We start from the raw sequence: 57,671 nt of genomic DNA on the forward strand, positions 1-57,671 counted from the left end.
CTGGGATTCGGAACTTACCTGCACGTTGTAGGCGGGTTTAAGTTGCCCATTCTGCATATGATCATCTTTCATGCGCATAAAGGTGGCATCGGGATCAGTCTTACTATAACTGCCACGTCCTGCCAAAACCTTTTCCTGCTCCTCGTACTTATCCAGATTCTGAGAAAAATTCTTTTGAATGTATCTTAATTTTGTCTTTGCTTTGGTAGATGCCTTCGGGTTTTTGCTGATGATCTCTTCTATTTTCTTGGCGGTCTTTTCTATCTTTTCTTTATCGATGGTTTTAAACTCCGGTGGTGTAGGATCGATGTCTTCTTCCTCAGCAATGCTTTGGGCATAGTTCCACATTTGCTCAAGTTGTTCTGCCATCTTTTCTTTTCTGGTCTTAATGGCATTGCCCCAAACGAAGGTGTATCTCCCGGACATAGACTCTATCTTGGTTCCATCGGTAAAAACTTCCTTCAGACTCACCAGTCCTTCCTCTGCTAATAAAAGTACGACCTGTTTAAAAATATCCTTGAAAATAGTCTTTAGTTTCTTGCTTCTTAAACGTGCAATGGTATTATGGTCTGCAATCTGTTGAGCCGACAACCACATGAAATTGATATTCTCACGCATTGCTTTTTCGATCTTCCTGCTGGAATAGGTATTATCCATATAAGCGTAAACCATCACTTTAAGCATCATCTTAGGATGAAAACTCGGTTTACCATCTTTGCTATACTCTGAAACAAGTAATCTCAGATCCAATTGTTCAATGATTCCATTCACAATGCGAACTGGATGATCCTGTGGAATCAACTCTTCGATTGAGGGCGGGAATAACCAGTTTTGCTGCTGGTTATAATCTTTAAATTTAATATTCATATCATTGGTTATCAGTAATTAAAGATACTAAAATCAACTATTAATGACAAATGTTAAACACAAAAAAGCCGTCTCAGTATTGAGACGGCTTCTATATCTATTTAATTACTGTGAGGTAAAAAATTAGTTGTCATATCCAGGGTTAGAAACAACTGGGCTGTTTGCCAAATCTGTTTCGCTTCTTGGAATTGGGAATGCATTCAGATTGATATCTGTTTTTGCACCGGCAGGTCTTGGAACTACATCACCCCATCTTCTTAAATCCCACTGACGAATACCTTCACCTAGAAGTTCTTTCATTCTTTCAGTTTTAAGCATTGCCATATTAACAGTTGTTGCTGCAGCAAGACCACGATTAGTTACAATCTGATTGTAGTAGTTAAGTGCTTTCACCGGGTCACCACCATTCAATTCTGCTTCAACACCGTTTAACAAAATCTCTTCATAACGAAGCATTTTGATATTGTCAGCACCTACACCTTGTGTGTATTTTCCAATACCACTAGCGTTAGAACCGGAAGACAGATATCTGTTGGCTCCAGTAATGAAAGTTCTTCTTACATCATTACTATCGTAAGCTGCTAATGTGCTTGCGTTCACTACAATATTACCGTATCCGTTTGGATTCAATCTTTGTCTGTAAGAATTGGTAGACAATGATGCATTAATCCCTACCGCCAATTCGAAAATTGAGTTAGGTGCTGCTCCATTTAAAGAGAATCTAAAAGTTTCCTGTAATAAACTCGCTGCCGGCACTGAATATTTACCGATTAAGTCATTGGTATAAGTTCTTACTTTAGCATAGTCTCCTTTGTAAAGGTAGAATCTTGAAGCCAAACCTTTAACAGAATTAATCGTCAGTTCTGTTTTAGTAGTTGTAGCAGCAGAACCATTTGCAGTCATTAGCGCCAATGCTTTTGTAAAGTCGGCATCGATTTGCGCTTCAGTTTCAGCAATTGTTGATCTAGCGATTAAAGCTTTTGGATCATACTTCAATGGTAAAACAATACCTAAATTTCCACCGGTATATTTCTGACCATATAATCTTTGTAAGTCAAAGAATCCCAATGCTCTCATTGCGTAAGCCTGTCCCTGCGCATAAGTTGCGTTTTTACGATCTAAATCACTTCCCTTGATTGTAGCAATATCAGTATTGATAACAATATTTGCTTTAGCGATCAATGCGTAAATCTGAGTGTAGGTATTTGTTGCATAAGCATCGTTAGACAACATGGTATAGTTCATTACGTTCTGGTAATAACCACCTGCTAAGTTACTGATCATCTCGTCTGATCTCACCTCACCATATGCTAAGAAATCTGCTCCATAGTAAGTGTTTGATCTCATTGATACATATCCACCTTTTATAAAAGCCTGTACTTCATTAAGAGTGGTAAGGGGGGCTTGTTCTACTTCCTGGAAAAACTCTCTCTTAACGAAGTCATCAGAACATGAAGTTGCTGTGACAGCCATTGTTAGTGAGAGTATTCCTATTTTAATTATATTATTCATTTTCATATTTTTTTTAAAAAGACATATTAACACCAAACAAGAATGATTTTAATACTGGTAAAGCTAGGTTTGTATATCCTGAGATATTAGTTTCCGGGTCAAATTTCAACCTGTCATCAAATCTATGAGTCCATGCGTTGTTAGCCATTACATATACTGCTACCGAGTTAAGACCACTACCAGTTAACATTTTATTATCAAACGTATAACCAAATCTCGCATTGCTTAATCTGATGAAATCTGCATCATATAAGAATCTTGTAGAAGCAGAGTTTGATAATTTATTACCATTAATAATCGGTTTAGGATTATTTGCAGTTGTATTCGCAGGAGTCCAATAATCTCCCATAATGTCGCCATATCCAGGATAGTTAAGAGAGTACTGACCATCACTGTAAGAGTAGTTTGCCCAATCGTCATAAATCTTACCACCTACACCAAATGTAAACTGTAGATCTAAATCAAATCCTTTGTAAGAGATATTGGTATTTGCGCCACCGAATAAATCACTGATGAATGAACCTTGAACCTCTTGCTTAGCAAGGTTATAGTTATTGGTAGTTTCACCGTCTTTCCCGTTGATGAACCAAAGCGGATCGCCGTTCGCAGCATCTACACCAGCCCATTTTCTCAGGTAGAATGTACGTACTCCTTCACCAACTCTAAGTGTTGTTGTACTTGTATTCACAGTACCACCATATAATTCGGTAATCTCATTCTTAAGAGTAGAAACGTTTGCTCCAAGTGACCAGTTAACCTGATTTCTATCACCTCTTAAGATATCAGCTTTCAAAGTAAATTCATATCCTTTGTTTACCAAAGTACCGATATTGTCTAGATAGTTTACTAAACCACCAGCTCTTAATAGAGGTAAGTTGTAAATAAGGTCTTTTGTTTCTTTGTTATAGTATTCAGCAGATAAAGTAATTCTGTTTCTCAAGAAACCTAAATCTAAACCAATATTTAATGGGTTTACGGTTTCCCAAGATAAGTTTGGATTAAATACTCTTTGGTAATTCGCTGCAGCCTGATCATCATAGTTTGCAGTATAAGTATAAGTTGCATAAGGATTCGCAGAAACCTGGTTTCCTAACTTACCGTAAGAAGCTCTAAGTTTCATTAATGAAATTGCATCAATTTCCTTAATGAAATTAATTCTTGCCAAGTCAACACCAACACCTGCAGACCAGAAGTCACCAGCTTTTCTACCTGGAAGGAACTGAGACAATACGTCTCTTCTGTATGAACCATCTAACAGAAACATCTTATCATAGTCATAGTGAGCAGTTACTGCATAACCATATCTGGAAGATAAATCTGCTGTACCAGCGTAACCATAAGGAACAACGAAGTTAGTCAAAGTTGTCAATTCAGGAGAACCCACTGTAATACCAGTTGCGCTCAAGAATTTCCTGTCAGACTTGTATGCTTCCTGGATTAATGACGCACCAACGTTATGCAAACCGAATTTCTTATTATATTCTAAGATATTCTGAACGTTGAAGTTGAAGTATCTGTTTACAGATGTTCTTTGGTAACCCCCATAAGCGTAACCATCACCATGTGTAGGATTCCAATAAGTATCTTCTTCTACACTGATGTATTCAGGAGCGAAGGTAAATCTGTAGGTAAGATTATTAAAGATCTTGTATTCTGCACTTAAGTTAGCAAATGCTCTTAATGTTCCAGCTTGATTATAATTGTTTTCCAAAATGTAACCAGGGTTAAACATATTATTACTTAATCTGCTGTTCGCAGGATTCCAGTAATAGGTGCCATCCGCATTTCTCACAGGATCTGTTGGTCTATTAAAATACTGGGCCAACATTGGGTTAGAAAAAGCACCACCTTCTGAAAGCGTACGAGTTTTCCCATGCGAAAACTGAAAATCCGTAGAGAATTTTAATTTTTCAGTTGCCTGGTAACCTAACTTAGTCGTATAAGACAATCTTTTAAAGAAAGAATTTCTCACGATACTGCTTTGATCAAACATATTTGCCGAAGCATAATACGTAAATTTATCACTACCACCAGACATGCTGAAATCTGCATTTTGCTGGTATCCGTCTTTTCTTACGACATCTGCCCAATTGGTATCTGCCTGAGATTTAAAGATTGGAATTACGGTCGCATTATTAAACTTTCCATCGGTATAATCCTGTACGGTGTAATTATTACCTAACAAATTATTTAATCCATCCTTCAAATATTCCTTGTACTCAGCAGCGGTAAACCCTTTATGGGAATCAACTGCCTGCTGATTGAAACCTGTATTGAAAGACATATTAAATCTTGCTTTCCCCCTTTTACCGGATTTGGTTGTAATTACGATCACCCCAGCACCAGCATCTGCACCATAAACCGCTGTAGAAACAGCATCTTTTAGAACCGTAATACTTTCAATATCATCTGGGTTCATATTCGCCAGAATATTTGCAGTGGTATTGTTTGTCGTTAAATCACCATTAGCAATACGTACTCCATCTACAATATAAATAGGAGTTGTAACCCCATTAATAGATGAAATACCACGTACTCTAACATTGGAAAAACCTCCTGGCTGACCAGAAGCCGATCCTGTTTGCACCCCGGCAACACGACCCTGCAACATCTTATCGATAGACGCAACCGGTACATCTTCAATAGACTTACCAGACATTGTACTGATAGAACCGGTCATTTCCTGAACCGTTTTCTTTTGACCGAAACCAACAACAATTACCTCGTCGATATCTTGAATCTTGGTTGAGTCTTTTTGTGCCATTACCAGTTGTCCTGTAAAGAACAAAACACCAGCGCTTAAAACTCTTAATTTCACATTCATATTAACACATTTTTAATATTTAAGCTACAAATATGTTAATTATATTTAACATGACCAAATTAAATATATGATTCATACTACATCAAGACTGCTCAGGAATTATTATAAATTCATCAGTATTATGTCCGAACGATAAAAACAACACCACTCTATGCTTTTTTAAGATATTTATGATAATTTTATCATAAATATTTGATAAATATTGTTTCCTCAGCATTTATTCAAAACTTCAAACTTATTTTCCACAGGAAAGCATTGAAGTTAAGGATTACTTACAAATTTGGATTGAAAGTTTTGATAACGATAAACATAAAAAAACCGCCATTGCTGGCGGTTTCTCTTATTGAAAAAATTTTATTGAAGATTTACTGTATCTTTCAGATTAGCTTTTATAAATCATTTTGCTTCACCAATCCTTTAGAAGCATCAATTTCACCTTGTGGTATCAACCATGTCCATCTTTTGTCTCCTGCAGGAACAGTAAGCAAGTTGTTTGTTACAGCGGAGACCTGATTGGTACCCGTTCTGTCTAAAGGTAAGTTCAATCTTTTGAGATCTAGGAATCTGAAACCTTCCCCCCAAAGCTCCAGTCTTCTGCTATTAAGGATCTCATCAACATAAGCTTGACCGGTTGTGGTAGCGCCAGCATAAGAAGGGTTTCTATTTTTCTCGAATTCGTTAAAAACGATCTTAGATTGTGCCTCTTTATTATCTCTAGCCAAAGCTTCTGCTTCAATCAAGTACATTTCTGCTGCTCTCATGAATGGAATATCTCCTAAACTTGTATTATTATCAATCGCGCCAGATGAGTTTGTTGATAAGAATTTCTGAGAAGTGTAAGGCACTTTCAAATAAGTTGAAGGCAAATTAAGAGCTGTATGAGCGCCCGTCGGGTCAATAACTTGAGTTCTCACATCTGTAGTTGCAAATTTAGCATACAACAAATTGTTTACTACTTTTGGAGCCTGTCGGATCTGAGATGAATTATAATTTCTAGACATATATCCCATGAAGTTTCCAAAATAATCAGAAGTAGTATCCAAAGGCTTATACCCCCATAACCATTCAACATTATCATAATTATTGAATCCTTTTTTATAGTCAGCATTAGTCATCAAAGCAAAACCAGCTCTCGCTTCTTTGGCATAAGTAGCCGCCTGTGAATATTTCCCTTGAGTTAAAGCTACTCTAGCCATCAAACCTTTTACAACGCTCGCATTAAAATGCGATTTATTTGTCCTTGCTTTACCAGAAAGCAATCCAAATGATGAAGTAAGATCATTATTGATAGAAGTATAAACTTCTTCTAATGACGCTCTAGGAATTGCTTCGAACTCTAGATCTAACCTTAACGGAACTCCCATTTGAGTATTATTACCACCCGCAACATATCTATTTGCATAAATTTGAGAAAGCATGTAGTAAGAGAATGCTCTAAATGCATAAGCTTCACCCATTAATTTATCTTTAACAGCCTGATCACCTGCAACTGCTGGAGTTTTAAGGATTACGATATTGGCCATTCTGATCTGCTCATAATAGAAATCGTAAGGGTAAAATAAGTTTCCAGAGTTTGCATTGGCATTATCCAACCATCTGATTGTACTCACATACCAGTTTGGACCGGCAGCAGGGAAAATTAAATCCTCACCCATGACGTCCATATAAATCATAATTCCGGTATTCCCGTTCTGACCCTGACTAGAGTTTTGTCTTAAATACATATTTCTATGCATTCCGTTAATAATAGTACTTATATTCTCTATAGAACCAGAAGCCAACTGCTCACTTACAGAATCTGTTGGACCTGTTTCCAAATAATCTCTGTCGCATGATGAAACCATGCTCAATACTACTGAAGCAGCAGCAAATAAGATTGTTTTTTTATTAATAAATTTCATTTTTCGATTTTTTAAAAAGTTGTACTTAATCCAAAAGTAATAATTCTGGCACTAGAGTATCTAGGGTTTACAGTTCCGTTAAATGATTGGTAAGGCTCTAATCCCTGTCTTTTACTTGACAACCAGAGATTTTCACCACTTACAAATAGTTTCAGACTGTTTATTCCTACATTTTTCACTACATCTTTATTGAAGTTATATCCCAATGAAGCATTCCTCAACATCACATAACTTGCATCCACCAACCATCGGGAAGATCCTGCATTAGCTTCAACTGCTGTAACTGAATTAAGTACCGGCACATCTGTTATTTGACCTGGAGTCGTCCATCTGTCTAACAAATCTACGTGTGCTGCTCCACCTTGTAGGTAAGATACCATTAGGCCTGCATAGTTCGTATCATAGATTTTACCACCAAACTGATAGTTAAATGCTGCTGACAACTCAAAATTCTTAACATTTAAAGTAGTAGAAATATTCCCGAAGAAATCTGGAATTGCAGAACCTTGGTACTCATATTTAGCTTTTGCTTGTTTTGTTGTTACAAGCGTGCCATTCACGGTTCTAACATCTGCCGCTTTTAAATCCGGATATAAAGTCTGATCTAAGACATACAATGCTGCTCCATCACTAGAATCTACTCCATACCAAGTTTTCAGCCAGAACGCATACAGGTCTTTCCCCACCATCAATTTCTTACTTCCGTTAATAATTGACTCCTGTGGAAGTTTAGTAATCTCATTTTTGTAAGAGGTACCATAAGCATTAACGGTCCATTTTACATTTTGGTTTTTGATTACATCTACACCGATTGTGAGCTCATATCCTTTATTGGTAACATTACCAACATTGGTCTGGATACTGTTTCCAGGAATACCAGGATTCAAAGGAGTTGGAACAGGGAAAAGAAGATCTCTTGTTTCTGAGTTATAGTATTCTACCGTCCCTCTTATGCGTCTGTTAAATAATTCAAACTCCAAAGCGATATCTGACTGGGCTTTAGTTTCCCAGGAAATAGATGGATCCGCTACATTTGACAAAATAACTCCCGGTTCCGTACCATTATTATACCCTAAATCGAATACAGATTGGTAAGGATACCATGAAGATAAAGCATCGTTTCCTACTTCACCGTAAGACCCTCTTAATTTTAAGAGATTAATCGCTTTAATATTGCTGATGAAATTTTCTTTAGACATCACCCAACCTGCACCGGCAGACCAGAATGAAGCCCATCTAACATCTGTTGCGAATCTAGAAGAAGCATCCCATCTGATAGATCCTTCTAATAAATATTTCTCAGAGAAGTTATATTTTAAGCTACCAAACCAGCTTTCTTTTGTTCTGGTGTCAATTTGAGAATTGATGCTTGTATTGTCTACAAATCCACCAAATTCATACGCTCCAGCGACACTTTGGTTTCTTTTATAACCATATAAATAATCACGTAAAAAAGCACTGTTTTCATGACCTGCAAGAGCAGTAAAAGCATGATTACCAAAAGACTTGTCATACGTTAAAACTTGATTAAAAGTATAATCACGGTTAAAATAAGCAGTTCTTGAAGCAGACCCAACACCGATAGCATCACCTATAAAAGTATTGGTAAAGATTTTATTAAGAGTTCCCCTATAGTTATATGCACCATTAGTTCTGAAGGTTAATTCAGGAAGTAATTTCATTTCTGCATATACATTTCCTTGGGCATTATAAGTATTAGTGGTGTTATTATTTAATAATGTTTCCCAAACGATGTTACGTCCTGATGCTGCATCCGGACCTCTCATTGCACCGGCATCATAAAGCACTTCCCCATCTGGACCGTACATTCTTTCCCCGGTTACCGGATCATGCTGGTAGGGGCTATAAATAGGCCCCATCCGTCTTGTCCAAGAATATGGATTAATAAAAGAAGAACTGCTGTCAACACCATCTACGGCAATATTACCACTACTTACGGAAGCATTTAAGCTTGTTCCTAATTTCAACCAAGATTTAACTTGAGAATCAGCGTTAAGACGCAATCCGATTCTTTCGAAGTCTGATTTAGTAATATATCCTTCCTCTTTTAAATAACTCAAAGAAGAAAAGTAAGTACTTTTATCATTACCACCTGTAAAGCTTAAGTTGTGATCCTGTCTTATTCCAACACCAATTAGAGGTTCAGCCCAGTCGAAATCATTGTATTTCAATTGTGCATTAGGATTTAAAACCCCGTCTACAACTAACGTACTATTTGGCACGTTAAAAACATTAGTTTTTAAGTTTCCTGTTATCAAGTTAGCAGAAGCCCAGGCGTTTGAGGCTGCAATACCTTCAGCTGGAGTTGACGTTCTTCTACCATTTCTCATTGCCTCCCAAGCTAACACATAATAATCAGCAGGACCCACTCTGTCGTATTCTTTAATAAATCTACTGCTAATACCAGTACTGGTATTCAAAGTTATTTTTGAAGAATTTTTCTTACCTCTTTTAGTGGTAATCATAATTACTCCATTCGCAGCAGATGAACCATATAGTGAAGTCGACGCCGCATCTTTCAATACGTTCAAACTTTCAATATCGTTAGGATTAATCGAATTCAAGTTTCCCGGAAAAGGAACACCATCTACAATAATTAAAGGCTCATTAGAAACTGAATAAGATCCCGTTCCTCTAATTCTAATAGAAATCCCATCACCCGGCTGCCCACTACCGGAAGCAACTTGAATACCAGCACCAGCTCCGTCTAAAGCTTGCAGCACATTTGAAATTGGACGCTCCTCAATCTCTTTAGCACCAACCTGTACGTTTGCTCCTGTCAAAGTAGACTTTTTCTGAACACCATATGCAACAACTACAACCTCTTCGATATTCTGAGTTTTGGTTGAGTCCTTTTGCGCCATAACTGCCTGTCCTGTAAAAAACAAAACCCCAGCAGTTAAAACTTTTAATTTCACATTCATATTAACACATTTTAATATTTAAGGTGCAAATATGTTAATTAGTTTTAACATGAGCAATAGAGAATTTCATTTTCTACTATAATAGTGTCCATTTATATGTATATTTTGAGTATTAAAAACACATTATGCATTTAATATTCAAAATATACACTCTTTAAGTAATTTTTAATCCATTCAAGCTCGCCTTTTTAATAATGTAATATTTAAAAAAAACATTATTTAGAATAATTATAAACATAAAAAAAACCGCCATTGCTGGCGGTTTCTTTTGAAAAAATACATTTGATACTTCTTATCAAAATCTGACTTTAATTAATAACCTGGATTTTGCTGAGCAGCCAAAACAGGATTAGCACTCGTTTCCAATGTTGGGATTGGCCATACATATTTATGATCAGCATAAGGAATAGCCGGGACATCAGTAGTTTTATAAACATATGGAGTTCCGATTTGGTAATCCGCATAGGTTGGATTCTGACCATTTCTGTATTTCGCCGGAATTCCAACTGCTGGCGTAAGAGCATCCTGCTGTAATCTGTGGATGGTGTTCCACCTCAATCCCTCTGCCAGGAATTCGATTCTTCTTTCCAGTAACACTGCATTTACAGCCGCCGCTGGTGTTGTGAAAGCAACATACTGCTCTGTTGCAGGATTTGTTAGAGATCGGTTTCTCACCGAATTCAGGTCTGCCAAATACGTAGCATCACCCAACCTTGCCTTAGCCTCAGCTCTGTTCAGCAGAACTTCTGCATATCTTAAAAGCGGTGAAGCATCCGTCAAAGTACTTGTATCCTTGTATTTATTCGACAGCAGAAATGACGGTTGCGAAGGCTGAGTAGGAGTACCAGCAGTCATTACAGTTTTTACCAGATTGGCACCTCTTCGTTTATCTGTTGCCAGCCATGATGGCTGATTCCAGATTACAGGGCTGATTGCGATTAAAGCTCTACCATTATATTGTGAAGCTAAAGCACCATTTACACTTGGATTGTTGGTTGCAGAATTTTCCAAAGAGAAAATACTTTCAGTATTACCGTAATTGTTAGCAAAAGGAGTATTCGGATCCGCAGTCAGTGTATAAAGACCATTTAATTTATTGGCTTCGTCAATGACTTTCGGATAATCCGCTTTGCTTAAATACACTCTTGTTTTTAATGCAATCGCTGCCTCTTTAGTTGCGTATACTATGGCGTTTTTAGCAGATCTTGCCGCCTTAGAAGTCATCAACGTTTCTGCCTTATCTAAATCCGCTAAAAGCTGCGTGTAATTCGCGGCTACAGTTCCTCTTGGAAGACTTGCATTCTCTTCAATAGTTGGCAAAGAGTTGCTTGCTTTCAACCTATAAGGAACCCCAAGGTGCGATGCATCTGCAGTATGTTTATAAGGCCGCGCAAAGAAGTTAAGCAATTCATAATGACTGAATGCCCTAAAAAACAAAGCCTGTCCGATATAATCATTCCCTTCTGCTTCCGGAATAACTCCACTCTGAATAGCCTTGGTAACGCCTTCGATCACAAGATTAGCCCTGTTAACTAGCCTGTAAGTATCTACCCAGTAGTACACGGTATTTAATGCCCCTGAAGGATCCCAAGTCCCTGTATAAGTTATCGCATAGAAAGAAGCTGTATTCACCATATCTTCGCCCCGCATGTCGTTTTGCTGAAAATAAGCGGCACCAAAAGGATAACCCCTACCTGCGGATGATGGATTTGCGTTATTATACTGCCCGATTGCCGCTGCCTGATACATCCCATTCACCGAGAGGATGATGTTTTCTTTGGAGCTGAAAGCCACCTCTTCACTAATCTGATTATGAGGTGTAAGTTCCATAATATTCTCCCTGTTACAGCCGGTGAGAGTGAACGCAGCAACTGCCAGTGACAAAAAATACTTTTTTGTTTTGATATTTTTGATATTCATATTAATAATTTTTAGAAAGTTGCATTAATTCCGAAGGAAATTGTTCTTTGTCTTGGTACTGCATTATAATCCATTCCCAGATTTTCCATCTCAGGATCAATCCCTTTATAATTGGTAAACATTATTGCATTCTGCACAACGCCATAAATCCTAAACTTAGTTAGATTGATACTGGACAGCATTGCAGGATCTAAGGAATAACCGAGGGTAATGTTATCAATTTTCACGAAGTCACCCTTCTCCACAAATCTAGAAGTAGCCTGGCCATTTAAATTAATGAAATTTCCTCTACCTCCATGTAATTTCGGAGTCCAACCATCTCCAGGATTGCTGGCACTTTGCCATCTTCCTAAGATTTCAGATCCGTTGTTATAAAAGTCCTGGTTGAGCAATTCTCTTCTTGTAACATTAAAAATATTATTTCCCCCGCTAAATCTTGCCATTACACTAAAATCAAATCTCTTATATTGTAATGTCGTATTCACAGAACCAAAATAGGTTGGAAGCGTATTCCCTAATATTTGTCTATCATCATTTGTCAATGAAGAAGCGGTTCCCAGGTTACCTGGATTGGTAGGATCAAATAAATAATAGCCCTGATTGGCAATATTCGCCTGCACCAAAGAACCATCAGCTTTATAGTACACCGGATTACCGTTTGCTGCATTCACTCCCCAATATTTATATCCGTAAAGGGATCTTAAAGATTCTCCTTCTCTGATAAGATAAGCGGTTTCGCCGTTTTGGGATTGAATAATATCCTTACCATCTACCAAACCTGTAACTTTATTATCCATTAAAGTCAAATTACCTCCAATACTCCATTTCAGATTTTCATTTTTTAAGATATCAGCGTTCGCGGAAAATTCGAAACCACGATTCTCCATACTTCCAATATTTTTATTGACCGAATTACCCGGAACCCCTAAAGAAGGCGATAATGGTACTGCAAGAATTAACCCGTCATTCTCATTAACAAAATAATCAGCACTAAAAGTAATTCTGTTTTTCAATAATCCAAAGTCTGCACCTAAGTTTTTCTTGGTATTTGTTTCCCATTTAAGCTGATCATTCCCTGCCTGCGAGTAGCCAATACCATTATAATCAGCATATTTAAAACTATTATACAATCCTAAATATGGATAATTTCCAATATCGGTATTTCCCACTTTTCCATAAGATGCCCTCAGTTTCAATTCAGAAAGCGTGTTAAGATCCTTCATAAAACCTTCATTTGAAACTGTCCATCCCAAGGAAACTCCTGGGAAATTACCCCATTTATTCGCCGTTGGTAAAGAAGACAAACCATCTCTTCTGATTGTTCCCTGAACAAAGTATTTATTCGCAAAATTATAGCTCAATCTTGCAGCATAAGAAATTAGACCGTTCTCCGTAGCACCTCCACCGGAATATTGAGTTGCATATGAACCAGAAATCACCCCTACATCACCAAAGAAATCAGAGGACAATCCCTGACCATCAGCAAAAAAACTGTTTGTTTTCTGCTTTTGGTATTCATTAACCAAAACCACATTTAAGTTATGTGATCCAAATGTTTTGTTAAAGTTCAGGATATTTTGAATATTCCACCGATCAAGGTTCAGGTAATTATTATCGATATACCCTCCTCTTGAAAAACCGTCACCGTGAACCCTATTCCAATAGAGAAACCCGGTAGTGACAGAACGGTCTTTACTTACTTGCAGTTTGTAATCTAACCAGTCAGTAATTTTCACATCTCCCGCTATACTCCCAATAAATCTGGAAAGATCAGAAGTGTATTTATTATTATTCACAACATAGGCGATGTTTGTAAGATCACTGGTAATTGGGATTAAGTTATCCCACTGACCAACTCTGCTTACGGTGCCTTGCGTATAAATATTATAACCAGTAGGTGTTCTGGTATCATATATCGGTGTATTAGGCAATTGACGCACTGCACTAAACATTGCTCCGGAAATTGAATTATATCCATTATTCAATCCTTTATAAGATGTTTCCGAGTAGGCAAAATTAGTACTGAGTTTAAACCAATCTGTAACCTTTTGATCGGCGTTCATTCTCAGTGAAATTCTCTCCATGGCATTTGGGGTAATCACCCCTTCCTGCTTTGTATATCCTAGAGATGCGTAATAGTTACCCTTTCCGAGCCCACCAGTCATCGACAAGAAATGATCGGTCTGCGTACCTGCTCTAAGCACCGCTTTTTGCCAATCAGTATTATAATCGCTTCCTTTAGCCCATACTGTTCCAGCTGCTTTTGCTTTTTCATTAGAAATTGTCAAGAAGTCGGGAGTCTCCAGTAGATCCAATTTCTTCACTACACTTGCTACACTGAACATGTTATTATAAGATACCGTAAATTTTCCGTTTTTCCCTTTTTTTGTAGTAATCAAGACAACCCCATTAGCGGCGCGAGAGCCGTAAATTGCAGTTGCTGCCCCATCTTTCAGCACGGTCATCGATTCAATATCAGCGGGATTAATATCCGCCAATGCATTGGTGTAAGTATTCCCGCCACCGGTATCGCCGGCAAAAATAGGAACTCCATCAACCACATATAATGGCGATGTACCAGACGTTATCGTATTCACCCCCCGAATACGCACTGTTGGCGCTCTGCCAATATCGCCTGAGCTACTTACCACCTGTACGCCCGATGCCCGACCCGCTAATTGCGCTTCGAACGTAGGAGTATTCAAATTGGCGATATCACTTCCTTTCACGGTTGTAATGGAGGAAGTTACATCTGCCTTCTTTTGGGTCCCATAGCCGACTACAACAACCTCCTCAATATTTTGAGTTTTAGTTGAGTCCTGCTGTGCCACTAACGCCTGTCCTGTAAAAAACAAAACACCTGCGGTCAAAATTCTTAATTTCACATTCATATTAACATATTTTAATATTTAATTGGCAAATATGTTAATAAAACTTAACATCAGCAATACCCTTTTGTGAACTTTATCACAATAACTTAAATTAATAACCTATAAAACATCATTTTACTAAATTAATAACAGATATCGCATTGTATATTAAATTTTAACTAATAAATATCAATTTTTATCAACACAAAAATATTACATCAAACGCTAATCTATATCCATTCTAAATAATTACCCATCAATAATGTTATTTTGTTGTAAAAAACAATAAAATATTTAGCTTTTCGTTTAAATTTAACACCCATAATAAGACATCAATGATAAATTGAAAATAATGAGTATCAGAAAATCTTATGATCATCCGAATTTTAAAAACATTAAATATACAGGAACAGGGATCCTCAAAAAAAATAATATAGTAAAACACAGTACTTTAAATTTTCACAGGATTCTTTTCGGGAGTTGAAAAGCTAACTTTTGACCATAGCCCTTTAACATCATTCTCATGAACTCCTCATGAACTATCCATGAAGTATCCATGAAGCATCTATGGAGCATCGATGAAGCAATATTGTAAGTGACCCGTCCTGAAATAACTATACAGATTAATAAATAAATCCTGATATCACTATTTCAGGACAAGACACTCGAACCCATTCTGAAATAGCCGATACAAATCATCTAGGCACTTTAGAAGTTTCTTCTTGACCTAAAAATATCTTCCTTAAAACAAAAAAACCTGCTAAGCTAGCAGGTTTTAAATATATTTAAAGAATTACTTTAATTTTTTCTTTACAGAAATCTCTTCGTAAACTTCCAGAATATCGCCAACTTCAATATCATTGTAGCCTTTAATATTCAGACCACATTCGTAGCCTTTGGTTACTTCTTTTACATCGTCTTTGAAACGTTTCAAACTTTCAAGTTCTCCATCGAATTTTACGATACCGTCGCGTAACAAACGAATTTTCGAGTTTCGGGTTACTTTTCCGGTAAGAACCATACATCCTGCAATAGATCCTACTTTCGAAATTTTGAACACTTCACGGATTTCTACGTTCCCGATTACCTGTTCTTTTATTTCTGGTGAAAGCATTCCTTCCATCGCTTCTTTTACCTCGTCAATTGCCTTATAGATAACTGAATAGGTTCTGATCTCGATTTCTTCTTTGTCAGCCAGTTCTTTTGCATTAACACCTGCTCTCACATTAAAGCCGATCATAATTGCATCTGAAGCCGCTGCTAATAAAACATCTGATTCAGTAATCTGACCTACTCCCTGGTGAATAATTTTCACGCTGATTTCCTCGGTAGATAAACTTTGAAGCTGATCTGAAAGTGCTTCTACAGAACCATCCACGTCCCCTTTCAGGATAATGTTCAATTCTTTGAAGTCTCCTAACGCAATACGTCTTCCTAATTCGTCTAACGTTACGTGTTTCTTGGTTCTAACGGATTGCTCACGCTGCAACTGTTCTCTTTTGGTTGCAATTGTTTTGGCCTCCCGTTCATCTGCAAATACCCGGAAACGATCTCCGGCAGTTGGTGCGCCATCTAACCCCAATACCGTAACCGGCATCGATGGTCCTGCTTCTTCCATCGGTTTCCCTCTTTCATCAAGCAATGCTTTTACTTTACCATGATTTTTACCTGCAAGTACATAGTCACCTACTTTCAACGTTCCAGCCTGTACCAGTATTGTGGAAATATATCCTCTACCTTTATCTAAAGAAGCCTCGATTACGACACCACTTGCATTTTTATTTGGGTTGGCTTTTAATTCTAATAATTCCGCCTGCAATAATACTTTCTCTAAAAGAGCGTCCATATTATTACCAAACTTGGCAGATACTTCCTGTGACTGTACATTACCACCCCACTCTTCTACCAGAACATTCATGGCAGAAAGCTGCTGGCGGATGTTGTCTGGGTTAGAGTTTGGCTTGTCCACTTTATTAATAGCAATAATCATTGGAACTCCCGCCGCCTGTGCGTGAGAAATTGCTTCTTTCGTTTGTGGCATCACATCATCATCAGCTGCGATTACGATAATTGCAATATCTGTAACCTGCGCCCCCCTGGCTCTCATCGCGGTAAACGCCTCGTGACCTGGCGTATCTAAGAATGTTATTCTCTGACCATTCTCCAACTTCACGTTATAAGCACCAATGTGCTGTGTAATTCCACCGGATTCACCAGCGATTACATTTGTTTTTCTGATATAATCGAGTAATGAAGTCTTACCGTGATCTACGTGTCCCATTACGGTAACGATCGGCGCTCGGGTAATCATATCCTCCGCAGTATCGGTATCTTCTTCCAGTGCAGATTCCTCTACATCGGCATCAGAGAATTCAATGTTGTATCCGAATTCGTCAGCAACAAGTAATAAAGTATCAGCTTCTAAACGCTGATTCATGGTTACCATAACTCCCAGTGAGAAACAGGCAGATATTACTTCTGTAGGACTCACGTTCATTAATGAAGCTAATTCACCTACGGTAATAAATTCTGTTATCTTAAGAGTTCTGTCTGCTGCATCGATCTCATCCTGACGCTCATCCTGTTCTCTTCGGTAAACTCTTTTCTCTTTTCTGTATTTGGCTCCTTTATTTTTCCCTGCCTTGCTGGTCAGTTTTTCTAAAGTTTCCTTAATTTGATTTTTAACTTGCTCGTCAGTCAGTTCGACAGGCATTACAGGGCCTCTTCTTACAGGACCTCTGTTGGCGCCTCCACCACCCTGATATCCAGGTCGGTTGCCACCACCACCTTGACCAGGCGGACGATTCCCACCCTGACCAGGAGGACGGTTGCCTTGACCTTGTCCAGGAGGGCGATTACCCTGAGTCCCCTGCTGAGTTGCCCCACCAGTAGGATTGGGTTTTTCAATACGCTTTCTTTTCTTCTTGGCAGCGGCTGAATTTGCGGAAGGTTTTGGTTTATTAAACTGTGATAAATCCACGGTTTGTTTCAGGATTTTCACCCCTTCCAATTTTTTATAAACCGTTTCAATTTTATCCGATTCAGGCGGTATTACCGCTTCAGGTTTCGGAGTTTCTACGGCCGGCGGCGCTGGAGTTTCTACCACTGCAGGCACAACGGGTGCTTCCTGTATTTTTTCTACAGGTGCTTTTTCCGTGATGGCCTCTGGTTTTTTGGATTGATCGTTCTTGGACGATCGTGGCTTATGGCCTTCAATTTTCGACAAATCAATTTTATCCAAAACCTTAAATTCCTGTTTTTCAGAAACAGGTGCTTTTTCAGCAACAGGTGCTTTTTCAACCACAGGTTTTGGCTCTTCCGCTGGTGGAGCTGGCTGCTCTTTCTTCACTTCGGATATCTTTTGATCTAAGTCTATTTTACCTAAAATCCGGGTTTCAGGTCTAAGACTTGCTTTGGCTCTTATTACCTCAGGTTGTGATGGCTCGATTTCCAGTTTTTCTTCCGGAACTTTAGCGATCACCACCTCATGAGAAGCTTTTCTCTGTTCCCCGTCTTTGCGGAACTCAGCTTCTAATGCAGAATATGCCGATTCTTCCAATTGAGCGTTCGGGTTACTTTCTACCTCGATTCCTTTGGCATGTAGAAATTCTACAAGTCTCGTCATCGAAATATTAAATTCCTTAACCGCTTTATTTAATCTAATTTTTGGCATGTATACTTTATACTTTTATTTTAATTTTTGGCAAAGTTAACCTATTTTAACTTTAGATACAGTATTTAGAATTTTTTAGTCTTCTAACTCTTCTTTCAGGATGCGTTTTACCTCCGCAATGGTTTCTTCTTCTAAATCTGTTAAATTAACCAACGCGTCGGTTTCTTTATCCAGAACACTTTTTGCGGTATTCAGGCCTACTTTCTGGAACTCGTCGATAATCCACTGTTCGATATCCCCTTCGCCGGATCCTGCGAATTCTCTTAATTCAACATCATCATCTTCACTTGTCTCCCGGTATACATCAATGTCGTAACCGCTTAACCAGGAAGCCAATCTGATGTTTTGACCTTGCTTACCAATGACTCTCGAAATTTCTTCTACCGGTGTGTAAACCAATGCATAGTTCGTTTCTTCATTGATCTCAATTTTATTAATGGTAATATTTCCCAAGGCTCTTTTCACCATGATTTCAGGGTTTTTCGACCACTGAATAACATCGATGTTTTCGTTTTTCAACTCGCGGACAACGCCGTGAATTCTGGAGCCTTTTACTCCAACGCAAGCTCCAACCGGGTCGATTCTGTCATCGTAAGCATCTACCGCAATCTTCGCTTTTTCACCAGGGATACGGACTACTTTTTTCAAAATAATGGTACCATCCTGGATCTCCGGTATTTCCATTTCCAGTAATTTCTCCAAAAATCTTGGTGCCGTTCTGGAAACGATAATCTGAGGTTTTGAACCTTTAAAATCAACACTTTCTACAATCGCACGAACGCTTTCTCCTTTTTTAAAGAAGTCCGAAGGGATTTGATTTTCTTTTGGCAAGATGAATTCATTTTCTTCATCATCCAACAAAATAACGTGTTTGTGACGAATATGGTGCACTTCACCAATTACGATTTCACCAATTTTATCTCTAAACTGATCGTATAAAACCGCATTATTATGTTCCTGAAGTTTGGTCGCCAAAATTTGTTTCAGCGTAAGAATACTTCTTCTTCCTAATTGTTCGATAGGAATTTCTACGGTAAAATCTTCACCGACGTCAAAAGTTGGATCTATTTTTTTTGCTTCTGAGATTTCTATTTCCAGATCATCATCTTCAGACATTTCGTCTGCTACAATCGTTTTATTTAAAAATATCTGAAAATCTCCTTTATCTGGATTTACAATGACATCAAAATGATCATCAGAATCGAATCTTTTTCTCAGTAAAGTTTTCAATGAGTCTTCGATAATCGCCATCAGATCTATCTTGCTGATGTTTTTGTCTTCTTTGAAATCGCCAAATGCTTCAATCAATGCTAAACCGTCCATTTATCTATGTTTTGTTTAAGGTTTGAAATATAAAGTTTTTACCCTTTAAATTTAATTCAATTTATCATAAAAGAGTGCCTAATTATAAATTATCACTCTTTTGTTTTTAGAACTTTATCGCAACAAGTGCTTTTTTAATATCGGAATAAGGAATCTCTTTTTCTTCAACCACATCTACTTTTCCTTTTCCTATTTCTTTTGGTTTTCGGTATTTCAGAACCAAGGTGATTTTATCTTCCTCCACTTTTGCTAACTCGCCTTCAATTTCCGAAGAATCATTCATTAGCAACTCCAGGGATCTGCCAATGTTTTTACGGTATTGCCTTGGCATATTAAGTGGTTCACTTAATCCCGCGCTCATTACTTCCATCGAAAAATCATGTTCATCACGATCCATATTGAATTCAATCGCGCGGCTTGCATCTAAACAGTCCTGAAGCGTCACTCCATGGTCACCATCTAAAATCACCCGAATATGATCGGTCACAGAAAATTTAATATCAATCAAAAAAAGATCTTCTCTTTCTGCTAAAAAATCGTTTAATAGTTGTTCTATTTGCGCTCTAAACTCCATATCTTTCTCAAATACTCTTACGAAAAAAGGCTTTCTTCCGAAGGCCTTTTCATTATAATTTCCGTAAATCTTTTGCAAATATACACATTTTAAATAAAATATCAAAATAATTACATTTTATTGAAAGCGCAATAAACACCAGAGAAACGATTAATTCTTATATTTGCAGCAATAAAAAAACTTGCATTGTGAATATTACGATCGTTGGAACAGGTTATGTAGGCCTGGTTACCGGAACTACTCTGGCAGAATTGGGAAACACGGTTTACTGTGTGGATATCGACGCCAAAAAAGTAGCGCGCATGAAACAGGGAAGCGTTCCTATTTATGAGCCGGGTCTCGAAGAAATGTTCCTTAGAAATATTCAGGCACAACGATTATTTTTCACCACCGACATCAAAGAAGCCCTTGACAAAAGCGAAGTCATTTATCTTGCTTTACCGACTCCACCGGGAGAAGACGGTTCTGCCGATCTTTCTTATGTGATTTCTGTAGCCAACCAAATTGGTGAAATGATGACGGACTACAAAGTGATCGTGAATAAATCTACCGTTCCGGTGGGGACTGCGGATAAAGTTCGCGAAACCATTGCTGCTAAAACAAAAATAGCATTCGATGTGGTTTCTAATCCGGAATTTCTACGGGAAGGATTTGCCGTAGAAGATTCTATGAATCCTGCGCGCGTGATCGTAGGAAGTGAATCTGAGAAAGCCCAGGAAGTGATGGCAAAGATTTATCAGCCGTTTACCAATACCGGAATTCCTATTATTTTCATGGATGAAAAATCTTCGGAATTAACCAAATATGCCGCGAATTCTTTTCTGGCCGTAAAGATTACTTTCATGAATGAAATCGCCAACTATTGCGAAAAGGTGGGCGCCGATGTCGACAAAGTCCGTTTAGGAATGGGTTCTGATGACCGGATCGGCCATCGTTTTCTTTTCCCGGGAATCGGTTACGGCGGAAGTTGTTTTCCGAAAGATGTGAAAGCACTCATCAAATCCGGAAAACAGGAAGGCTTTGATTTCCAGATTTTAGAAGCAACGGAAGAAGTGAATCAGAATCAAAAAATAATTCTGGTTTCTGAAATTGAAAAGTATTTTAAAGGAAATATAGAAGGAAAGAAAATTGCACTCTGGGGGCTGGCTTTTAAAGCGAATACCGACGATATCCGGGAAGCATCTTCTTTAGACAACATCAAAATTCTTCTGGAAAAAGGTGCCGAAATCACCGCTTACGATTCTATTGCCGAAGATAATGTACGCCAGGTTCTTGGAGATCAAATTTCTTATGCTAAAGATATGTACTCCGCTCTGGAAGGCGCAGACTGTCTTTTGATCGCTACAGAATGGAGTGAATTCAAAAACCCCAACTTCGAACTGATGGCGCAGAAGATGAGAAACAAAGCCATCTTCGACGGCCGGAATATGTTTGCCCTGGAACAGGTGGAAGATAAAGGGTTTTTCTACAAATCGATCGGTAGAAAAACTTTAAGATAAAGTTTTTTAAAAAATATAAAGCAATCCAATTTGAAATTAAATTTATTTTCAAAAATTATATTTGCAGTTCTGTTGGCTTTCACGGTTAACAGTTTTGTGTATTTTGGATTCGCGAATATCTACTCTTCCAAAATTTTTACTTATCAGAGTTTTCAGGAACAGTTTCATTCCGGAATTTATCAGTACAGGATTTTAAGCGGTTATTTTTTAATTTGGATTTATGATTTTTTATCCATTTTAAATATTGATTACAATATATTAAAGTTAAAATTTCTGAGCGCCAATTCTGAACCGCAAATGTATCTGTCCTTTTACCTTCTCAACACTTTCTTTATTATGTTATCGGCAATTATATTAACTTTAATTACCGAATCCAAAAACTTTATCGCGACCAACTCTGAAAAGATCCTCATCACTTCGGTGGCGATATTCAGCATTGCTTTATCTCAATTCGTGGTGGTTCCGTACGATATCCCGAGTTACTTTTTTATATTGCTATTCTTTTATTGCTTCATTGGTTATTTAGAAAAACAATCCGTTTCAAAATTAATCCTTTTAAGTGCGGTCATCATTATTTCTACTTTTAACAGAGAATCTTCAGCGTTATCCCTTTCATTGGCCGCCACCTTATTATATGCAAAATTTGGGATGAGAAAAGAAACCTTTTTGCCAGTTATCGTTTTGGGAACTGCATTCGTCAGCGTTTATTCCGGACTCAGATTGATGAGTGACAATTTCACGACGAACGATGGCAATTTATTTATTCAGAATTTCACGCAGCTTAAAAACATTTTAGGATTGTTATTTTGGCTGGTGTTTTTTACACTCCCCTTGGTACTGGCCAAAGATCAAAAAACGGTAAAGCTGATTCTTGTGTTCCATTTACTTTCTGTACCGTACTTGCTATTGTGTTTCTACACGGGAATATTATATGAAATCCGCTTATATATTCCACTTTTGATAACATCTTTATCATTAAGCAGGACAGAACTTACTGGAATTCATTAATTTATCTTATTTTTGATAAAAATTTATCAAACACAAATGAGCGAAAATCAACAGCAATGGACGGAAACTATTGAATCCAGCCACTCTTTATTCGACCTGAAGCTTGCGGAAGTTTGGCGGTACAAAGATTTGGTATATATGTTTGTGAAAAGAGATTTCATCTCAAGTTTTAAGCAAACGGTTTTGGGACCGGTTTGGTTTTTCATCAATCCTATATTTACCACGGCTGTCTATTTAATCGTTTTCGGAAATATTGCCAATCTTTCTACCGATGGCGCTCCCAAAATTTTATTCTATCTGGCGGGAGTCACCCTTTGGAACTATTTTTCAGCCTGTTTAACGGGAACCTCCAATGTATTTACCGGCAACGCCGCCATCTTTGGCAAAGTGTATTTCCCCAGACTGGTGATGCCTTTATCGATTGTGATTTCAAACCTTATGCGTTTTGGGGTGCAGATGTTACTTTTTATCGGTGCATTTTTATATTTTTATTTTAAAGGGGAAGTTCACCCGAATATCTGGATTTTAGCGACGCCGTTTTTAATTGTACTAATGGCTGCATTTGCATTGGGAATGGGAATGATTTTTTCTTCTTTGACCACCAAATACCGGGATATACAAATGTTATTGAGTTTTGGCGTAAGTTTATTTATGTATGTGACTCCTGTAATTTATCCGCTTTCGGCCCTTCCTGAAAAATTGAGAACAATTGCTTATTACAATCCGCTTTCCGGGATTTTTGAATGTTTCAAATATGCCTGGTTAGGCGTAGGCGATTTCTCCGCGTGGATGCTGGTCATCAGTACCGTTATTATTTTTATTTTACTGGCAATCGGCACCGTTGTCTTTAATAAAGTCGAAAAAAGTTTTATGGATACGGTTTAAAAAACCAAGTAAAAAGTAAAAAAGCCAGTTAAAGATTGTGAGGAAAACACGTCAAAATTACATCAATAGTTTTTAAAGAAAATTTATTAAAGAACACAAGATGCTCGCATTAAAGGCAGAAAACATATCAAAACAATACCGGCTCGGACAGGTGGGAACGGGAACTTTATCCCACGATCTCAACCGTTTCTGGCATCAGATCCGTGGAAAAGAAGATCCCTATTTAAAAATCGGTGAAGCCAATGACCGTGCTTCCAAAGGAGAAAGCGATTATGTCTGGTCTTTGCGGGATATTAATTTTGAAATCGAACAAGGCGACGCCGTGGGAATTATTGGCCGAAACGGCGCAGGAAAATCAACTTTATTAAAGCTGTTAAGTAAAGTCACCAAACCGACGACAGGGAAAATTTATACCAACGGCAGAATTGCTTCTTTATTAGAAGTAGGCACAGGATTTCACCCGGAAATGACGGGCCGCGAAAACATTTATTTAAACGGCGCAATTCTGGGAATGACCCGAAAAGAGATTAGACGCAAATTTGATGAGATCGTAGATTTCTCCGGCGTTGAAAGATATATCGACACGCCTGTAAAAAGATATTCATCTGGAATGTATGTTCGTTTGGCGTTTGCCGTTGCCGCACATTTGGAATCTGAGATTTTAATTGTAGATGAAGTACTTGCAGTTGGTGATGCGGAATTCCAGAAAAAATGTTTGGGGAAAATGGGTGACGTAAGCAAAGGAGAAGGCCGAACGGTTTTGTTTGTGAGTCATGACCTCAACGCGGTTTCTCAAATCTGCAAAACCGGCATTTTACTAAATCAAGGTTTGGTTGAATACAAAGGAAATATAAGAGAAACGGTGACTACTTACCTTAATGCTGACAATGATGACGTTATCTATCTGAATAACAAAAACAATTCGGGCAAGAAAATGTTCATCAAAGAAATTCTGGTAACGAAGGACAATGGAGCGGTCAGCAAACAATATCTATACAATGAACCCATCCATTTTAAATTTCAGATCGGCATTAATGAAAATGTAACGAACTGCAGTTTTTTCGTTACGATACTGGACTCGAGAAAACGAAGGGTATTTTCCTGCGAGCGGGAATCTGTAAATGATTTAATGACGCTGACAATTGAACCGAATACTTTAGTGCGAGGAAAATATTCCATCCACGCATTTATTAACCAGCCGAAAATTGCTCAGCTCGATGTGGCGGAAGATGTTTGTAAATTTGTAGTCACCGATCCGGATTCCTATTTATCAAAACATGGTGAATATGATTATGGGGCGGTTTTCGGTAGATATTCCTGGAAATAAAAACCACAATTCATGATTAATTTATTAAAAAAAGTCTATCGTCTTAACAAAAGAGCTTTTAATGAATACAAAAGCAAGGACTTGTTGCACCCTAAGACAGGAATATCAGAGAGAGAGCGTAAGCGCCTGCAAAATTATCCTCCATTTACAGAAGGAAAAGTAAATCTTTTTGGAAAGCCGATTTATTTTACTGATGCCGCCGGATTTCTTCATTCCCTGGATGAAATTTTCGCAGACGAAATTTATAAATTCACTACGGATAGAGATGATCCATATATCATCGATTGTGGCGCAAACATGGGTCTCAGCATTTTATATTTCAAGAAATTGCACCCAAAATCCAAGATCATCGGTTTTGAACCAGACGAAAACACTTTTGACGTTCTTCAGAAAAACACACTTGAATATAGTGATTCTGTGAAAATACATAAGGAAGCTGTCTGGACTGAAAATACAGAACTGACTTTTTTTTCAGAAGGCTCACTCGCCGGCTCTACAGTGGTTGACTTTTCAAATAAAAATGACACTAAAAAAGTAAGGGCAATTGATTTCAAAAAGTATTTAGATCAAAAAATCGACTTTCTGAAAATTGATATTGAGGGAGCCGAAAACCAGTTAATTTTTGATATTAAAGACCATTTAGTCAATGTGAACAAACTGTTTTTAGAATATCATGGCATCATCGGTGAAACCCAAAATTTAGGAAATATACTAAACTTGCTAACTGATGAGGGTTTTGAATACTACATCCGTTTAGCGGGAGAAACGATTAATTATCCTTTTTGTGATGAGAAACCTGTGAGTTTCAATCAGCAGCTAAACATACTCTGTTACCGGAAAAAATAATGATTTCAATAATAATCTCTTCATACAGACCCAACTGCTTTAGCGATGTAGAAAAAAACATCGCAGCGACTTGCGGGGTTACCTATGAACTTATAAAGATTAATAATCCTGGGATTATGGGAACCTCCGAAGCATATAATAAAGGGGCTCTTGAAGCCAGATATGATATATTGCTTTTTATTCATGAGGATATTAAATTTATGACTCCCAATTGGGGCAGACTGCTTATAAACCATCATCTGCTAGAAAAAGCTGGAGTGATAGGATTAGCTGGTGGAATATACGTCCCTTCGGCACCTGGTGGATGGTTCACGGATAACGAACATGCATTGATCAATATAATACAGGGTGAAAAAGATGGCCCTAAAAAGAAGATACAGACGTTTTCTGAGGTTCAAAAAGCTTTTGCACTAGACGGAGTTTTCCTGAGTATTAAAAAACAAATCTTTGCACAATACAAATTTGATGAACATCTTAAAGGACATCATGGATATGACACAGAAATCACTCTTAGAATTGCAAAAAGATATTTCAATTATGTTATTTCTGATATTTCAATAGAACACTATTCCGCTGGAAAACCCGATTTGGAATGGAATAAAGCAAATATTTATATCCGAAAAAAATTAGGCTCAAATTTTCATAAGGAATCCAATGATGAACTTGAATTAACGTTATTCGTAAATTACCTCCATCAGTATTTTAGTCAAAATAGAATTAATCTAATTTCCATTTTAGAAACATTCCAATTTTTCCCGATCCGAACCAGTTTCAGAACAAAAAAGATTATTTTGAATAAATACTATAATTTTGTTAAGTTTCGAAATTCTTACCACCGTGAATAATTTAGCCATCATCATCCCTTTCTATAAGAAAAAGTATTTTGAAAAAACTTTGGATTCTTTGGTTAACCAGTCAGAGAGAAATTTCTCAGTATATATTGGGAATGATAACAGCCCGGATGATATAGAAGATTTATTAAGTGAGTACGCTGACCACTTAAATTTAAAATATGAAAAATTCAGTCAAAATTTAGGAGCAGATTATCTTACGCTCCAGTGGGATCGGTGCATTGCACTTTCCGATAAAGAAGAATGGATCATGATTCTGGGAGATGATGACGTTTTGGGTAGTAACGTAGTGGAAGAATTTTACAGTCATCTAGATCGTGTAGAAACTTCTAAAATTAAAGTCATCAGATACGCCTCTCAACTTATCGACGAAGCTGACAGAAAGACATCGGAAATCTATTACAATCCCGAATTGGAAAAGGCCGGAACATCTTATATCAGAACATTAAAAGGTAAAGGACGAAGCACTCTTTCCGAACATATTTTTGCGCGCTCCGCTTATGACAAACACGGTTTCAAACATTTTCCTGTCGCTTTTGGCAGTGACAATGTTGCCTGGCTGGAATTTCCCGATATGGAAAACATCTATAGCATTAATACCGCGGTCGTGAGCGTCCGGATTTCAAAAGAGCATCTATCTTCCCGTGAAGACAATGGTTTGAAGTATAAAAGAAGAGAGGGAATTTATCTCTTCAACCGCTATATTATCGAAAATTATGCTCTTTTTTTTACTAAAGAAGAGAAGTTTTTAATTCTTAAAAAAGCGTACAGAAATTTAAGATTTGCCACCCGTAATAAACTCAAAACTTTTGAATTTCTATTTTTCATGTTTAGAAAAATCGGTTGGAAGACGGTAGATATTATCAAAAACAACCGGTATAAAGATTAAGTTTTTTCATCAGTTTCCTTTTAAAAACTTTAAAAGTCCATTTCAGGGGTATTCCTTCCAGTTTTTCCCACCAGGGAATGTTTTTATTTTTCAAAGCGATATCCCAATAATTATTAGCCAACTCTTCCTTTTCCTCACAGGCCTTTGCTGCATTAAGTTTAGTGGTAAAAGAAAGCATCGCATATCTAGGGTTTTCCATTAATCTTTGATACAGATTCTGACTTAAACCGTCTTCCAGATATTCTCCAAAAGCCAAAATATAATCCGTAAAAAGAATATTATGGTTTTTAATAATCGGTATGAGCTGCACGCTTTCCTGACAAAATTTTTCATTCTCAAAAACAGGAAATGGAAATTTTTTAATGACCTCCATTTTCAAAACGTAAACCATTTCCCCGGCAAAACTCCATTTATAGCTATTATAGTGTGTCCACCGTTTGCTGCCAAATTCTTTATTTTCACCGACCCTATCTTCGGGCGCATGAATAAAAGTAAAGCCACCAAACTCTTTACCTTCTGCCTCCTCAGATAATTTCTGGCAAATTTCCAGGCAATTGCTGCTTACAAAATCATCGCTGTCAATGGGCAGATACCATTTTCCCAGTGCGTTTTGCAGGGCCGTATTAATTGCAATATGTTTTCCCTGATTCTTTTGTTTGATATAACGAACAGGAAAATCTGCGGCAGTAATAAAATGCGAAACCAACTCTTCCGTAGAGTCAGTTGAGCCATCATCAACAATCAGCCATTCAAAATTACGAACGGTTTGTTTCGATAAACTTTGAAAGAGACGGTCAAGTAAGTAACTTCGATTGTAAGTTGGGGTAAAAATAGTAAACAACATCTGTGTTTTATAATTGAACCAAAATTACATAATAATATTACAAATCATTAAAACTAACTCCAAAAAACACCATTATCCCTAAAAATTGTAACTTTCAGCATAATTTCCATTCATGAAGAAAAAAATACTTTTTGAAGTCGATATTAAAGACTGGGCTTTTTATTTTATGGTGAAATCATGGTCGTCAAAATTGGCCGGTGAATACGACTGTTATTATGTTTGTAATGACATTTACCGGATCAAAGAACTGCCGGAAATGAGCCGGATTAAGATTACTCTTCTGAATACCATTTCTAAAATCCGCTTTAAATTATACCGAACATTTTCTAATCAGAATAAAAAAGTTCAGTTTATCGATTCTTCCGGAAATTACTCTTTTCCAAAATATACAAAACCGCTCGTAACGCCTTTTAGTGACGAGACAAAAAAGGTTGAAATCTTAAATTTCGATTATCTGGTTTCGATGGCGTATTTTTTTCAGTACGTTGCAGAAATCCCATTTAAAGGCAGAAAAAATCTGATTGGGATTTTTAATGATTCCTTTCCTCATCTCGGACCCGAAAACGATTTAAAAACTAAAACTCACGTCAATTCTCTTTCCCGGGAAGCGTTTTTTAATAAATACTTAAAGTCGTACGATTTTCTTTTACTTGCCAATGACAATCTCATTCGCGCTTATCAGGAATATACTGAAAATTTAGAGTTCGCTCTGGGTATTTACAAAGAAGAATTTTTTGGCAGAACTAAAATTAAAAGTGAAGAATTTACGTTAGGCTGGACCGGAAATCCGCACCGGGTTGTAAAGGGTTTTTTTGAAGTCATCGAACCTGCCGTAAAAAAAGTTCTCGAAACCGGCAGAAAAGTTCGGTTAAAAACTTCTTTCAATGCATCTTACGAAGAAATGATCGAATTCTATAACGATGTGGATCTTGCCGTTATTGCATCGAGTGGCGATGGTGCTCCTACGATGTTTTGTGAAGCGAGTCTTTCAGATATTCCGTCCGTATCCACATTTATCGGACTGCCATCGATGGTGATCCAGGATAAAGTGAACGGCCTTTTTATCAATCGTGATATTGATGAAATGGCAAATGCAATTATTTACCTTTACGATAATCGGGATATTCTGGAAGGTTTTTCAAAAAGAATTAAAAAGGATTATCTGAACATAATGAGTAATGAGAAAAATATTGCCAAAATCAGAAAAGTGTTGCAGAAATTAGAAAGTTGAGAAGTGTTATTCATAAAAATGGACAAGAATATATTGCTAAATCTATTTTTAATCTATCGTTCATAACGCCATTTAAAAACCATAAATCCCAACTCAGTAGGAAGTTGATTGAACAAATTCAGTTTCTTCGAACTACTGGGATAGTCTGCTGATAAATAATCGCGCAAAGAAAGGCTTGAAAGCATTTTATAGTTCTTATAACTCTCTTTCCATAACTCTTTATTTTTCTGAGCTTTCCAATTCATTTGAAGCGTTAAGGATTTGTAATGAATCAAATACTTAAGGATTAAATTTTTCCTGGCTCTGTTGGTTTCTTTCTTATACTCATCATCGATGTACCGGCCGATGGTAAACCAATTATCAAAGTTTCGCTTATCGCGGTTATGGATTACAGACTTATCATGTAAATAATAAGTGTAGGTCGTATCCTTTTGAAAAGCTACTGAATTTAATTTTAAAGTGAGCTGAAAGGTCCAAAGTTCATCTTGCGCGAATAACCCGGGCACGAAGTAAATTTTTTCCTTCTGCAAATAACTTACACTAAACAGTTTATTTACCGCGGAACTCAAGATTTTTCCCTCAACAAATGCTTCAAATACCTGCTCGTTCCCGTCGATGGTTTCTAACTGATTTAACTGGCCCATACAGAAATGTTTATGACCCGTTTTAAACTGCTTACATTCGATTTGCGAAACGACCATTTCTGCTCCGGTACGTTCTCCAACCTCTACCAGTTTCATGATGCAATCAGGCGAGATGGTGTCATCACTGTCCAAAAAAAACAGATATTTGCCCTTTGCAGTATCAATACCTTTGTTTCTTACAACTGATAAACCCGAATTTCTTTCTAAGTGAATAATCTTCCATGTTTCAAGCTGGTGTTCTGCAATAAAATCCTCTGCAATCTGTACGCTGTTATCAGGAGTATTGTCATTGATCAAAGTCACTTCGATATCAGAGTAAGTCTGTGCCAGAACTGAATCCAGACATCCTTCCAGAAAATCGGCACAATTATAAAGCGGGATGGATATTGTGACTAAAGGATTCATCAATTTCATTTTTTCAAAAATACTTAATAATTCTTAAATTCATATCTTTGAAATACTGAAAAAAAGGAACGCAAATACAATACTGCTTCATTTTTTTTGAAATTGGCAGATATTCTATATTTAAAAACCAGCTATGTTATTCTCCATACTTGTAGCGCATTATAATAATTTTGAGTATTTCAAAGATTTCTATAAAAACGTTCTTTGTCAGACTTATCAGAATTTTGAAATCATCATTGTTGATGATCAATCCACCGATAATTCTTTAGAAAAGCTAAAGAAGTATACCGCTGAAGATCCGAGAGTGAAAATTTTCGAAAACGAAACCAATAAAGGGGTTGGCTTTACGAAAAGAAAATGTGTAGCAATGGCCAGTGGCGAAATATGCGGCTTTATAGATCCTGACGATGCGGTAACAGAAAACGCGCTGGAATTAAGTATTAAAAGTTACCTGGACAATCCCAAAATTGTAGGAACCTATTCACAAATTATGTTGTGCGATCACTTGCTTCGTCCACAAAGGGTGTATGCAAGAAGCAGAAAGGTGATCAATGGAAACCCACTTTTCTTTAACATAAATAATGAAATTTCCCATTTTTTCACTTTCCGCAAAGAATCTTACCTTAAAACGGATGGCATCAATCCAAATCTTACAGCTTCTGAAGATTTTGATCTGTATTTAAAAATGTACGAAGTTGGTGATTTGACTTATATTCCTAAACCCTTATATTTTTACAGATTACACGATAAAGGAATTTCCCAGGGCAAATCCAAAACGGAAAAAATTCACAAAAACTGGAATGAGATGTTGAAGGAGGCTTGTAAAAGAAGGAATATTACAAAAATTGGAAATATTATTTTAACAGAAAACACTGATTTATCAAAAATTATATTTGAAAAAGAAAACACATTTGCCGCTAAAGTGCAAAGAAAAATAACCGCCTTTTTACAGTGACCATTTTCATTTTAACTTAAATTAAATATCTACGTCCAGTATTGATTATTGCGTAAAAATGTACTTTTATTAATTATATTCGCCTAAATATTCATCATCACAAATGATAACCATCCTCATCAAATCCTTTAACCGCCCGTTTTATCTGGACCGTTGTTTAGCCAGCATTCATCGGTTTGTGAAGGGGAATTATAAAGTGAACATTCTGGATGATGGAACGCCCGAGAAATATTTGAATAAAATTAAAGAGAAATATCCCGAAGTAAACATCCAACGATCCGGGCAATACCATCAAAAAGTTAAGATAATTCAAGAAAATTTAGAAACCGGAAAAGAAATAGATGGTTTTCAGATTCCCACTCAATTGTGGATCGATGCCGTAAAAAATGCGACCGATTTCGTTTTGGTTACCGAAGATGATGTTTGGTTTACAAAGCCAGTTGATCTGGAAGAAATAACGACTCAGATGAAAACACATGAAACCGCTTTGGTAAAACTGGGCTGGCATGGAAATACTGATGCTTTTAAAAAACTGGATACATCGATGATATCAGAACATTTAAACCGCTCCTATCCGAAAAAACTATTCACGTCCAACCGCTGGGTGATGGACTTGTTCATGCACAATAAATTCAAATTTTTCTCCCTCCTGTATCGGTTAGGTTTAGTAGACCACTTTACCCAACAAAAATATTGGCAACTGAATTCTATTTTGATGGGAGTCTGGCAAAAAGACTATTGGTTATACGTTTGGAAAGACGTTCAAGGGAGAGTCGATGAGAAAATGCAGTTGCGAAATGCGGCGGTGTGGTTTCATGAAAATAAAAAGAACCTCAACATGGTTGCGACGAGCCGCGAAGAATGTATGAAAACAACCTTTCAATCATCGGCAACGAACTCTTACCACAAATCTGATTGTGATTTTGATGTCAATTACTTTAATCACTTAATAAACGAAGCCTGGCTTAATGAATCTTTTGATGTTATGCAAAATTTCCCGCAGGATTTCAGTTTAAGTTACTTTGAGAAATTTTTAGATAAAAAAATCAATCGAGAAGAATTTCGAAAGTGGGTTGCACAATTTAAAGATCTATACCGAAGCTTAGGGGCGACCGTAGACTAAACCGAATGGAACAGAATATACCTAAAAAGAAAATTTTATTTCGCCACCGTTCATTGGAGATGGGTGGAATCGAGAATGTATTGCTTGCCATTTTAAATCATCTGGATCAGTCAAAATATGAAATTACTTTATTGTTAAACTATAAACAGGGCGAATTTCTGGATAGAGTTCCTGAAGGAATTAGGGTTTTGAGTATTGGAAAAGGCACCCAAAATTTCTCTAAAAACACATCTATCTATCTATTACAAAAGAGTTTGCGAAGATTAAAATATTTTCGGTTTCAAAAAAACCCAAAGGCATTTTACAGAAAACATCAACTTTTAAATTTAGATTTTGAAGTAGCATTCAGTCATTATATGTTTGATGATATTTTGAACAGTCCGAATCTGAAAAGCAAAAAGATATTTTGGTTTCATGGTGATTTAAGAAATTCCGGTTTTACCGTTGAAGAAAACAACCGGTTCGTGCAGCAAATGGCGCAATTTGCTACAGGTGTTTTTGTTTCTCACTTTTCTAAAAACAGTATCGAAAAGACTTGGGGCGTTGTTTTAAATAATTCACAGGTCATTTATAATCTGATGCCAATAAATGAAATCCTGGAAAAATCACAGCAGACTCAACAGGATTTCGGTAAAATTGATTTCGTTTCTGTTGGTCGATTGTTTCATCAAAAAGGCTTTAAAGATTTACTATCGGCACACATTCGCCTCATAGAAGAAGGATATCCTATTAAAACTTTATTAATTGGTGAGGGGAATCAGCGGGCAGAGTTAGAAAAAATAATTCAAGATCATAACGTGGCAGATAGTTTTATTTTGGGTGGATATCAACAAAATCCCTATTTCTATATCAAAACAGCATTCTGTTTTATTTTACCTTCTTATAGTGAAGGATACGGCCTTGTAGTCGCAGAAGCACTGTTGCTCGACACCTACGTATTATCTACAAACGTAGGGGGAATTCCGGAAATTATAGCATCTGAGGATCACGGGGCATTATTTTTACCCGGACCTGAGAATGTTTACACCGCAATGAAAAAAGTTTTAAGTGAGAAAGAGTCTGTTGGTGGGAAAAGCAACTCTAAACAAAAAACAATCAAAAGAAATCAAAACACTTATGATCAATTAAATGATCTTTTTAAATAATCATAAGTTGCCTTATTCATCATACTTATCACGAATTACACGTTGAATGAGTTTGGTTTTTCCCGCAAATATCCTAAAGTTTTCAATTTTCTCATCAAAGAATTTTCGTATTAATATTTTCGGTGCCCATCTTGTAAAAATTCATAAAGCGTACATCTAAACTAATATTTTCTAAAATTTCCAAATTATATTATTCCCAAAAAAACGGAGTATATTTGCTATGGCAGCAAAAAACTAACAGATGAATTTACTCTACCGAATTATTCTAAAAGCTGAAGACATTTTTAAAAGACTTCGTGACAAAGCCTATATCGAAATCTGCAAATCCCGCGGATTGAAAGTCGGCAAAGACGTAATTTTTATCGAAGCTCCAAAATTCGGGTCAGAACCGTATTTAATAGAAATCGGTGACCGCACAAAAATTACTGCAAACTGTACTTTCATCAATCACGACGGCGCAATGTACGTGATCCGTTCCATGGAAAAATACCGGGATGCCCGAAATTTCGGCAGAATAAAAATTGGTAAAAACTGCTTTATTGGAAACAATTGCACGATTCTTCCCGGCGTTGAAATGGCCGACAATTGTATTTTGGGCGCCGGTTCAGTTTTGAATTCATCAACTCCACCGAACTCGGTTTTTGCTGGAGTTCCGGCAAAATTCATTTGCACTGTTGAAGAATACGGTGATAAAGCTTTGAAAAACAATTTGATTTATGCGAGAGAACTGGAAAATATCCGTCCAAATTTAGATGCTTATATTAAAGAAAATTTACCGCATACGTACAAACCAGTAAAATAATTCTGTGGCTGCAAAAAAGAAAATCCTCATCAGAATTGGCTCTCTCCGTCACGGGGGCGCAGAAAAAGTACTGGTGACTTTGCTGAAAAATCTACCGAAGGATCAATATGAAATCGATCTTTTATTAAATTTACATTCAGGAAAATATCTCGCCGAAGTCCCAAGCTGGATTACTGTTTTGTATCTGAACAAAGGAGAAATGATTACCACCAACCGACTTCAGGATTTACCGGTGAAAGCTTTTCGGGTTTTGTATCAAAAGGTTTTGAAAATGTTTCCTAAAATTTTTTACCAATTTATTTTAAAAGGGAAAAAATACGATATTGAGTTTGCAGCCATTCATGGAATGCGCGATGAGATTTTGAATTCTCCTTTAAAATCATCAAAGAAAATTATTTGGATTCATAATGATTTAAAGAAAACCGAATTCCATCACTATACCGATGAAGAAATCCGGAAGTTTTTCGGCTTCGATAAAATCATGGTCATTTCTGAAAAAATACAGCACGATTTCGGAAATTTAGCGGCGACAGAAAAAGAAAAACAGAAAATTGTCAGAATTTATAATCCTTTAGATACTGAAGAAATTTTGGTGAAGTCAAAAGCTGGAAGCTGGAAGCTGGAAGTTGGAAGTCGGAACTTGAAAGATGAAATTCCTGTTTTTATTTCGGTAGGAACCGTTTTTCCGCAGAAAGGATTTGACCGGTTGCTGAAAGTTCACAAACGGCTTTTGGATGAAGGTTTTAACCACAAAATCCTCATCCTCGGCGACGGTTATGATTTTGAAAACATCAAAAAACTAAAAGAAGAACTAGGCGTTTCTGAAACCGCTACTCTTTTGGGGTTTACTGATAATCCTTATCCTTATTTTAAAGCGGCTGATTATTATATTTTAAGCTCGAGATATGAAGGTTTCCCGACGGTTTTGTTTGAAGCCATTACTTTAAAAAAGAAAATTATTGCGACAGACGTTTCCGGTGTCCGGGAAATGCTGGAAGAAGGAAAACTGGGCTTAATCGTAGATAATTCGGAAGATGGAATTTATGACGGCATGAAAAAAGCACTTCAGAACCCTGAAGATTTTAAGGCGTATTCTGCACAACTGGAAAATTATGAAATGCCGTTCAACTTAGAAAATTCGGTCAATGCAATCATCAGAATTATGGATGAATTATAAATCTTTTATCTTTGTTCTAATGTCTGAAAAAACTACCCTTCAAAAAGATTTTTACCGGGAAAGCGGAAAATGGCTTTCTACATTTCAAATTTGGATGAAATGTTTCAGCCCCAATCTGCATTTTATTTATCTTTTGAGAACCACACAAAAATATCCAAAAAATACTTTTTTAGGGAAAATATGGCGTTTGATTTTGAGACATTATCAAATTAAATATGGCTTCCAGATCTATCCGGAAACCCAAATCGGCGAAGGATTATATCTTGGTCACTGGGGAACTTTGGTCATCAATCCGAAGGTGAAAATCGGCAAAAACTGCAATATTGCTCAAGGCGTTACGATTGCACAGGCGAACCGCGGTAAAAATGAAGGCGTCCCCGAAATTGGAAACGAAGTCTGGATCGGTCCAAATGCTGTGATTGTTGGGAACATCAAAATCGGCAATAATGTTCTGATTGCTCCGAACGCTTATGTAAATTTCGATGTACCAACAAACTCAGTTGTAATAGGAAATCCCGCCACTTTTTCAATGAAGGAAAACGCCACTTCCAACTATATTAATAACAAAATTTCCTAGAATTTTCACCACAAGTCATTAATGGTGACCAGACTGTCCGCTTGCAGAGCGGGTTTCTATACCATCATTTAGATAGAAATATGGTTTAAGTGCTTAAGTACAACTGTACTTTGGCGCGTCATTTTGTGTAGAGAAATTCAGAGAAACTACAACCGCCAGGGCAACTAGTGGTTTGAAAAGCTTAAGATTCATGTGAGTGATTTTGATAATAGGTTTAAAAAAAACCCAACATTGTTACAAATGATGGGTTTAACTTATCTATTCCTTTGCTAACTAACTGCATTTATTGCAGAACTTAAGGTGGCGACTGAATAGTCCCCATATGTTTAAACGCATTTCCTAAAACTGCCGCAATGATAACGGTTCCCACTACAACCGAACCTCCAACATATAAAGCAGCTGTTTTAGCAGCTGAAAACTTTCGTTTTTTCGGGTTGGTAAATTTGCTATTTGCGATGGTAAACTGTTTACTGTTTTTTAAAACAACCAGCGAATCCTGCCTAATTTCAATAAGCTGTATTTTACTAATTCTTTTATGTTCATCTGTTATCTTATAAATCCCTCCACTTTCTGTTGGTATATTCTGAAAATTACGGTAAGAATAACAACTCGAAAGGGCTAGCAACACAACAACCAGGATAATTGACATTCTCATAATCATTTGATTTAAAATTTATTTTCTTTATAAAAAGCCTTTAACCACAAATAACAATGTTAAAACTACACAAAAACAACTTAAAAAAGATATTTTATATGGTTATAAAACTTAAATTACCCTCCAAAACATTGCTAATTTGATTTCTTCGCTTTAATCATCGCCTCCAACATATCCCACATTTCCTGCGGAATTTCTTCGAGCATATTGAATTCTCCGGCTCCCTGCAACCATTCGCCACCATCGATGGTTACGACCTCTCCGTTCATATAAGCAGAATAATCTGAAACCAGATAGGCCGCCAGATTCGCTAATTCCTGATGCACTCCCACTCTTCTCAACGGAACCTTTTTGCGCATATCGAATTTTTCCTGCAAGTTTCCGGGTAGTAATCTATCCCAAGCGCCTTTGGTTGGAAATGGTCCCGGTGCAATAGCATTGAAACGGATTCCGTATTTGGCCCATTCTACCGCTAAACTTCTGGTCATAGCCAAAACCCCGGCTTTTGCACAAGCGGACGGAACAACGTAAGCAGAACCTGTCCACGCGTAAGTGGTGACAATATTTAAAACGGTTCCCGGGATTTTGTTATCGATCCAGTATTTTCCGATGGAAAGGGTGCAGTTTTTTGTTCCTTTTAAAACAATATCCAAAATGGAATCAAATGCGGAGTGCGTTAACCGTTCGGTAGGTGAAATAAAATTTCCGGCTGCATTGTTTAAAAGAATATCGATTTGCCCGAATTCTTTCACAGCAGCATCTTTCATGGCTTCAACCTCCTCCCAGTTTCTGACGTCACACGCCACACACAAAACTTTTCCGCCGGTTTCATCTTCAAGTTCTTTTGCCGTGGCCTGAAGTTTTTCTAAATTCCGGGAAGTGATTACTACCTTGGCTCCCAACTGAAGGAAATATTTGGTCATTGCTTTTCCAAGTCCGCTTCCGCCGCCGGTTACGACTGCTACTTTATCTTTTAATGCCCCTTCTTTGAGCATCGGCTGAGTGTATAAGTTCATAATTTTATTGTTTTTGTAAATTTAAGAGAATTTGCCGGAAGAAAGTTACGAACAATTATGCGGAGGATAAAAGAAGGATCTTTTTGCGGGAACTGGTTGGGAAAGTGCTGTTAGGGCTCTAAGCTCTAACAGCGCTCGCTACTCTTCACGCCCGGAGACAGACTCAGGATAAACTTAGGACGAAAAAGGCGCCCCAAAAAATAAAAAAACTGCTCCAATTTTGAAGCAGTTTTAAATTATCAATTATTTCAGTTCATTTAATATCCGAAAAGTTCTTCGAGAGAAATTTTCTTTACTTCGCCCAGTTTCTCCATATCTTTCAAAGGAACTTTTTTCTCGGACGCAACGATGGCGTAGGTGTAAGGTTTCCCTGAAAAATGGGTCTCGTGGAAATTCTTCAAATCCTGCATATTGATTTTATCTACAGAATCATAGATTTTTTTTCTGGGATCTTCAGTTAAACCCAACTGTTGAGCCGCCAGATAATTGAAGATGATTTTGTCTTCGGTAATTCTTTCGGTCTGAATATCTTTTCTAACCTGAATTCTTGCCAAATCTAAATTGACAGGCAAATTCGGCATTGTGGTTAGAAGTTCGTTCATCGCCGTGGTGGCATCATTAAATTTATCAGCCTGACTTCCGACATAACTCATCATATAATACTCCTGATCTTTTTTCTGCGGCTGCATATAAACACCGTAAGTGCTGTAAGCCAACGCCTTACTCTCTCTAATGGTCTGGAAAACAATGGAGCCCATTCCGCCACCAAAGTAATTGTTAAAGACTTTGATAATGGTGTTTTTATTAGGGTCGTAATTTTCGGTATTTCTAATCCATCGTGTTTCTGCCTGAACCATCTCGTAATCGGTAAAGAGAACCTGGTTTTTGGTTTGTGCCGTTTGATTGAAAACTTTCGCCGGAGCGGCCACCGCAAACTTGGCAGGAATCTGATGCACGTTTTTCAGTTTGTTTTCTACATCTTTAATGGAAACCGGTCCGTAATAAATCACGGTTTGCTCATAATTATTCAGATTTTTAATCCTGTTGACCAACTCCGCAGACGTTACAGAAGCCAGGTCGGAATCGGAAAGAACATTATTAAATTTATTGTTTTTTCCGTAAATCGCGTAACTCGTTAAACCCTGAAGAATAGCACCTTTATTGGCTTTCACATCTTTTCTCGATTTTGCGATTCTTTCTTTTAATCCTTTTAATGCAGCATCGTCGGCTTTTACATTTTGAATTAGATCTTCATATAATTTCACTGCTTTATCAAAATTCTCCTGTAAACCTTCGATAGAAACCGTGGTATATTCTTCGCCTGTTGAAACATCGAAACTACACGCGATCTTGTAAAATGCTTTCGAAATTTCTTCGGCAGACATTTTATCGGTACCCAAAAACTGAAGATACTGCGAGGCAAGCGGCTGTTTCAAATCGTTGAGAGAACCCAGTTTATAGCGGTATTTCAACCGGAAAATCTGATTGTCTTTATTGGGAACATACAATATTTCAGCTTTTCCTAATTTTGCTTTCTGGATATCTTTGTTATAATCTAAAAACACAGGAGCTGACGGAGAATTCGGCATATTTGCAACCATTTTCACAAAATCAGACTGTAAAGCTGCATTGGTTTCCACCGGTGTAATCTGTGGTTTTTCAATCTTAACGGTTTGAGTAGATTCGCCTTTTCTTTTCAAAATGGCAACATAATTTTCGCCTAAATATTTGTTCGCAAAACCGACGATATCTGCTTTCGTAATTTTAGATAAATCATTCACATAAGCAACCTGATCTCTCCAGTTCAGTTCAGAAGTAAAAGCGTCCATCAAAGCACCTGCACGGTCGCCATATTTTTCTGATTCGTAGATTTTATCTTTTTTAATATTATTAATAATGGAAGTTATCAAACTGTCATCGAAGTTTCCTTTTTTCAGATTATCGATTTCACCCAAAACCAGAGTTTTCACTTCTTCCAGACTTTGTCCGTTGGTTGGTGCCGCATTCAGATACAAAATTCCGTAATCGATCAACGTAAACGTAGAAGCTGAAGCGCGCAACAGTTTCTGTTTTTTCACTAAGTTCAAATCTAATAAACCGGCTTTTCCGTTGGTTAAAATTTGCCCAACCAAATCAGCGATCAAAACATCTTTGTCTTTATTTCCCGGCAACCTGAAACCCATGGTTAAATTTTCGGCATCCGGACCTGTAATTTCTTTGATGATTGGTTTCGCAATCGGTGTCTCCGGAACGAAAGTATATTTTGAAACTTCTTTAAATTTCATATTGGCGAACGCTTTATCAACTTTCGCAATTACTTCATCAGGATTGAAATCTCCGGATAAAATAACGCCCATATTATTGGGCACATAATAATTGTTGAAATATTTCCTGATTTCTACCAATGAAGGGTTTTTCAAATCTTCTACTGTCCCAATCGTGGTTTGCTGTCCGTAATTGTGATTTTTGAATAATTCAGAAAAAAGGGTTTCGAAAACTTTACTGCCATCACTGTCTAAACTTCTGTTTTTTTCTTCATAAACCGCTTCCAATTCGGTATGGAAAATTCTTAAAACTGGATTTCGGAATCTCTCGCCCTGAACCGCCAGATATTTATCCAGAGAACTGCTCGGAACGTCATCGGTATAAACGGTTTGTTCGAAACTCGTAAACGCGTTTGTTCCCTGTGCTCCCATGGAAGTCATCATTTTATCGTATTCGTTTGCGATCGCAAATTTACTCGCAACACCGGAAACAGAATCTATTTTCTTATAGATTGCTTTTCTTTGATCCGCATCTTTGGTTTTGTTGTACTGCTCATACAGCGCATCAATTTTATCCAACTGCGGTTTTTCTTTTGCCCAGTCCAGAGAACCGTATTTGTCGGTTCCTTTGAAAAGCATGTGTTCCAGATAATGCGCTAAACCGGTATTGGTTCGCGGATCGGTTTTGCTTCCGGCTTTCACGGCGACGTACGCCTGAATTCGCGGATCTTTTTTGGTTGGACTCAAAATAACAGTGAGACCATTTTTCAAAGTGTAAAATCGGGCATTCATGGGATCATTGGTCACGTACTTATACGTGTATCCGTTTCCTGATGCTTCTTTCCACTGAAACTGATTCTGTGCAAAAGCCTGCACCGAAATCAGCAAAGCAGCAAGAACTAAAGTGAATTTTTTAAACATAGATTATATTTTATGAGATTAGACGAAATTATTTCCGAATTGTTTCAAGAATGTATAAAATTATAGTAAAAATTTTTCAGAGTGATTATATTTAACTAAACTCAGGTTCAGCTTTTTTGGATTTGAAAAGAATTATCTTTCAAAAAGCAATCTTTCGCCATGCTTTTCCTCAGAAACTTTTCCGTTTTCGAAAGCCAGAAATCCATTGACAAAAGTGTGCGTGATTTTGGAATGAAAAGCTGTTCCTTCGAAAGGACTCCAACCGCATTTGTATAAAATATTTTCTTCGGAAACTGTGTAACTTTGGTTCAAATCAACCAAAACCAAATCAGCTTTATATCCTTCTTTAATAAATCCCCGCTTTTCAATCTGGAAAAGAATTGCCGGATTATGACACATTTTTTCCACAATTTTTTCTAAAAAAATTTTATCATTTTTAAAGTTTTCGAGCATGACATTTAAAGCATGCTGTACCAAAGGTCCGCCGGAAGGTGCTTTCAAATATTTTTGCGATTTTTCCTCTAAAGTATGCGGCGCATGATCGGTGGCAATTACATCAATTCTATCATCCAGAAGTGCTTCCCACAAACCGTCTTTATCTATTTGGGTTTTTACCGCAGGATTCCATTTGATGAAATTTCCTTTGGTTTCGTAATCTTCATTGGTAAAAGTGAGATGATGGACACAAACTTCCGCCGTTATTTTTTTCTCCTTTAAAGGAATATCATTTCGGAAAAGCGCTGTTTCTTTTGCCGTAGAAAGATGGAAAATATGCAGTCTCGCACCCGTTTTTTTTGCCAGCTCAACCGCTTTAGACGAAGAAATATAACACGCTTCTTCACTTCGGATCAAATGATGGGCAGTTACAGGGATATCTTCGCCATATTTCTCTTTAAAGATTTCGGTATTTTTTCTGATAGTCGCTTCATCTTCGCAATGAACGGCGATCAGCATTTTGGTGCTGCTGAAAATCTTTTCTAAAGTATCCGGATTATCTACCAACATATTTCCTGTCGAAGAACCCAAAAATAATTTAATTCCCGCCACATTTCGCGGATTGGTTTTCAGAACTTCTTCGAGATTATCATTGGTTCCGCCCATCATAAAAGAATAATTCGCGAATGATTTTTCGGCGGCAATTTTATATTTATCTTCCAAAAGTTCCTGAGTGACTGCGTTCGGGACGGTATTCGGCTGCTCCATAAAACTCGTAATTCCACCGGCGATTGCTGCTCTGGATTCACTTTCGATATCGCCTTTCCAGGTTAAACCCGGTTCGCGAAAATGCACCTGATCATCAATAATTCCCGGCAAAAGATATTTCCCCGAAGCATCAATGATTTGATCCACATTTTCTTCAGAAATATTTTTTCCGATTTTAGAAATCAAATCATTTTCGATGAGCAAATCACTTTCAAAAATTTGATTTTCATTGACGATTTTGGCGTTTTTAATTAAAATTTTCATTTTACAGGGAGAGAGATTTAGTGGTTTGGAAAATTAAGATTCGCTTTCGGAAATCAGCTTCCACAAATTTAATATTTAAAAACGATTAAAAAACGCTTCCTCTTCATTTCAAATAAATTAAAATTAATGAATGAATCAAAAGCCACAAATTCACGAATATTCTTTATTCTTTAAATTAAAAAGCACCTACTTAAAATCGGCAATTCATTTAAACAGAGTAAAATAGATTCGTGTATTCGTGGCAAAAAAATTAATTTATTTAGAGTAATCTGAATTTTGAAATGTTTTCAGCTCAAATCTATTTAATTATATTTGCAGAAATTCAGAAATTTTGTATAAAAAATTATTGGGACAAACCGCGATCTATGGTCTAAGCACTGTTATTATCCGATTATTCCCATTTATCATCAGTCCTTTTGTCACTCACGCATTTGGTCCGCAGTCATTGGCGCCGTTTATCGATTTTTATTCGGTGGCGGGGATCATCATTGTTTTGCTTTCTCACGGTATGGAAACTACGTTTTTCAGGTTTGCCGAAAAAGAAGATGACATCAGGAAATTGATTTCCACTTCTACGTTAAGTGTCGTCGCAGCGTCATTTTTATTTATGATTTTCTGTTATATTTTCCGACAGGATTTAGCAGTCGCCTTCAAAACACCTGATCAGATCAACCTTTTAACCATGATGCTTTTCGTGCTTGGTTTGGATGGACTTTCTACCATGCCATTTGTCATTTTAAGAAAAACCGGCCGCCCCAAAAAATTCGCTTTAATTAAAATTATTAATGGCGTTATTAATTTTCTTCTGGTTTTATTTTTCATCGTTATTTTACCAAAATTAGGAGCAAAAGGGCTCTTCGGATTTACCTATCATAAAGAGTTTGGAATCGGATATGTATTTGTCGCCAATTTAGTTGCGAGTGCCGTAACATTTATTCTGCTGTCACAAGAAATAAAGTCAGTACGGATCGGTGCTTTTGACTGGAAGCTCTGGAAGAAAATGATGGCATATTCCTGGCCAATTACGATTGCTGGTTTAGCCGGAGTGATTAATGAAACGATGGATCGCCAGTTTTTGAAATATCTTTTACCGGACGGAACCAATACAGAACAAATGGCAATTTACGGAGCAGTTTGTAAAATCGTGACTTTCCTTACCTTGTTCCGGCAAGCGTATCTTTTGGGAATTGAACCTTTCTTTTTTTCCCATGCTAAAAATGAAAACTCCGGACAAGCGTATGCAAAACTGATGGATATGTTCGTCATTGTAAACTGCATTATTCTGCTGGCTTTATGCGTTAATTTAGATTGGCTTGCGAAATTATACCTCGCAAATCCTGCCTATAATGTTGGAATATCAATTGTGCCGATTGTTTTGATCGCCGCTGTTTTTCTGGGAATTTATCTGAACATGTCGGTTTGGTATAAACTTTCTGACAAGACAATTTTTGGTGCTTATATTTCGGTTTTAGGAGCCGCCGTAACGGTTGCGGTGAATGTGTATTTTATCCCGTCTTACGGATATTGGGCTTCAACATGGGGAACTTTTTTAAGCTATTTCTCGATGATGACGGTATCGTATTTCCTTGGTCAATATTTTTACCCGATTCCTTATCACATGAAAAAAATAATGGGATATTTGAGTTTAAGCATTTTCTTCTCGCTCCTCTCTTATTATGTGCTCGGCGGCAATTTACTTATAGGAAATTCATTATTATTAGTATTTTTAGCCATTGTTTTTTATGTGGAAAAAGAAACTTTAAAAAAAATCAGAAAAGCTTAAATATGAAAATAAAAATCATCAATAAATCACAACATCCTTTACCGCAATATCAGACAGCACTTTCTGCAGGAATGGATCTGTACGCTAATTTGGAAGAAAGCATCACTTTAAAATCTTTGGAAAGGAAATTAATTCCCACCGGACTGTTTCTCGAACTCAGTGAAGGTTTTGAAGCACAGATCAGACCCAGAAGTGGATTATCTATAAAAAACGGTATTACGGTGCTGAACGCGCCCGGAACCATCGACGCGGATTACCGCGGAGAAATTGGGGTTATTTTAGTAAATTTGTCCACCGAAGATTTCAACATCAATAATGGTGACCGGATTGCGCAAATGGTAATTGCCAAATATGAAACCGCAGAATGGCTGGAAGTTGCTGAAATCAGTGAAACTGAAAGGGGAGCCGGAGGATTCGGAAGTACCCATTTATAAATATTAAAAAAGTCTCTTTCTATAAATTGATTTCAATCATAAAAAATCAGACAAAAAAAACATACAAACTATGAAAATTATCGTTCCTATGGCTGGTCGTGGTTCCAGATTAAGACCACACACTTTAACCGTTCCGAAACCATTAATCCCAATTGCAGGCAAGCCCATTGTTCAACGCTTGGTTGAAGATATTACAAAAGTAGCCGGCGAAAAAATCGATGAAATCGCTTTTATTATTGGAGATTTCGGAGCAGAAGTTGAAGCGTCTTTAATTCAGATTGCAGAAAGTCTGGGGGCGAAAGGAACCGTTTATACGCAAGATGAACCATTAGGAACAGCACACGCTATTAAATGTGCGGAACAGTCAATGCAGGGCAATGTAGTTGTTGCTTTTGCGGACACTTTGTTTAAAGCAGATTTCAAATTAGATAAAAATTCAGATGGTGTAATTTGGGTGAAAAAAGTAGAAGATCCTTCTGCATTTGGCGTCGTAAAATTAGATGATTACGGGTTCATTACTGATTTCGTAGAAAAACCTAAAACTTTTGTCTCAGATTTGGCCATTATTGGAATTTACTATTTCAATTCTGCCGAAAAACTGATGAGCGAAATTAATTATATCATGGATAATGGTATTAAACAGGGCGGTGAATATCAACTGACAACCGCTTTAGAAAATCTTCGCCAAAAAGGAGCAAAATTTTCATTGGGCAAAGTTGATGACTGGATGGACTGCGGAAATAAAAATGCAACCGTGGATACCAACGGGAAAGTTTTGGAATACGAAAGAGAAAATGTTTCGCAATTTCCTGCTTCTGCAAAAATTGACAACTGTATGATCATCCCACCGTGTTTCATCGGTGAAAATGTGGAAATCTCCAACTCGAAAATTGGACCGAGAGTTTCTATCGGAAACAACACGAAGATTATCAACTCGAATATTGACAATTCTCTGATTCAGGAAAACACCATGATCGACCACGGAAATCTAAGCAATTCAATGATCGGAAATTCGGCAGAATACTATGGCGTTGCCCGCGAGATCTCTCTGGGAGACTTTTCTGTTCTGGATTTTCTTTCGAACCATAAAATCTTTAAACCGATATCAAACTGATTCGCCATCAACCACACGAAACAATTGGTGTGGTTTGGCGTTAATATTGTAAACTTTCCCGAAAGTTTAAATAAAATTCAAATGAAAAAATACATCCTTGCATCTGCATTCATGATTACGCTGATTTCCTGCAAAACAAAAATGGCTGTTGAAAATCCAATCAGCATCACTGCGCCGGTTGCTTCAAGCGCTAATTTTTTCAGCAAAATTAATGAGAAGACAGATTTTCAGCAACTGAAAATCAACTCCCGGATTACCGCAGAAACAGGTAAATTCATTCCTCCATTAGACGCCACCATTTATATTGAAAAAGATCAAAAAGTCTGGATCAATATGATCGCCCTGTTTTTAAACGTAGGAAGAGGAATTGCAACTCCTGAAGGAATCAAAGGATATGAAAAATGGAACAGGACCTACATCGAATCCGATTTCTCTTATTTGAATTCACTATTGAATGTCAACTTCATCGATTACGGTGCTTTTCAAAATCTGTTATTAGGAAAAACATTTATTCCGGTTAATGACAAAGATTTTAAACTCACCAAAAACGCTCAGGGTTACCTTTTAACTTCTGAGAAAAATTTAAGTTTTCAAACAAACGGAAAGGTCTCTGAATATTCGGCTACATTGACTTATAATAACGAAATGAATCTTGAGAATGTTTCTTTGCAAAAAATAGATGCGCCTGATCAGCTCGAAGTTTCCTATTCTAACTGGGAAAATTTTGAAAACATACAACTTCCTAAAAATGTTAAAATAATAATAAAAGGTTCAAAAAACAGCCAGATTTTACTGGAAAATACGAAATTTGAGAGTTCGAAAATGGAAGCACCTTATTCCGTTCCCAATAATTATACGAAAACTGAGATTAAATGATCAAAAGAATAAGCTTTTTAATAGGAATTTTTCTGTTCGCTTTTTTTTCTGGGCAGAAAAAAGAACAACTTCAAAAGCAAAATGCGGAACTTAAAAAACAAATTTCGACCATCAATGCCAATCTGGCTAAAACCCAACAACAATCAAAACTTTCTGTCGCTTACCTAAACGAAGTCGAAAAGAAAATTGGCCTTCGCGAAAAGGTATATACCAATACGCAAAAGGAAAAACGATTGATTGAGGACGAAATTTACCTGCGCCAATTAGAAATCAACCGCCAAAACCGGGAACTTGCGGTCCTGAGAAAAAACTATGCGGAAGTTCTCGTTAAAGCCTATAAAAATAAAGGTGCACAAAATAAAGTAACTTTTATTTTATCCTCTAAAAATTTAGGCGAAGCACTCAGAAGAATTCAATATTTAAAAGATTACTCGGATTATCAGGATAAAAAAGCGGCAGAAATTTCCACCGCGGCAAAAGTTCTGCAGGAAAACATCACCTTGAAACAGAAATCTGTAAAGGACAAAGAAATGATTCTTACCAATCAGCAAAAGGATTTGTTGACCATCGAAGCTGAGAAAAAAACAAAACAGTCGCTCTTAGAAGAATTTAAGAAAAACGAAGTTCAACTTACCAGTGAGCTGAAACAAAAGCAGGCAGAATCTAAACAGCTGGAAGGTCAAATCCGATCAATTATTGCTGATGAGATAAGAATTGCAAAAGCAAAAGAAGAGGAAAACAGAAAGGCAGAAGCTGAAAAAATACGGGTGGCAAAAATCGCTGCTGAAAGAGAAAAAGCAAAAATAGAAGCGGAGAACAAAGCGCGAATGGAAGCCTTGGCTTTAGAAAAAAAGAAAGCAGACGATGAAGCAAGAAAACTGAAAGAAATCTCTGAAAGAAAAGCAGCAGACGAAGCCGAAAAAGCAAAACTAGCCGCTTTGGCAGATGCAAAAAAGACAGAGGATTCTAAAAAAGCAGCAGAAGCCGAAAAAGCGGAAGCAAGAAGACTGGCTGCCGCAAAAGACGCTGCCGAAGCTGCCGCAAATGCAAAAGCCGCTGCCGACAGAGCATCTACTGCCCGGGCAGCAGAAGCGACTATGGTGAAAAAAAACGATGATGAAAAGAAAGCGGCAGAAACAAAAGTAATGACGAATTATGGTGTTACAGCAGCCGTAGGAAATAACTTTGCCGCGAACCGCGGAAAAATGGGAATGCCCGCCTATGGCACCATCACCCACCGTTTCGGAAGACAGCCTCACCCGGTTTTCAAAAATATTGTTGAGGAAAACAACGGTATTAAAATTGCGGTATCAAAAGGAACAGTTGCAAAATGCGTTGCTCCCGGAACCGTTTCCCGTGTGGTTGCATCTGCAGACGGTTCCAAAACCGTCATTGTAAAACATGGTGATTACTTTACAATCTATGCAAACCTCTCCAGCACAATGGCATCGGCAAACCAGCAGGTCTCAGCAGGAACATCTATAGGGTTAATCGGCGAAGATTTCGACGGTAGTTATACCTTAGATTTCCAGATCTGGAATGGCAGCAGTCCGGTTGATCCATTAGGTTGGGTGAATTAAAAAAATAATATAACTTTGTACAAAATTTTAAAAAATGAATACACTTACAATATTGGCACTTTCCTGGCAACATTTATTAATCGTCGGAATCATTATTTTGGTTTTTTTCGGTGGTAAAAAAATCCCGGAAATGATGAGAGGATTAGGTTCTGGTATCAAAGAATTTAAAGATGCTGTGAAAGAAGAGGACTCTAAAAAAACTGAAGAACCAAAAAGCAACTCCAGCTCTACGACCCCTTAAATTAGATTTTAATGATTTTTACAGAAACTGCGTGGAAGGTCTTCAACCAATCGATAATTGACTATCACATTACTGATAATGTAGACACTCCAGTAAATAATCCCTATTCAAAAGATAGTTTGGAACATCTTTTGTATGCAAAGAATTGGATTGATACCGTTCAATGGCATTTGGAAGACATAATTCGTGATGAAAACATCGATCCAACTGAAGCTTTAAAATTAAAGAGAACAATAGACGATTCCAATCAGAAAAGAACTGATTTGGTGGAGTATATCGACAGTTGGTTTCTAGAGAAGTATAAGAATATTTTACCAAATGTCGACGCTAAAATTAATTCGGAGACTCCTGCCTGGGCAGTGGATCGCCTGTCTATTTTAGCATTAAAAGTCTATCACATGAAACTTGAAGCTCAACGTGAGTCCGCAAGTGATGAGCATAGAAAAAATTGCTCCGTAAAATTAAACACTTTACTGGAACAGCAAGAAGATCTTTCTGAAGCAATTGACCAATTGCTTTTTGATATAGAGAACGGCAATATTAAGATGAAAGTGTATAAACAAATGAAAATGTACAATGATGAAAGTCTTAATCCGATCCTTTATCAAAATGTAAAAAAATGTGTAAACTGAACTTTGGCTACATTATATTATTAATGCTCGCTTTATCCTGTTCTGCGGAGAAGATCAATCTTTCCCCAATTGGTGCAGTGAGTGTTCAGGAAGAAATGTACTCTTACGGTGACAGAAAAAATCTCATCGTTTATTCAGCTGAAATTACCAATCTGATCGCATCATTTCCTAAGTTTAGAAATGAGACCGTAAACGCTGAAGTAGCGAAACTCAAATATTATCTGAAAGATTATATCGGTGCGATGGATGCCTATAATATCAACGGACGAAACAACGCGCACCGCAATTTCGAAAAATCGTACAAAAACCTTCAGATTCTCAGGAAATATTTGAATAAGGACGATGATCAGATTCTCAACCGATACCTGGTAAGAATTAAAACCAATATGACTTTTCTGGAAAGCAACATTTCAAAAGATTCCACCTCGAAGCCCTCAAAATAGCAACAAACTCCATGTTAAAAATTCAAGCAGAATCAAACGTTCCGACAGAGTACGGGGAATTTCGTATGATTGCATTTTCTGAATCTGACCAAGATTGGATGCCTCATATGGCAATTATTGCTAAAAACACCGATTTTACAAAACCGATTAATGTACGTTTTCATTCTGAATGCATTACCGGCGAAGTCTTTCATTCCAAGAAATGTGAGTGCGGCCAACAACTTGATGCGGCAATGAATTTCATGCACAAAAACGGCGGGATTATCATCTATTTAAGACAGGAAGGAAGAAACATCGGCATCATCAATAAACTGAAAGCTTATGCTTTACAGGAAAAGGGTTTCGATACGGTAGAAGCCAACTTAGAACTTGGTCTTCCTGCTGATGACAGAAATTTTGGTGTTGCAATAGAAATTTTAAAGATTCTAAATGTTAAGGAAATTAATCTTTTAACGAATAATCCGCAAAAATTAAAATTTGTAACGGACAGCAGCATCCGCCTGAATAAAAGAATTCCTTTGCAGATGGACTCTACAAAGGAAAGTGAAGCTTATTTGAAAACTAAAAAGGATTATTTCGGTCATCTTCTGGATGACGAAAATAGCGCTCATTAATTCTTTACATTTTAATAGCTGTTTCTAAAGCCAACTCAATCATTGGCGTCAATGCTGTTTCCCGCTGATCGGCAGAAATCTGATCTCCTGTAGGAATCACATCTGAAACCGTGAGAATCGTTGCCGCATTTTTCCCCAAATACTGTGCGTTAGCGAAAAGTGCAAAAGCTTCCATTTCTACTGCCGTACAGTTATATTTTGTAGCAATCTCCGGAAGTGCCAGATTTTTTCTGTAGAAAATATCACTGGTATGAATATTTGTTGCTTTTAAATTTAAAGCTAATTCTTTCGCAGAATCATTGATTAACCCGAAAGTGCTTCCTTGGTGAGACAACAAATCCTCTTCAATTTCCCAGGCAAACTTTGCATAAGTAGATTCGCTTGCCGCATGTTCAACATTTAACAGATCGTAAACTTTCAAATCGGTAGTATATGCACCGCAGGTTCCAATTCTGATAATCGTATCGACATCAAATTCTGTAAACAGCTCGTAGGAATAAATCCCGATGCTTGGGATTCCCATACCACTAGCTCCCACGGAAACTTCTTTCCCTTTGTAAAGTCCTGTGAAATAAAAAACATTTCTGGTTTTACTTACCAATTTCACATCCGTTAAGAAATTATCGGCGATGTATTTTGCTCTTAAAGGATCACCTGGCTGTAAAACCGTTTTAGCAATTTCTCCTTTTTTGGCTGCAATGTGAACACTCATTATTTATCTGTTTTTGATTAATTATTAAAGTGATAAAGTTACTAAAAAATCACCGATTACAGAATCGAAACCGGTACTTTTAACCTGACTTTTAGCACGAAAAACCACAGTAAAAACTGTGGTTCATGTTTATTTTAAAGATTAAAATTTACAGGTTCTTTACTTTAGAATCATCAATTTTAAAATAAGTAATCACACTGTTATAGTCCGAATAATCTACATTAGCATTTTTTGCACCTGAAGAAGCAGGCACTAAAACCACTCTGAAAGTCTGAGTGTTCAAATATTGAGGAGTTGTAGAAATGTCATAATTTCCTCTGGCATAAATCATTATATCATTTTTGGTAAAGTCAAAATCATAATCCAATTCATTGCCGTTATTTAAATAAAGTGTTCTTGGAATAGACTGCCAAACCGGAGAGCCATCTGAAGCAGTTCCTGTTTTTCTGTAAATCAACACAACATCTGTATTATACAAAGGTTTTGTAAATGACCTGCTGATGAAATATCCATCCTGAGCATTATACGAAAAATTCACATTATTAATATCCAGTACTACCGAATAAGTATCGTTGTCATTGACTAATACGTCATCGTTTCTGTTGTCACAGCTAATCGCTATTATTCCGAACATTGCAATCAGCATTAGGGTGAAGTATTTTTTCATTTTAAAAAAGATTAAAGATTATTATGTTTGGTCAGTCAATTTGTATGCCATTAGGAAATACGTTTTAAAAATTAAAAATTGTATTTTTGTTTCCATTATTTCTAATAGTATGAAAAACATCAAGATAAAAGCCTCTTTTTTTACAACTGCATTCCTATGCTTTAATTTCATTGCAAATGCGCAATATCATCCCAAGAATATTTCACCGGCAGAAACCCAAAAAGCGAATCAGTGGGTAGAAAAAACCTACCAAACGCTCTCTCAGGACGAAAAACTGGGACAGCTTTTTATTGTTGCACTGTATACCAATAAAGGAGAAGATTATATCAATAACGTGAGAAATATCGTCGTGAATGATAAAATCGGTGGGTTGATTCTGATGCAGGATGACGCTGCACGGGAAATTAATTTAGTGAATGAATTCCAGCAAAAAGCAAAAATCCCTCTGATGATTGGGATGGATGCAGAATGGGGCGTTTATCAAAGAATTGCTGCTGCACACAAATTCCCTTGGGCATTGACACTCGGAGCAATTCAGGACAAAAATCTCATTACAGAAATGGCGGCAAAAATCGCTGAAGACTGCAAAAGAATGGGCGTCAACTGGGATTTCGCACCGGTTGTGGACGTGAATACCAATCCCAATAATCCGATCATCGGAAACAGAAGTTTCGGTTCAGAAGTTTCTAATGTGATCAGCTCTGCTTTAGCTTATTCTAACGGATTACAAAATAACAACATCTTAGCAGCGATCAAACATTTCCCGGGACATGGCGATACCGATCAGGATTCCCATCTGGATCTTCCCGTCGTTTCTCATTCTCTGAAAAGATTAAATGAGGTAGAACTTGCTCCCTTTAAAGCGCTAATGGATAAAGGAATTGGTGGCGTTATGGTCGCTCATCTTTACGTTCCTGCCTTCGAAAAAAAGGAAGGAGTTCCCGCCTCTATATCCAAAAACATCATCACCGGTGTTTTAAAAGAACAATTGGGCTACAAAGGTTTAATTATCACTGACGCGCTGAATATGGGCGCCGTTGCCAACAGGTTTAAAGCCGGCGAATTAGACGCGCTGGCTTTCGAAGCCGGTAACGACATTATGCTGTTTTCTCAGGATGTTGCCACCGGAAAAAAACTGATTCAGCAGGCGATTGACAAAGGGCAAATCCCACAGCAGAGAGTTGAAGAAAGTGTAAAGAAAATTTTACTGACAAAATATTACCTTGGTTTAACCCAATATACACCGGGAAATCCGGCAAACATTAATGAAGATTTAAATAATTCCACGCATTCAGAAATCGTTCAGAAAATGTACGCAAATGCACTGACTTTAATTAAAGATGATAAAAAAATGCTGCCGCTGAACTGCAAGGAAACGTATTATTATGTTCCTTTAGAAGAAGCTCCGTACCAGACTTTTCTGGATCAGTTAAATTTAAACAATACCATCATTGTAAAAAAAGCTTCGGAAATTTCTACAATTCCTGCCAATTCCAAAGTAATTGTAGGCTTTCATAAAGACAACTCGTCGGCTTACAAACCTTATCTAATATCTGCAGAAAGCAAAAAAATTCTGGGTGATTTAAGTAAAAATCAAAACGTAATCTTAAATGTTTTCGGTTCTGCTTATGCTTTAAAAGATGTTGATATTTCCAGCGTTTCTACAGTTTTGGTTTCTTATGAAAACAATGATGATTCGATGATTGCGACTGCAAAAGCGTTTTCGGGACAAACGAAAATATGGGGGAAACTTCCGGTTTTGGTGAATGAGCGTTTAAAAGCAGGAATAGGTTTAGAACTCAATTCCTCTTCCAGAATCGACTTGCCTTTAAAAAATTAATAAAAAAACAGAATTGAGTAATTTCAATTTAAAAAAAATAAATAAAATGAAAATCGGAATTCTCTGTTATCCAACTTACGGTGGAAGTGGCATCGTTGCTACAGAACTTGGTATGGCGCTCGCTGATAAAGGGTATGAAGTACATTTTATAAGTTCTGCGCTGCCGGCAAGATTAGATATTACCAATCCCAATATTTTTTTCCATAAAGTAAATGTGCAGACGTATCCGCTTTTTCAATACCAACCGTATGACATTGCGCTTTCGTCGATGATTTACCGCGTGGTGAATTTGTATAAACTGGACTTACTGCATGCGCATTACGCAATTCCATATGCATATGCGGCGTTTACCGCCAAACAAATGTTGAAAGAAGAAGGAAAAGACGTTCCTCTGGTTACGACCCTTCACGGAACGGATATTACGTTGGTAGGTCAGCATCCGAGCTACAAACATGCTGTGGAATTCTCTATCAATCAATCAGATACCATCACAAGCGTTTCCGAAAGTTTAAAAAAAGATACTTTACAGTTATTTAAAATCACCAAAGAAATCCAGGTAATCACCAATTTTATTGATAATACTGAATTTAAAAAGGACAGTATCTGCCAGCGCAACCATTTTGCAACGAAAGATGAAAAGATCCTGATTCACGTTTCCAATCTTCGTCCTGTGAAGCGTGTGCAGGATGTTTTACAGATTTTCAAGAATGTCAACACAAAAATAAAATCAATGCTCATCATTATCGGCGAAGGTCCTGATATGGAGATTGTCAATGAGTTTTTAGAGGATCATCCGGATTTGATTGGCAAAGTCCGTCTGCTGGGAAAAGTAAATGATTTATATAAAATTCTGCAGCTTTCGGATGTATTTCTACTTCCGTCGGAACAGGAAAGTTTCGGTTTGGCGGCGCTGGAAGCGATGGCCGCAGAAACGCCGGTGATCAGCTCTAATGCCGGCGGAATCCCCGAAGTGAACATTCAGGGCGAAACCGGTTATCTCACCGAAATCGGCAACGTAGAAGCCATGAGCAACTACACTATAAAACTGTTGAGCGACGAAAGTCTTTTGGCTCAAATGAAGAAAAACGCCAAAGAACAAGCTTTAAGATTTGATCTAAAAAACATTCTGCCCATCTACGAAAAAATGTATGCCGATACGCTGAATCGTTTTAAAATATAGTTATTTCACCTTTTTTATTCAGAATTTGCTTTGTTACTTTGTAATTAAAGTTTTCTGATATGAATGAAAAACTGCTTCAATATTTGTGGAATTTCAAAATTTTCAACAGTTTTGATTTTAGAGATGTGGAAGGAAATGAGCTCGAGATCTTAGATTTCGGCAGGTGGAATTTCGACTCGGGACCGGATTTTCTTTTGGCAAAAATAAAGACGAACGGTTTGGTGATAGCAGGAAATATAGAGCTTCATGTAAAATCATCGGACTGGATTTTTCACAAACATTCGGGCAACCCCGAGTTTGAAAACATCATCGTCCACGTCGTTTTCATCCATGATGTTGAAATAGAAGAATTCAAAAACAAGAATATTCCGACCCTGGAACTGAAAAACTATATCGATGAAAATGTGTTTTCAAAATATGAAACGCTGTTACAGGAAACCCAATTTATTCCGTGTGAAACCATTTTTAATTCTAAAAATTTCCACATTAATTTTCATGAAGAAACTTTACTGAAAAAACTAGATGAGAAATCGATTGAAATTGAGGAATCATTAAAACAACATCAAAATAATTACGAAGCCATATTGTTCCAGCAACTGGCTTACGCTTTTGGTTTAAAAGTAAATGCGCTTATTTTCAAACAACTGGCAGAAAGCATCGACTATAAAATTTTCAGTAAAATTCGGCAAAATCAAACGCAGCTGGAAGCTCTTTTCTTCGGAATCTGCGGCTGGCTCGACAAACCGACTGATGAGCAATCCAAAATTTGGAGACGGGAATTTGAGTTTTTAAAAGTTAAATATCAATTACACGATTTCTATATTCATCCGAAATTTTCAAAACTCCGGCCGCCGAATTTTCCAACAGTCCGGCTTTCGCAACTGGCGTCTCTGTACCATCAAAACCAAAATCTATTTTCAAAACTCATTAATGCGAAAAATATCGACGATATTCATCAGCTCTTTCATAAAGTGGAAGCCAGTGAATATTGGGACAACCGGTTTAATTTCGGAAAAATATCGTCTGTAAACGGCAAGAAAACTTTAACGAAAGATTTCGTTGAATTGGTGCTGATTAATGCCGTTTTACCTTTAAAATATACCTATCATAAAAACACCGATGAAAATATCCCGGATGAAATTCTGACGATCTACCAAAGTATTGCAGCGGAGAAAAACACCATTATCGATCAGTGGAAAACATTAAAAGTAAAACCAAAAAACGCCCTTGAAACCCAATCTCTTCTTTTTCATCATCGAAACTTCTGCGAGAAAAAAGAGTGTTTACGCTGCAGTATTGGAATTCGGCTAATGAATGCTTAACCAACCTGCAACGCCAACTTCCAAATGCTGATAGAATTCATTCCAAGGATTTCTCTATTGCAGATTTTTAACAGTAATTTTGTTAATAAACTAAAAATAGAGAAGATGTTTGATTGGTTAAAATTACTTTTATTACCCGGCGAAAACCCAACGGTAACGCAATCTATTGTCGCCATAATGCTCGCCATCGGGACCGGTGTTTTTTTGGGAAGATTAAAATTAGGGAAGATTACTTTCGGTGTTTCGGCAGTGATGTTTACAGGATTAATTTTGGGACATTTCGGCTACCGGATTCAGCCCGGGATTTTAGATTTCATCCGTGACTTCGGTTTAATCCTTTTTGTTTACGGAATTGGTTTACAGGTCGGACCTTCCTTTTTCTCGTCTTTCAAAAATGAAGGTTTAAAGTTTAATATTCTGGCTGTTTCCTGTGTTCTTCTTGGCGGTATTATTACCGTAGGTCTCTTTTATCTCACCGGCCTCAAAATAGAAGATTTAGTAGGAATCATGAGTGGTTCGGTAACCAACACGCCCGGATTAGGAGCCGCTAAAAACACGATCGAAGAAATTACAAATTCGTTCCCGGATAAGAAATTCGGTGACCCCACCATTGGTTACGCGATTACTTATCCGCTGGGAGTTTTCGGAATTATAGCGACCATTATCATCTCTAAACTTTTATTAAAAATCAATCCGGATGAAGAAATGAAGAAATTCCGGAAATCAAAAATTAACCGGGAGCTGCCTTTGGTTCATAAGAAAGTCCGGATTACCAATCCGTATTATTTTGGAAAAACCCTGCACCAAACGATCAAAGAGTTCGGTAGAGAAATTGTTATTTCACGATTAAAACACAGCGGAACCATTGTCGTACAGTCTCCGACCATGGATGTTCAACTGCATGACCGGGATGTGCTGATGTTGGTAGGTTTAGAAAAAGATCTTGACGATTTCATCGCAACCGTTGGCCGGCCGTCGTCGGATTTGTTCATCGAGTCTGATAAACAGATTCTGAAGAAAAACATTTTCGTTACCAATCCGAAAATAATTCATAAAAAACTCTCGGAGCTTGATCTATACAACACGTTCGATTTAAAGGTTACACGGGTTTTCCGGGCAGGGAAAGAAATTCTGCCGCGACCTTCCCTGGAACTGTTTTACGGAGATAAATTACGCGTTATCGGTTCTAAAGAAGGCATCGAAGAAGTTGCAAAAATCATCGGAAACTCTGAAAAGAAATTATTGGAACCGGATTTTTTATCCTTATTCGGCGGATTATTATTGGGCGTCATT

At 37.2% G+C, this 57,671-nt stretch carries 45 protein-coding genes (1 of these 45 running past the window's edge); 27 read left to right on the top strand and 18 right to left on the bottom strand.

What is annotated here, in order from left to right:
• The 10 genes from QF004_RS05295 to rimP all read right to left on the bottom strand — a co-directional run.
• Positions 1-867, bottom strand: an 867-nt coding sequence (locus QF004_RS05295) for a transposase (RefSeq protein ID WP_307423624.1), incomplete at its 3' end; no start/stop codon positions are given.
• A 123-nt stretch (positions 868-990) separates the two neighbouring features.
• Complete coding sequence (locus QF004_RS05300) at positions 991-2,379, bottom strand: RagB/SusD family nutrient uptake outer membrane protein (protein WP_307423627.1); 1,389 nt, start codon at positions 2,377-2,379, stop codon at positions 991-993.
• Between the two features lie 13 nt (positions 2,380-2,392).
• Positions 2,393-5,203 (bottom strand): SusC/RagA family TonB-linked outer membrane protein, encoded by a 2,811-nt coding sequence (locus tag QF004_RS05305; protein WP_307423630.1) that lies wholly within the window; start codon positions 5,201-5,203, stop codon positions 2,393-2,395.
• Between the two features lie 389 nt (positions 5,204-5,592).
• Positions 5,593-7,104, bottom strand: coding sequence for a RagB/SusD family nutrient uptake outer membrane protein (locus tag QF004_RS05310; RefSeq protein WP_307423632.1), 1,512 nt, complete (start codon positions 7,102-7,104; stop codon positions 5,593-5,595).
• An 11-nt stretch (positions 7,105-7,115) separates the two neighbouring features.
• Entirely contained in the window at positions 7,116-10,049 is a 2,934-nt protein-coding gene (locus tag QF004_RS05315; protein WP_307423635.1) for a SusC/RagA family TonB-linked outer membrane protein, read from the bottom strand.
• 312 nt (positions 10,050-10,361) lie between these two features.
• Positions 10,362-11,969 carry a RagB/SusD family nutrient uptake outer membrane protein gene (locus QF004_RS05320; RefSeq protein ID WP_307423638.1) on the bottom strand — a complete coding sequence of 536 codons (1,608 nt, stop codon included), beginning with the start codon at positions 11,967-11,969 and terminating at the stop codon, positions 10,362-10,364.
• Between the two features lie 11 nt (positions 11,970-11,980).
• Entirely contained in the window at positions 11,981-14,860 is a 2,880-nt protein-coding gene (locus QF004_RS05325; protein WP_133438971.1) for a SusC/RagA family TonB-linked outer membrane protein, read from the bottom strand.
• 772 nt (positions 14,861-15,632) lie between these two features.
• Positions 15,633-18,512, bottom strand: coding sequence for a translation initiation factor IF-2 (gene infB / locus QF004_RS05330; RefSeq protein ID WP_133438972.1), 2,880 nt, complete (start codon positions 18,510-18,512; stop codon positions 15,633-15,635).
• A 75-nt stretch (positions 18,513-18,587) separates the two neighbouring features.
• A complete protein-coding gene (gene nusA / locus QF004_RS05335; RefSeq protein WP_133438973.1) occupies positions 18,588-19,835 on the bottom strand; it encodes a transcription termination factor NusA in 1,248 nt (415 codons plus the stop codon).
• 106 nt (positions 19,836-19,941) lie between these two features.
• The gene (gene rimP, locus QF004_RS05340) at positions 19,942-20,409 is read right to left on the bottom strand and encodes a ribosome assembly cofactor RimP (protein ID WP_307424172.1); all 468 of its coding nucleotides are present in this window, start codon (positions 20,407-20,409) and stop codon (positions 19,942-19,944) included.
• 188 nt (positions 20,410-20,597) lie between these two features.
• Between rimP and QF004_RS05345 the strand changes: the two genes are divergently transcribed.
• The 7 genes from QF004_RS05345 to QF004_RS05375 all read left to right on the top strand — a co-directional run bounded on the left by QF004_RS05345 (position 20,598) and on the right by QF004_RS05375 (position 27,714).
• Positions 20,598-21,908, top strand: a complete 1,311-nt coding sequence (locus QF004_RS05345) for a UDP-glucose/GDP-mannose dehydrogenase family protein (RefSeq protein ID WP_307423644.1) — start codon at positions 20,598-20,600, stop codon at positions 21,906-21,908.
• A 30-nt stretch (positions 21,909-21,938) separates the two neighbouring features.
• The gene (locus tag QF004_RS05350; RefSeq protein WP_307423647.1) at positions 21,939-22,916 is read left to right on the top strand and encodes a hypothetical protein; all 978 of its coding nucleotides are present in this window, start codon (positions 21,939-21,941) and stop codon (positions 22,914-22,916) included.
• Between the two features lie 36 nt (positions 22,917-22,952).
• The gene (locus QF004_RS05355) at positions 22,953-23,801 is read left to right on the top strand and encodes an ABC transporter permease (RefSeq protein ID WP_307423650.1); all 849 of its coding nucleotides are present in this window, start codon (positions 22,953-22,955) and stop codon (positions 23,799-23,801) included.
• 100 nt (positions 23,802-23,901) lie between these two features.
• Entirely contained in the window at positions 23,902-25,128 is a 1,227-nt protein-coding gene (locus QF004_RS05360; protein WP_307423652.1) for a polysaccharide ABC transporter ATP-binding protein, read from the top strand.
• A 12-nt stretch (positions 25,129-25,140) separates the two neighbouring features.
• Positions 25,141-25,974 (top strand): FkbM family methyltransferase, encoded by an 834-nt coding sequence (locus QF004_RS05365; RefSeq protein ID WP_307423655.1) that lies wholly within the window; start codon positions 25,141-25,143, stop codon positions 25,972-25,974.
• Positions 25,974-26,819 (top strand): glycosyltransferase, encoded by an 846-nt coding sequence (locus QF004_RS05370; RefSeq protein ID WP_307423658.1) that lies wholly within the window; start codon positions 25,974-25,976, stop codon positions 26,817-26,819. Before QF004_RS05365 ends, QF004_RS05370 begins: the two co-directional genes overlap by 1 nt.
• Complete coding sequence (locus tag QF004_RS05375; protein WP_307423662.1) at positions 26,785-27,714, top strand: glycosyltransferase family 2 protein; 930 nt, start codon at positions 26,785-26,787, stop codon at positions 27,712-27,714. Before QF004_RS05370 ends, QF004_RS05375 begins: the two co-directional genes overlap by 35 nt.
• On the opposite strand, the gene QF004_RS05380 is transcribed toward QF004_RS05375, so the two are convergent.
• Entirely contained in the window at positions 27,689-28,558 is an 870-nt protein-coding gene (locus tag QF004_RS05380; protein ID WP_307423665.1) for a glycosyltransferase family A protein, read from the bottom strand. The genes QF004_RS05375 and QF004_RS05380 overlap by 26 nt on opposite strands.
• Before the next feature lie 112 nt (positions 28,559-28,670).
• Here QF004_RS05380 and QF004_RS05385 point away from each other — a divergent pair, with 112 nt between their 5' ends.
• Complete coding sequence (locus QF004_RS05385; protein ID WP_307423668.1) at positions 28,671-29,789, top strand: glycosyltransferase; 1,119 nt, start codon at positions 28,671-28,673, stop codon at positions 29,787-29,789.
• Positions 29,790-29,842: 53 nt separating this feature from the next.
• Here the strand turns inward: QF004_RS05385 and QF004_RS05390 are convergent, their stop codons facing one another.
• Entirely contained in the window at positions 29,843-30,838 is a 996-nt protein-coding gene (locus QF004_RS05390; RefSeq protein WP_307423671.1) for a glycosyltransferase, read from the bottom strand.
• Positions 30,839-30,971: 133 nt separating this feature from the next.
• Between QF004_RS05390 and QF004_RS05395 the strand changes: the two genes are divergently transcribed.
• The 6 genes from QF004_RS05395 (at position 30,972) to QF004_RS05420 (ending at position 36,617) form a co-directional block, all read left to right on the top strand.
• Entirely contained in the window at positions 30,972-31,793 is an 822-nt protein-coding gene (locus QF004_RS05395) for a glycosyltransferase (RefSeq protein ID WP_307423676.1), read from the top strand.
• Positions 31,794-31,896: 103 nt separating this feature from the next.
• Entirely contained in the window at positions 31,897-32,916 is a 1,020-nt protein-coding gene (locus QF004_RS05400) for a glycosyltransferase family 2 protein (protein ID WP_307423677.1), read from the top strand.
• A 5-nt stretch (positions 32,917-32,921) separates the two neighbouring features.
• The gene (locus QF004_RS05405) at positions 32,922-34,061 is read left to right on the top strand and encodes a glycosyltransferase (protein ID WP_307423680.1); all 1,140 of its coding nucleotides are present in this window, start codon (positions 32,922-32,924) and stop codon (positions 34,059-34,061) included.
• Positions 34,062-34,302: 241 nt separating this feature from the next.
• A complete protein-coding gene (locus QF004_RS05410; RefSeq protein ID WP_307423683.1) occupies positions 34,303-34,863 on the top strand; it encodes an acyltransferase in 561 nt (186 codons plus the stop codon).
• A gap of 4 nt (positions 34,864-34,867) precedes the next feature.
• The gene (locus QF004_RS05415; protein WP_307423686.1) at positions 34,868-36,040 is read left to right on the top strand and encodes a glycosyltransferase; all 1,173 of its coding nucleotides are present in this window, start codon (positions 34,868-34,870) and stop codon (positions 36,038-36,040) included.
• A gap of 19 nt (positions 36,041-36,059) precedes the next feature.
• Positions 36,060-36,617 carry a serine acetyltransferase gene (locus tag QF004_RS05420; RefSeq protein WP_133441043.1) on the top strand — a complete coding sequence of 186 codons (558 nt, stop codon included), beginning with the start codon at positions 36,060-36,062 and terminating at the stop codon, positions 36,615-36,617.
• A gap of 295 nt (positions 36,618-36,912) precedes the next feature.
• Here the strand turns inward: QF004_RS05420 and QF004_RS05425 are convergent, their stop codons facing one another.
• The 4 genes from QF004_RS05425 to QF004_RS05440 form a co-directional block, all read right to left on the bottom strand.
• The gene (locus QF004_RS05425) at positions 36,913-37,266 is read right to left on the bottom strand and encodes a hypothetical protein (protein WP_307423689.1); all 354 of its coding nucleotides are present in this window, start codon (positions 37,264-37,266) and stop codon (positions 36,913-36,915) included.
• 140 nt (positions 37,267-37,406) lie between these two features.
• The gene (locus tag QF004_RS05430) at positions 37,407-38,288 is read right to left on the bottom strand and encodes an SDR family oxidoreductase (protein ID WP_307423691.1); all 882 of its coding nucleotides are present in this window, start codon (positions 38,286-38,288) and stop codon (positions 37,407-37,409) included.
• A gap of 257 nt (positions 38,289-38,545) precedes the next feature.
• Complete coding sequence (locus tag QF004_RS05435) at positions 38,546-41,473, bottom strand: pitrilysin family protein (protein ID WP_307423693.1); 2,928 nt, start codon at positions 41,471-41,473, stop codon at positions 38,546-38,548.
• 132 nt (positions 41,474-41,605) lie between these two features.
• The gene (locus QF004_RS05440; protein ID WP_307423696.1) at positions 41,606-42,940 is read right to left on the bottom strand and encodes a dihydroorotase; all 1,335 of its coding nucleotides are present in this window, start codon (positions 42,938-42,940) and stop codon (positions 41,606-41,608) included.
• A gap of 331 nt (positions 42,941-43,271) precedes the next feature.
• On the opposite strand from QF004_RS05440, the gene QF004_RS05445 reads away from it, so the two are divergent.
• The 9 genes from QF004_RS05445 to ribA all read left to right on the top strand — a co-directional run bounded on the left by QF004_RS05445 (position 43,272) and on the right by ribA (position 50,657).
• Positions 43,272-44,723, top strand: a complete 1,452-nt coding sequence (locus QF004_RS05445) for a lipopolysaccharide biosynthesis protein (protein ID WP_307423699.1) — start codon at positions 43,272-43,274, stop codon at positions 44,721-44,723.
• A 2-nt stretch (positions 44,724-44,725) separates the two neighbouring features.
• Positions 44,726-45,157, top strand: a complete 432-nt coding sequence (dut, locus tag QF004_RS05450) for a dUTP diphosphatase (RefSeq protein WP_133438994.1) — start codon at positions 44,726-44,728, stop codon at positions 45,155-45,157.
• Positions 45,158-45,227: 70 nt separating this feature from the next.
• Positions 45,228-46,271, top strand: coding sequence for a sugar phosphate nucleotidyltransferase (locus tag QF004_RS05455; protein ID WP_307423702.1), 1,044 nt, complete (start codon positions 45,228-45,230; stop codon positions 46,269-46,271).
• A gap of 81 nt (positions 46,272-46,352) precedes the next feature.
• Complete coding sequence (locus QF004_RS05460; RefSeq protein WP_307423705.1) at positions 46,353-47,147, top strand: DUF4292 domain-containing protein; 795 nt, start codon at positions 46,353-46,355, stop codon at positions 47,145-47,147.
• Positions 47,144-48,727: a M23 family metallopeptidase gene (locus tag QF004_RS05465; protein WP_307423708.1), complete on the top strand. Its 1,584-nt coding sequence runs from the start codon at positions 47,144-47,146 to the stop codon at positions 48,725-48,727. The genes QF004_RS05460 and QF004_RS05465 overlap by 4 nt, the downstream gene beginning before the upstream one ends.
• Positions 48,728-48,761: 34 nt before the next feature.
• Positions 48,762-48,968 carry a twin-arginine translocase TatA/TatE family subunit gene (locus tag QF004_RS05470; RefSeq protein ID WP_133438998.1) on the top strand — a complete coding sequence of 69 codons (207 nt, stop codon included), beginning with the start codon at positions 48,762-48,764 and terminating at the stop codon, positions 48,966-48,968.
• A gap of 11 nt (positions 48,969-48,979) precedes the next feature.
• Positions 48,980-49,600 carry a DUF4254 domain-containing protein gene (locus QF004_RS05475; RefSeq protein WP_133438999.1) on the top strand — a complete coding sequence of 207 codons (621 nt, stop codon included), beginning with the start codon at positions 48,980-48,982 and terminating at the stop codon, positions 49,598-49,600.
• A complete protein-coding gene (locus tag QF004_RS05480; RefSeq protein ID WP_133439000.1) occupies positions 49,588-50,043 on the top strand; it encodes a hypothetical protein in 456 nt (151 codons plus the stop codon). Before QF004_RS05475 ends, QF004_RS05480 begins: the two co-directional genes overlap by 13 nt.
• A gap of 11 nt (positions 50,044-50,054) precedes the next feature.
• Complete coding sequence (gene ribA / locus QF004_RS05485; RefSeq protein ID WP_133439001.1) at positions 50,055-50,657, top strand: GTP cyclohydrolase II; 603 nt, start codon at positions 50,055-50,057, stop codon at positions 50,655-50,657.
• A gap of 4 nt (positions 50,658-50,661) precedes the next feature.
• Here the strand turns inward: ribA and deoD are convergent, their stop codons facing one another.
• Positions 50,662-51,369, bottom strand: coding sequence for a purine-nucleoside phosphorylase (gene deoD / locus QF004_RS05490; RefSeq protein ID WP_307423719.1), 708 nt, complete (start codon positions 51,367-51,369; stop codon positions 50,662-50,664).
• Positions 51,370-51,517: 148 nt separating this feature from the next.
• Positions 51,518-52,036 carry a hypothetical protein gene (locus tag QF004_RS05495; RefSeq protein WP_307423722.1) on the bottom strand — a complete coding sequence of 173 codons (519 nt, stop codon included), beginning with the start codon at positions 52,034-52,036 and terminating at the stop codon, positions 51,518-51,520.
• A gap of 109 nt (positions 52,037-52,145) precedes the next feature.
• On the opposite strand from QF004_RS05495, the gene QF004_RS05500 reads away from it, so the two are divergent.
• The 4 genes from QF004_RS05500 to QF004_RS05515 all read left to right on the top strand — a co-directional run.
• The gene (locus tag QF004_RS05500; RefSeq protein WP_307423725.1) at positions 52,146-53,876 is read left to right on the top strand and encodes a glycoside hydrolase family 3 protein; all 1,731 of its coding nucleotides are present in this window, start codon (positions 52,146-52,148) and stop codon (positions 53,874-53,876) included.
• Positions 53,877-53,922: 46 nt separating this feature from the next.
• Positions 53,923-55,056, top strand: a complete 1,134-nt coding sequence (gene bshA / locus QF004_RS05505) for an N-acetyl-alpha-D-glucosaminyl L-malate synthase BshA (protein ID WP_133439005.1) — start codon at positions 53,923-53,925, stop codon at positions 55,054-55,056.
• A gap of 59 nt (positions 55,057-55,115) precedes the next feature.
• Complete coding sequence (locus QF004_RS05510; RefSeq protein ID WP_307423730.1) at positions 55,116-56,378, top strand: DUF2851 family protein; 1,263 nt, start codon at positions 55,116-55,118, stop codon at positions 56,376-56,378.
• A gap of 105 nt (positions 56,379-56,483) precedes the next feature.
• A protein-coding gene (locus QF004_RS05515) for a putative transporter (protein WP_165983186.1) crosses the window boundary here: on the top strand, positions 56,484-57,671 show its 5' portion. 501 nt of this gene lie beyond the right edge of the window; only the first 1,188 of its 1,689 coding nucleotides appear in the window; it begins with the start codon at positions 56,484-56,486; its stop codon lies off the right edge, out of view.

This window comes from Chryseobacterium sp. MDT2-18, from assembly GCF_030815285.1.
GTDB lineage: Bacteria > Bacteroidota > Bacteroidia > Flavobacteriales > Weeksellaceae > Kaistella > Kaistella salivictor.

Bases quoted from the DNA above. Each gene is read 5' to 3' on its own strand.
- QF004_RS05300 (WP_307423627.1), bottom strand. From the start codon at position 2,379: ATGAATAATATAATTAAAATAGGAATACTCTCACTAACAATGGCTGTC.
- QF004_RS05305 (WP_307423630.1), bottom strand. From the start codon at position 5,203: ATGAATGTGAAATTAAGAGTTTTAAGCGCTGGTGTTTTGTTCTTTACA.
- QF004_RS05310 (WP_307423632.1), bottom strand. From the start codon at position 7,104: ATGAAATTTATTAATAAAAAAACAATCTTATTTGCTGCTGCTTCAGTA.
- QF004_RS05315 (WP_307423635.1), bottom strand. From the start codon at position 10,049: ATGAATGTGAAATTAAAAGTTTTAACTGCTGGGGTTTTGTTTTTTACA.
- QF004_RS05320 (WP_307423638.1), bottom strand. From the start codon at position 11,969: ATGAATATCAAAAATATCAAAACAAAAAAGTATTTTTTGTCACTGGCA.
- QF004_RS05325 (WP_133438971.1), bottom strand. From the start codon at position 14,860: ATGAATGTGAAATTAAGAATTTTGACCGCAGGTGTTTTGTTTTTTACA.
- infB (WP_133438972.1), bottom strand. From the start codon at position 18,512: ATGCCAAAAATTAGATTAAATAAAGCGGTTAAGGAATTTAATATTTCG.
- nusA (WP_133438973.1), bottom strand. From the start codon at position 19,835: ATGGACGGTTTAGCATTGATTGAAGCATTTGGCGATTTCAAAGAAGAC.
- rimP (WP_307424172.1), bottom strand. From the start codon at position 20,409: ATGGAGTTTAGAGCGCAAATAGAACAACTATTAAACGATTTTTTAGCA.
- QF004_RS05355 (WP_307423650.1), top strand. From the start codon at position 22,953: ATGAGCGAAAATCAACAGCAATGGACGGAAACTATTGAATCCAGCCAC.
- QF004_RS05360 (WP_307423652.1), top strand. From the start codon at position 23,902: ATGCTCGCATTAAAGGCAGAAAACATATCAAAACAATACCGGCTCGGA.
- QF004_RS05365 (WP_307423655.1), top strand. From the start codon at position 25,141: ATGATTAATTTATTAAAAAAAGTCTATCGTCTTAACAAAAGAGCTTTT.
- QF004_RS05370 (WP_307423658.1), top strand. From the start codon at position 25,974: ATGATTTCAATAATAATCTCTTCATACAGACCCAACTGCTTTAGCGAT.
- QF004_RS05380 (WP_307423665.1), bottom strand. From the start codon at position 28,558: ATGTTGTTTACTATTTTTACCCCAACTTACAATCGAAGTTACTTACTT.
- QF004_RS05385 (WP_307423668.1), top strand. From the start codon at position 28,671: ATGAAGAAAAAAATACTTTTTGAAGTCGATATTAAAGACTGGGCTTTT.
- QF004_RS05390 (WP_307423671.1), bottom strand. From the start codon at position 30,838: ATGAATCCTTTAGTCACAATATCCATCCCGCTTTATAATTGTGCCGAT.
- QF004_RS05395 (WP_307423676.1), top strand. From the start codon at position 30,972: ATGTTATTCTCCATACTTGTAGCGCATTATAATAATTTTGAGTATTTC.
- QF004_RS05400 (WP_307423677.1), top strand. From the start codon at position 31,897: ATGATAACCATCCTCATCAAATCCTTTAACCGCCCGTTTTATCTGGAC.
- QF004_RS05405 (WP_307423680.1), top strand. From the start codon at position 32,922: ATGGAACAGAATATACCTAAAAAGAAAATTTTATTTCGCCACCGTTCA.
- QF004_RS05410 (WP_307423683.1), top strand. From the start codon at position 34,303: ATGAATTTACTCTACCGAATTATTCTAAAAGCTGAAGACATTTTTAAA.
- QF004_RS05420 (WP_133441043.1), top strand. From the start codon at position 36,060: ATGTCTGAAAAAACTACCCTTCAAAAAGATTTTTACCGGGAAAGCGGA.
- QF004_RS05425 (WP_307423689.1), bottom strand. From the start codon at position 37,266: ATGTCAATTATCCTGGTTGTTGTGTTGCTAGCCCTTTCGAGTTGTTAT.
- QF004_RS05430 (WP_307423691.1), bottom strand. From the start codon at position 38,288: ATGAACTTATACACTCAGCCGATGCTCAAAGAAGGGGCATTAAAAGAT.
- QF004_RS05435 (WP_307423693.1), bottom strand. From the start codon at position 41,473: ATGTTTAAAAAATTCACTTTAGTTCTTGCTGCTTTGCTGATTTCGGTG.
- QF004_RS05440 (WP_307423696.1), bottom strand. From the start codon at position 42,940: ATGAAAATTTTAATTAAAAACGCCAAAATCGTCAATGAAAATCAAATT.
- dut (WP_133438994.1), top strand. From the start codon at position 44,726: ATGAAAATAAAAATCATCAATAAATCACAACATCCTTTACCGCAATAT.
- QF004_RS05455 (WP_307423702.1), top strand. From the start codon at position 45,228: ATGAAAATTATCGTTCCTATGGCTGGTCGTGGTTCCAGATTAAGACCA.
- QF004_RS05460 (WP_307423705.1), top strand. From the start codon at position 46,353: ATGAAAAAATACATCCTTGCATCTGCATTCATGATTACGCTGATTTCC.
- QF004_RS05465 (WP_307423708.1), top strand. From the start codon at position 47,144: ATGATCAAAAGAATAAGCTTTTTAATAGGAATTTTTCTGTTCGCTTTT.
- QF004_RS05470 (WP_133438998.1), top strand. From the start codon at position 48,762: ATGAATACACTTACAATATTGGCACTTTCCTGGCAACATTTATTAATC.
- QF004_RS05475 (WP_133438999.1), top strand. From the start codon at position 48,980: ATGATTTTTACAGAAACTGCGTGGAAGGTCTTCAACCAATCGATAATT.
- QF004_RS05480 (WP_133439000.1), top strand. From the start codon at position 49,588: ATGTGTAAACTGAACTTTGGCTACATTATATTATTAATGCTCGCTTTA.
- ribA (WP_133439001.1), top strand. From the start codon at position 50,055: ATGTTAAAAATTCAAGCAGAATCAAACGTTCCGACAGAGTACGGGGAA.
- deoD (WP_307423719.1), bottom strand. From the start codon at position 51,369: ATGAGTGTTCACATTGCAGCCAAAAAAGGAGAAATTGCTAAAACGGTT.
- QF004_RS05495 (WP_307423722.1), bottom strand. From the start codon at position 52,036: ATGAAAAAATACTTCACCCTAATGCTGATTGCAATGTTCGGAATAATA.
- QF004_RS05500 (WP_307423725.1), top strand. From the start codon at position 52,146: ATGAAAAACATCAAGATAAAAGCCTCTTTTTTTACAACTGCATTCCTA.
- bshA (WP_133439005.1), top strand. From the start codon at position 53,923: ATGAAAATCGGAATTCTCTGTTATCCAACTTACGGTGGAAGTGGCATC.
- QF004_RS05510 (WP_307423730.1), top strand. From the start codon at position 55,116: ATGAATGAAAAACTGCTTCAATATTTGTGGAATTTCAAAATTTTCAAC.